Raw genomic sequence first — 49,484 nt, forward strand, 5'->3', positions numbered from 1 at the left:
GACGGACAGGACGGTGGCCATGGGCTCTCTTTTCCGGGAGAAGGCGCGACTGGGCGCGGACAGAGCCGAATTCGATGGGCGCCTCGCTCAAAGGGCGTGACAGTGCGCCGAATTCAGGCGTGCGGGAAGTGCACCGCGCAGGGCGGGGGGAAATTCACCGCGCACCGGATCCCGTGGACGCGCCACGGCTCGACAGACTGCGGCCGAAGGCGGATACGGCGGTGCGGGGAAGCGGCGAGCCGACGGGCTCAGGCTGCGGTGCGACAGGAAGCGCTGGAGACGCGTGCGAGGTCGACGTGGCGTCGCCGCGTGAGGTCCAGTCGCATGGTCATGCCATGGATCGTGGCAGCGGGACGCGAGGGCCGTCAAGGGAAACGCGGCTCATCTCGCATCCCGGACCACGGATTTCGGAAAACGGCTGCCCTGGGAAACGGCCGCCCCGGGAAAACGACGGAGCCCCGGAAAGCCCCGTGCGCCCAGTCCGGTCAGTCCTCGTCGGACGGAACCACCACGAGGAAGGCGTCCGACTCCAGGTCCATCACGACGGTCGCGGGCTTCCCCTCGGCGCGGAGGCGGGCCGCGCACTCCTCCGCCGGCCACGATCCGCGCGGAGCTCCCGCCGGGAACCGCTCCAACACCTTCGCGCTCATGGCCGCCGTCATGCCCGTCGTCCTCCCCTGTCGTGCGCCGCCTGCCGGGCGGCGTCGGTCGGTCGCTGTCGTACATATCCGGTTGCCCGCGATCCGCCCGGACATGTACTGCGGGACGCCTCGGCCCACCCGTGCCGACCTCTACACATAAAAGGGAAATAAGTGCAGAATGAGGCTTACGCGGCGCTTACCGCATACCGACCAGACGCGGTCGCCCTGCAAGTCGAAGGAGACGAGTCATGGCCAACGTCTCGCCCACCAGAGGTGACATAGCCAGCCATCCTGATGCCTCCGAAATGCGGGCCCGGTACGCCCGCGTGCTCGGTGGTCGCGATGTGGCGCTCGTGGACGGACCGGTGTTCCTGCTCGGTCTGTACTGCGCCGCCTCCCCGTGGATAGTCCACTACACGACCAGCCAGCCGCCGCTCGTGACCCACAACCTGATCATGGGTATCGCGATCGGCCTGCTGGCGCTCGGGTTCACTCGCGCTCCGGAGCGCATGTACGGCCTGAGCTGGGCCATGTGCGCCCTCGGGGTGTGGCTCGTCATCTCGCCGTGGGTCGTCGGCGACAGCCCGGACGCCGGCGTCGTGTGGAACAACATCATCATCGGCGCACTGGCCGTGATCCTGGGGCTGGTGTGCGCCGGCACGGCGGCGAAGGCCTCCCAGCGGCCGTAGCTCCGACGGAGAGAACCGAAGGCCGGTCCGCACCCCGGACCGGCCTCTTCATACCCGCACCCGGCCGCGAGCGGCGGTGGGCCCAGCTACCGGAGAGCCCAGGAGCCGGAGTGCCCAGGAACCGGAGTACTCCGGACCGTCCCGGAGCCGGACCGTCCCGGACCGGAGTGTCCCGGACCGGAGTGTCCCGGCCGGCAGGGGGCACCCGCACTGCAACGGGGTCCTGAGGAGAAGGGGCGGAAATGGAGATCGACGGGATCATCAGTGCCATCGTGATCGGCATCGTCATCGGCGTCCTGGGCCGACTCGTGGTCCCGGGCCGTCAGCGGATCGGCATCCTGTGGACGATCGTCGTCGGCATCATCGCCGCGCTGATCGGCTCCGCGCTCGCCGCCGCGTTCGGCGTGGCCGACACCAAGGGCGTCGACTGGGTCGAGTGGCTCATCCAGATCGGTCTCGCCGCGCTCGGCGTGATCGCACTGGACCGCTCGAAGGCACGCCGCTGACGGCGTACCGCCCGTACGGCACGACACAACCCGTCCGCGCGGCCCACCAGCCGCGCGGACGCGGCCACCCGACGGCAGACGCGGCCACCCGACGACGGCACCCGACGACGGCACCCGACCCCTGAGGCACAGGGCCGAGCGGCCCGCCAACGGCGCCGCAGTGGGTCACGGCTCGTAGACGTACGGCGTCGTCGAAGTCAGCGGCAGGAAGCCGAGGCGTTCCAGGATGGGGCGGCTCTGGCTGGAGGCGTCGACCTGGAGGTAGCGGTAGCCGCGGGCCGCGGCGGCGCGGGCGCGGTGGGCCACCAGGGCGCGGTAGATGCCGCGGCCGCGCCAGCCCTCGACGGTGCCGCCGCCCCACAGTCCGGCGAACCGCGTGCCGGGCACGAGTTCCATGCGGGCCGCGCTCACCGGCTCGTCCCCGGCCATCGCCACGACCGCGACGACGGTGCCCGGGTCCGCCGCCAGTCGCGCGAGCAGTTGGTGACGCAGCCAGGAGCTGTCCGCGCCGAAGGCCTTCTCGTGGACCTCGGCCACGAGGTCGACCCCCGGCGCGTCGGTGACCGGCACGACGCGAACCCCCTGCGGCGGTTCGGCGTCGACGACCGGACCCGCGGCCTCGCCGATCATCAGCGTCTCCTGCGGCCCGGGCGTGAAACCCGCCGCGCGCAGCCGAGCCCCGAGGTCCGCCGGCCGGTCGTGTCCGTACAGTTTCCACTCGAAGTCCAGGCCGAGGCCGGTGTAGTGGCGAATCTGCTCGGCGATGGCCGCCTCCGCTCCGGCCTCGTCGAGGGCGGACCACAGGACGCCGTTCCAGCCCTTCCCGGTGGCGACCTGGCGCACGACGTCGCCGGTGCGCTCGACCCGGGCGTCGGGGCCGTCCGGCCGGGCTCCCTCTCTCAGGTCACGGTCGAACAGGGCGAGCAGCGCGGCATGATCCATGTGTTCCATGGGTGCACTCCACCACCGGCCGCCCGGCCCGGCAACGCCATTTCCGGGTACGGTCCTGTTGATCACATCGTCACGGGGAAGGGCCGCACCATGGTCGTGAAGGACACGGAACTGCCGTACCTGCGCCGCTGCGTGGAGCTCGCCGCCGAGGCGCTGCGGGCCGGGGACGAGCCGTTCGGATCGGTCCTGGTCGACGGGGACGGCACGGTCCTCGCCGAGGACCACAACCGGGTGGCCTCCGGCGACCGCACCCGGCACCCCGAGTTCGAACTGGCGCGCTGGTCGGCGGCCCGTCTCTCCCCCGAGGAGCGGGCGGCCGCCACGGTCTACACCTCCGGCGAGCACTGCCCGATGTGCGCGGCCGCGCACGCCTGGGTCGGCCTGGGACGCATCGTCTACGTCGCCTCCTCCGAGCAACTCTCGTCCTGGCTGAGCGAGTTGCGGGTCCCCGCGCCACCGGTCCGGACACTCCCCGTCCACGAGGTCGCACCCGGTGTAGTCGTGGACGGGCCCGTGCCCGAACTCACGGAGAGTGTCCGGGAGTTGCACGTCCGGTTCCACCGCGGACGCGGCTGACACCGCCCGAGCCGCCCGACCCCCGCCCGCTCCCCCGGCCGCATGACCGGCCCCGAGATGCAGAGCCACGCGGGCGAACTTACGATCGAATTCAACAAGACCCGGTGTACACCCCGGTCTCCCCGACGGGGGGAGGCACATGTCCTTGCTGCCGGCGCGGCGGCTGATGGCCGCCTATATCGCCCTGGTCACGGCCGTCACGATCGTCTACCTGACCGTGCCGGTGCTGGCTCCCGCGTTGTGGGCCGTCATCGGGCTGGCCGGCGTCACCGCCGTACTGGCCGGCGTGCGCCTGCACCGGCCGGCCCACCAGTGGCCCTGGTGGTTCCTGGCCGGCGGGCTGCTCACCTTCATCACGGGTGACACCTACTACAACGTGATGGAGGAGTACTTCGACGCCTCCAACCCGTTCCCGTCCCCCGCCGACGCCTGCTACCTCGCCACCTACCCGCTCTTCGCGATCGGCCTGTCCGGTCTGGTGCGCCACCGCTGGGCCGACCGCGACCTGCCGAGCCTGCTCGACGCGCTGATCGTCACGGCGGGCCTCGCGCTGCCCGTGTGGGTGTACCTGGTGCAGCCGCTGACGGTGGTGGACGGGATGACCTGGCAGCAGCGCGCGATCAGCATCGCCTATCCCCTCGGCGACGTCCTCGTGCTGGCCCTGCTGGCCCGGCTGCTGACCCCGAGCCCGGTCACCGGCCACAACCGTGCCGTGGGTCTGCTGGTCGTCGGCACCGTCACGCTGCTCGGCTTCGACATCGCCTACGGGATCCTGCAACTGAACGGCATGTGGCAGACGGGCACCCTCCTCGACACGGGGTGGATCGCCTTCTACACCGCCTGGGGCCTGGCCGCCCTGCATCCCTCGATGGTCGAACTGACCGCCTCCGTGCCGCAGCGCGAGTCCCTGCTCCCGCCGCCGCGCCGACTGGTCATCCTGGCCGTGGCCACGCTGATCGCGCCGGGAATCCTGCTGTACGAGGGGCTGAGCAAGCAGACCCGGGACGCCGCCGTGATCGCGGCCTTCTCCGCGGTGCTGTTCCTGCTGGTGATCCTCCGGCTGGCCGGCATGGTCGTGGCCCATCGCCACGCGGTGACGCGGGAGCTGGCACTGCGCGGGGCCGCCGCCTCACTGGTCTCGGCCTTCCACCAGACGGAGGTCGACCAGTCCTGCCGTACCGCGGTCGACCGGCTGCTGGGGCCGGACGTACCGCACCGGACCGTGCTGCTGCCGTCGGAGCGCATCGGGGACCTCGGCGCGGGCGGCACCCGCCTGGTCAGCCCGGCCGCCCTCCACGACAGCGTCGGCGCCGAGCTGGACGCCCTGCAGTCCGTCCTGGTGTGCCCGATGACCCAGCCGGACCGCCCGGCCGGGGCGATCCCGGGCGTCCTGCTGGTCGCCGGCCCGGAGCGGCAGCTCACCGAGACCTGGGGCTCCTTGGAGATCCTGGCGTCGCACACGGGCCTGGCCATGGAGCGGGTCAAGCTGCGCCGGGAAGTGGTCCGGCGGGAGAACGAGGCGTACTTCCGCACCCTGGTCCGCAACGCCTCCGACGTCATCCTGATCCTCGAGGACGACGACACCATCCGGTACGCCAGCCCGTCCGCGCGGTCCGTGTTCGGCACCGACGACCTCGTCGGCGTGTCACTGCCGGAGCTGGTGGACCCGGGGGACCGGCAGCGGGCCACCCGGGAGCTGACCGCCGTACGGGAGCGGGGATCGCCGGCGGGGCATGACCACTGGTGGGTGCGGCGCGGGAACGGGCGCGTCGAGGTGGAGGTGCGGTTCAGCGACTTCCGGGACGAGCGGACCGTGTCCGGGCTGGTGGTGACCCTGCGGGACGTGACCGAGCAGCGGCGGCTGGAACAGGAGCTGACCCAGCGGGCCTTCCACGACTCGCTGACCGGCCTGCCCAACCGGACGCTGCTGCTGGAGCGGATCGAACGCGCCCTGCTGCGCGGTCGCCGCGAGTCCGCCCTGACCTGTCTGCTCTTCATCGACCTCGACGACTTCAAGCTGGTCAACGACACGATGGGGCACCGGGCGGGCGACCATCTGCTGATCGCCGTCGGCAACCGGCTGTCCCGGACCCTGCGGCGCACCGACACCGCGGCCCGGCTCGGCGGTGACGAGTTCGCGGTGCTGATGGAGGACGCCAAGCAGCCGCTCGACGCCGAGCTGCTGGCGGCCCAGGTGATCCAGACGCTGGGACGGCCGTTCGACCTGGACGACGAGTCGGTGACGGTGTCCGCGAGCGTGGGCGTGGCCACCGCGCGCGACAGCACGGACGCGGAGGAGCTGCTGGGCCACGCCGACCTCGCGCTGTACGCGGCGAAGGCGGCGGGCAAGCGGCAGTGGCGCCGTTTCCGGCCGCTGCTGCGCAGCCGCATGGTCGAGCGGCACGACCTGCAGTCGCAGCTGGCCCAGGCGGTCGCCGACAAGGCGTTCGCGCTGCGCTACCAGCCGGTCGTGGACATCACCGCGGGGGAGATCGTGGGGTTCGAGGCGCTGGTCCGCTGGCCGGCCGAGGAGCGGTCGCCCGTCACGCCGGACCAGTTCATCAGCCTGGCCGAGGAGACCGGGCACATCGGCCCGCTGGGTTCGTGGGTGCTCGAGAACGCGGTCAGCGACATCGCGGGCCTGCAACGGCTGCCGGGGCCTTCCCGTGCCCCGTACGTGAGTGTGAACGTCTCCGCCCGCCAGTTCCGCGACGCGGGCTTCGTCGAGCAGGTCGGCCAGGCGCTCAGCACGCCGGGGCTGGAGCCCGGGTCGCTGCAGCTGGAGCTGACGGAGACGGTGCTGCTGCACCGCGACGACCGGCTCCAGACGGTGCTGCACACGCTCAAGGAACTCGGGGTGCACATCGCGGTCGACGACTTCGGCACCGGCTTCTCCTCGCTGCGCTACCTGCGGGACTTCCCCATCGACGTGCTGAAGATCGACAAGTCGTTCATCGACGACATCGCGCGCGACGCCCAGCAGGTCGCCCTGGTCGAGGGCATCGTGCGCATCGCCGACACCCTGGGCCTGCAGGTCATCGCCGAGGGCATCGAGGATGCCGCGCAACGGGATCTGCTGGCCGGGATGGGGTGCCGTTTCGGGCAGGGCTACCTGTTCGCCCGGCCCCTGACCGTGGAGCAGAGCGCCCACGTGCTGCGGGAGCCGAGCACCCGCCCCTTCGCGCCGCCCCGTACGCCGCGCCCGCGGGTGGAGGCCGCCCGGGGACGCCGGGAGGCGCGCTGGGCGGACCTGGAGCACCTGCGGCGCACCAGTCCCATGAGCGACGCGGTCCTCGACGAGGTGCGCGGCCGCCACATCCGCAGCGGCGACCACTGGCTGATCGACTTCGCGTCGTGCAACTACCTCGGACTCGACTGGGACCCGGAGGTCATGGACGCGGTCGATCCCGCGGTGCGCGAGTGGGGCACGCACCCCAGCTGGTCGCGCCTGCTGGGCAGTCCGCGCCTGTACCCGGACATCGAGGAGCGGCTCGCCGCGCTGCTCGGCGCGCCGGACACGCTGCTGCTGCCCACGCTGACACTGGTGCACGCCTCGGTGATCCCGGCGCTCGCGGAGGACGGTCACGTGTTCGTCGAGGCGACCGCCCACCGGACCGTCTACGACGGCTGCGTGGTGGCCCGTGGGCGGGGTGCCACCCTGCACCGCTTCCACGGCGGGCGGCTCGACGAGCTGCGCGCCCTGCTGTCCGGGGTGCCACCGGGCACGCCCCGGCTGGTGTGTCTGGACGGCGTCAACAGCATGAGCGGCAACATCCCCGACCTGCCCGCGCTGGCGGCGGTGTGCCGCGCCGAGGGCGCGACGCTGTACGTCGACGACGCGCACGGCTTCGGCGTGATCGGGGAACGCGGGCCGGGCGAGCCGTGCCCGTACGGCATGCGCGGCAACTGCGTGGTGCGGCACACCGGGGAGTCGTACGACGGGATCGTGCTGGTCGGCGGTTTCTCCAAGGCGTACTCGTCGCTGCTGGCGTTCCTGGCGCTGCCGTCGGAGCTGAAGAACCGGCTGAAGACCGCGGCGGCTCCCTATCTGTACTCGGGGCCGTCCCCGACGGCGTCCCTGGCCACCGCGCTGGCCGGGCTGGACGTCAACGAACGCCGGGGCGATGCGATCCGGGCCGACCTGTACCGCAAGACGGTGCGGGTGCTCGACCACCTGGACGACCTGGGGGTGAGCACCCTCAACACGGACCGGCTGCCCATCGTGGAGGTACCGCTGGCGAACCCCGCGGACCTGGACGCGGTCGCCGCGTTCCTGTGGGAGGAGGGCATCTACGTGACGCTGGCCGCCTACCCCCTCGTCCCCCGCGACCGGGTGGGCTTCCGCATCCAGCTCACCGCTCTCAACTCGGACGACGACATCGACCGTCTGAACGGCACCCTGACCCGGCTGTCCGAACGTTTCCCGCTGCGGCTGAAGGGCTAGACGGCCATGACGACGCACAACGACGACGTGGACTGGGACCGCTGGCCGGTCGCCGACTACCTCGCGGAGAACTACCGCGAGGTGCATCCCTCGGACGCGGCGGTCATCGCGCACCACTCCGCCTACTACCGGCGCCTGCCGCCCGGGGGCATCGCCCGCTCGGTGGAGTTCGGTGCGGGCCCCAACCTCTACCCGCTCGTCCTCGCGTCCGCCGTGAGCCGGAGGATCGACGCCGTGGAGGCGGGGTCGAGCAACGTCGCCTACCTCCAGGAGCAGATCTGTCACCGCCCGGACGCGAGCTGGCTGCCCTTCCACGCGCTGTGCCGGCGGCTCAACCCGGCCGTGCCCGCGACCCTGGCCGGGGCGCTGGCCCCGGTGAACGTCGTCCACGCCGATGTGCGGACGCTGCGGCCGGGCACGTACGGACTCGCCTCCATGCACTTCGTGGCCGAGGGCGCCACGGAGGACTTCGCCGAGTTCGCCGACTTCTGCCGCACCTTCGTCCGCGTGGTGGCGCCGGGCGGCCACCTGGTCGCCGCGTTCATGGAGAACATGCCGACCTACCGCATCGGCCCCGCCTCCCGCTGGCCGGGCTGCCCGGTGAGCCCGACGACGGTCACCGAGGTCTTCACCCCGCTGACCCGCGACCTGGACGTCACCCACATCGACACCGACCCGACCCTGCCGGACTACGGCGACTCGGGGATGGTGCTGCTCACGGGGGTGGCGGAGGCGGTCTGAGGACACCGGCCGCGGCCCCCGGGGGAGCCCCGGGAACGGCCGGCCCCCGTGCCGGGTGGCTGTCTCAGCCGTCCGTCCCCGGGCGGAACCGTCGGCGCAGGACCACTCCCCCCGCCACGAGGGCCGCGCTCACCGCGACGGCCGGGAGGGTGTGGTCGGTGCCCGTGTGGGCGAGGGCGTCCCGGGTCTGCTGCGGGGTGTGCGGGGCCGGTTCCGGCGCCGGGTGCGCGCGCGGTGGGGTGGAGGGCTTCGGGGCCGGCTCCGGTGGGTGGTGGGGGCGGACCGGGCGTTCGCCGGGTGTGTTCGAGGACTCGTTGCCGGTCGAGGCGTTGCCGATGCCGACCACGTTCACCGAGTTGCCGGTGACGTTGACCGGCAGGTCGACGGGCAGCTGGATCCCGTTGCCCGAGACCACGCCCGGGGAATCCTTTCCGCTGCCCCGGGCGACCGCGCCGCCGGGCTTGCCGGGCCGGTCCCCGGGGCGATCCGCGGGCCTGCTCTTGTTCGCGCAGCTGTTGCCCGCGGCGGGGTTCAGGAGCCCCACCACGTTCACGGTGTTCCCGCACACGTTCACCGGGACGTGCACCGGCAGCTGGATGGTGTTGCCGGAGACCACCCCGGGCGAACCGGCCGCCGAGCCGTCCGCCCCGGAACCGGCGTGGGCGGGGACGGTCAGGGCCATCGCGCCCGAGGCGGCGGCGACGGCGATCACACCGTTTCGGGTAACCCGTCTCATAGGTTCCCTGCCTTCCAGACATCGTCGCGGGCACTCACCCGCATGAGACAAAACGCGACGCCCCCGATCCGAGTTATGGCTTATCGGCCTTTCACTCCATCGAGCGGCCCGGTTGTCGAACTAGCGGTAAAACCCTTCGTATGCGGGGTGCGGCGGCGCAGGGTAAGGCACTTCGCCCGGCCCCGCTCGTGCGGAGGCGCTCCCGCAAGGGCCCGCTTATCGTGGGCGAGGGCGCCGTGGGGCGCCCTTGGGAGGCATCGATGCTGGCCAAGCTGTCCACGCACCCCTCGCTCCGGCGCTGCGCGGTCACCGGCACGGCCGGGCTCGCCCTGCTGGGTACGGGGCTGCCGGCCGCCGACCACCCCCCGCCCGGCCTGACGCGCTTCTACGACCAGAAGGTCCGCTGGTCGGCCTGCGCGGGCGCGGAGATACCGAAGGACCTGCAGTGCGGCAAGGTCACCGTGCCGCTCGACTACTCCCGGCCGGAGAAGGGAACCCTCGATGTCGCCGTGGCCCGCTACCGGGCGACGGGCAAGTCCCGGGGCTCGGTGCTGCTGAACTTCGGCGGCCCGGGCGGCCAGGGCGTGGCCCAACTCGCCATGGGCGGCAAGGACTTCATGGGCCTGACGGACGGCTACGACGTGGTCGCCTTCGACCCCCGCGGCGTCGGCCGCTCCTCACCGGTCAGCTGCGGCAACGCCTCCGGCGAGGCCCTGGACGCTACCGACGGCAACGCCGACGTGACCGACCCGCAGGCCGTGCTCGGCAAGCTGCGCGACGCGGCGGCCGAGTGCGCCGAGCACTCGGGCCCCGTCCTGCCCCACATCGGCACCGTGAACGCCGCCCGCGACCTGGACGTCATGCGCGACGCGCTCGGCGACGACAAGCTCAACTACCTGGGCTTCTCGTACGGCAGCCGGCTCGGCGCGGTGTACGCGGCCCAGTTCCCCGACAGGGTCGGCAGGATGGTGCTGGACGGCGTCGACACGCTGACCGAGCCGCTGGCCGAACAGGGTGTGGTGAGCGCGCAGGGGCAGCAGACCGCACTGGAGAACTTCCTCACCTGGTGCACGGAGGACATCGCCTGCCCGTTCGGCCGGAACGCCCGCGAGGCGAGGGAGCACGTCGTACAGGTGGTCGAGTCGCTCGACGAGGAGCCGGTGCCGACGGACTTCGGCGAGGAGTTCTCCGGGCAGGACTTCGCGGGCGCGCTGGCCCAGGGACTGTACAGCCGGGAGCTGTGGCCCTCGCTGCAGCGGGCCATCGCGCGGCTGCTCGAGGACGGAGACACGCGCGGCCTGGAGGCCTTCCTGTCCGGCGGCTTCCTCCTCCCGCCGCTGCGGGCCCCGCACGCCGGTCTCACCGACCCGGAGGACGTGCCCCTGGACAACCTGCCGGCGGCCCTGATGGCGGTCAACTGCGCGGACGATCCCGACCGCCCCGCCGCCGCGCAGGTCGGCCGGGAGCTCGGCCGGCTGCGCGCCCGCTACGAACGCGCGTCACCGGTCTTCGGCCGGTACCGGCTCACCCAGGTGCTGATGTGCTACGGCCGCCCCAAGGGCACCGACTTCATCCGCGACGAGGTCAAGGACGTCGACACGCCGAGGATGCTGCTCGTCGGCACCCGGGGCGACCCCGCCACGCCGTACCGGTGGACGATGGAGACGGCCGAGCGGCTCGGGTCGTCGGCCGTGGTGCTCGACAACCGGGGCGAGGGCCACACCGGCTACGGCTCCTCCACGTGCGTGCACCGCAAGGTCGACGCCTTCCTGCTGTACGGCACGCTCCCGCCGGACGGCAGCTCCTGCGGCTCGGACCACGACACGGAGTGAGCCGGCCCGGCCCTCAGCCGAAGGGGAAGTACGTCCGTGACGGCCCGCCCGCCCTCACGCACCCAGCCGCCGCCGAACGCTCTCGGCGACCCGCCCGGCGTCCGCGACGGAGACGGCGAGGCGGGTGAACGGCACCGGCCGCCGCAGTTCCAGGACCACGACGGGGGCCCCAGCCCGGACGGCGACGAAATCCCGGCCCAGGGCGTGGAGCCGCTCCCCGACGCACCACCGGCCGGGGCGGCAGCGGCCGCCGAGCTGCGTGCCGCGCAGAGCCCGCCACCATTCCGGCTCGACCCGCACGTCCCGCACGTCCGCGGAGCGCACCCGCACCTCGCGGCGCCGGGCCGGCAGCGCTTCCCGCGGCGCGAGCCGGACCACGACCTCGTCGCCGTCCACCACCAGGCGTGCCATCGGCAGCCACCTCCTCCCCCAGCCTGCACCCGCGAAGGCACTCGCGAGCACCCGAGCCCTCAGGCCGATTGCCCCAAATGCCCTACAGGTGAATCCGCTCTATCGTGCTGTCATGGAGCACGTTCTGAGTCCCGCGATCCTTGCCGAACTGCGGCGCCCGCGCCCCTACCCCGCGGTCTCCGTGCTGACGCCGACGCACCGGCGCGAACCCGACAACGCCCAGGACCAGGTCCGGCTGCGCAATGTGGTGGCCGAGGCCAAGCGGCAGCTGGAGGCGGATCCGGCGGTCAGCCGCGAGCGACGCGCCGAGGTCTGCCGGCACCTCGACCGCGCCCTGTCCGAGATCGATCTGACGCACGCCGAGGACGGCCTGGTGATCTTCGCCGCTCCGGGCGAGCACCAGGTGTGGTCACTGGCCCGGCCCGTGCCCGAACGCGTGGTGCTCTCGGACACCTTCCTCACCCGCAACCTCGTCTCCGCGCAGACGGCCGAGCGGCCGTTCTGGGCGCTGTCGCTCGCCGCCGACCGCGTCACGCTCTGGAACGGCGGCGTCGACCGCGTCACCGAGGCCCGCGTCGGCGGCTTCCCGCTGACCCGGCGGGTGGAGAACTTCGACCCGGAGCGGCAACAGCGCGTCGGCGACCTGCCGAGCGCCTTCCGCGAGGAACGCACCCGCCAGTTCCTGCGCGAGACCGACACCGCGCTGGGCGCCGTCCTGCGCGACCACCCGCGGCGGCTGTACGTCACCGGCGAGCCGGCCGCCCTCTCCCTGCTGGACGAGGTCGGCAGCGCCGCCAAGGGCGCGGTGCACGTCCCGCACGGCGGGCTCGCGCACGGAACCCCCGAGGCGGTGTGGCAGGCCCTGCGTCCGGTGCTCGAGGAGGAGGCCCGCAGCAGCACGGACGCCGTGGCCCGGGCCCTCGAAACGGCCCGGGGGCGACGGGCGTTCGCCGCCGGTGTCGACGAGCTGTGGCAGAGCGCCCGGGACGGCCGCGTCCGGCTGCTGGCCGTCGAGGAGAACTACCGCGTGACGGTCCAGGACGCCGGGGACCACCTGGTCCTCGCCGCGGACGGCGACCTCGACTCCCGCGAGGACATCGTGGACGAGATTGTCGAGCAGTGCCTGGAGACGGGAGCCGACGTCCGTTTCGTTCCGGACGGCACCCTCGGGGAGGCGGAGGGCATCGCCGGAGTGCTGAGGTACTGACCCGGGCATCGAACACAAGGCCGTCGAACATGCGCGGGAACTGATGCCCGGCGTCCGACGAGGCGTCAAATACCCTGTGTAATCTACGACTTGGGCCTCCGAGGAGCGCGCCCCGCGCCTACCTCGGAGTAACTCCGTGAGACTGTGGCATATGCCAGAAGCACCACCGTATCGTGTGGTGCCAAATCCCTTACAGGGCGTCGCGGGCTGTGCGACAGTCGTAACGGTCCCTCCGTCCGCCCTGGCCGTACCGTCCCCGCATCGGAGTGCGTCATGCCGTCCCACCTCTCCGCGGACCGCCCAGCCGCCCAGCCGCCCGGACGCGGCTCGGTCGACGCCCTCATATCGCAGACGCGGCGGCTCAAGGGCGACGTGGACGCCGTGCGCCGGGGCGCCGAGGAGGAGGAAGCGGACCACCCGCAAGGACGCTGGCAGCGCGCCCTGTACGACCTCGCCCTGCACCAGCTCAACGACCTCGACCAGCACCTGGCCCAGCTGCGGGACGGCCCGCTGCCCACGGCGCGGACGCCGGAGCCGGCCACACCCCCGCCGGGCTCGCTGCTCAGCCGGGTCGGCAGCGCCGAGTGGAACCTGCTGACGGACGAGGCCAGTTGGTCCGGGGAGCTCTACCAGATCCTCGGCCGCGACCCCGCCGCTCCCCCGCTCACCCTCGACGAGCTGCCGTCCCTGGTGCTCGACGAGGACCGGCCGAAGCTGACGGCGATGGTGACGAACTGCCTCGTCGACGCCCGGCCCATCGACGGCGAGTTCCGCATCGCACACCGGGACGGCGCCGTCCGGACCGTGCACATGATGGGCGAACCGGTGCTCGACACTGACGGCAGCACCGCCTCGATGTGGGCCGTGCTGCGGGACGTCAGCGAACTGCGCCGCAGCCAGCGGGTGGTGAGCGAGACCCGTGACTCGCTCCACCACCAGCGGGAGGCCGCGCGGACCGAGCACCGGCTCGCGGTAGAGCTGCAGGAAGCCGTGCTGCCGCCATGGCGCGGCTCCCTGCGGCTCCCGCACCGGGGCCCGCGGACCCTGGACCTCGCGGCCCGGCGCCTCCAGGCGTCCACGACCACCCTGATCGGCGGCGACTGGTACGACGCGCTCGAACTGACCGACGGCGAGACACTCCTCAGCGTCGGCGACCTCACCGGGCAGGGGGTCGGTGTCACGTCCAACATGACCATGCTGCTCGGCGCCGTTCGCGGCATGGCGATGGCCGGCGCGCAGCCCGGACAGCTGATGGCCTGGCTGAACCAGTTACTCGACGCCACCGTGCAACCCGCCCTCGGCAGCGCCGTCTGCTGCCGCTACCGGCCCGGCACCCACACCCTGGTGTGGGCGCAGGCCGGACACCCCGCCCCGCTGCTGTTCCGCGACGGGACGGGACGCGCGCTGGACGCACCGGACGGCGTCCTGCTGGGCGCCACCTCGGGGCCGGTCTACGGGCAGGCGGAGGAAACCCTCCGGGTGGGCGACCTGCTGCTCCTGCACACCGACGGACTGGTGCCCGGGCACACCGGAACGGCGGCCGCGAACCTCCTCCTCGACCTGGCCCCGCGCCTCGCCGGGAACCGCACCGCGGAGGACTGCGTGCAGACGGTCGTCGAGGAGTTCGGCGCGAGCGAGCGCGAGGACAACGCCTGTCTGCTCGCCGTCAAGGTCACGTCATAGGAACATCAGGCCCGTGCGCTGGTGCCGCCCCTGCCCTTCGTCTTCGGCAGAGCGAGCTTGATCTCCTCCCGCAGCTCCTGGATCCTCGGGTATCCGGCGTACTCGGCGGTGAGCCGGTACATCTGGCGCAGCCGGTCCCAGGTGCGGTGGGAGGAGTTGGAACCCATCGACACCAGGGCCAGTCGCGCGTAGCGGTCCGCCTGTTCGGGGTCGTCCGCGATGAAGCAGGCCGAGGCCATCGACAGGTAGTCGAAGATCTTCGACCGCTGCCGGCCGTCGACCCTCAGGGCCAGTGCCTTCTCCGCGTAGTGCTGGGCATGCGCGGCCGCGCCCGGCTCGAACTCGGCGAGCGTGCGGTAGGCCAGGGCCTGCATGCCGTAGAGGTCCTCCTCCTTGAAGGTCTGCATCCAGTCCGGCGGGGGGACGTCGGCCTTGTCGGAGACGAAGAGGTCCTCCGCCTGCCCGAGCGTGCGGCGCATGGCCTGGCCCTTGCCCATGGATGCCTGTGCCCAGGCCTCGATGGTGTAGAGCATCGCCCGGGTGCGGGGCAGCACCTCGTCGCCCGAGCCGGACGTGGCGAGCTTCATCAGGTCCAGGGCGTCGTCCGGCCTGCCCAGGTGCACCATCTGGCGGGCCGCGCGGGACAGCGCCTCGCCCGCGCGGGGCCGGTCCCCGCCCTCTCTGGCCGCGTGCGCGGCGATGACGAAGTACTTCTGGGCCGTGGGCTCCAGGCCGACGTCGTGCGACATCCAGCCCGCGAGGACGGCCAGGTTGGCGGCGACGCCCCACAGGCGCCGCTGGAGGTGGGGTGGGTGACGGTAGGCGAGCATGCCGCCCACCTCGTTGAGCTGGCCCACCACGGCCTTGCGCTGGAGCCCGCCGCCGCGGGCCGCGTCCCAGGCGCGGAACACCTCGACCGAGCGCTCCAGTTCCTCGATCTCCTGCGACCCGATGGGGGCGGCCTCGTAGCGGTCGAACCCAGCGGGGTCGGCGTGCAGGGGATGGTCGAGGTCGGGAGCGTCGGCCGTCAGGGCAGGGTCGGTGTGCAGCCAGTCGTACATGGCGCTGCTGAGTGCGGATCCCGCGGCGAGCGCGGCGCCCGCGCCCACCAAGCCGCGTCGGTTGAGCATGAGGTCCATTCCCGTGAATTCGGTGAGGACCGCAGCCGTCCGCTCGGGCGCCCACGGCACACCGTCGGGAGCCTCCGGGCTCCCGCCGCCCTGCCGTTTCCCCGCACGCCCGTGCCGGACCAGACCGAGGTCCTCGATGGTCACGACACGGCCGAGACGCTCGGTGAACAGAGCCGCCAGCACCCGCGGCACCGGATCGCGGGGGATCTCTCCCATGTCGATCCACCGCCGCACCCGGGAGGTGTCGGTCGACAGCTGGGGATGGCCCATGGCCGCCGCCTGCCGGTTGACCAGCCTCGCGAGTTCGCCCTTGGACCAGCCGGCCAGGCCGAACAGGTCCGCGAGCCGGGTGTTGGGTTGTCCGCTCACGTCAAGCCCCCAGGTTCTCGGCTGAGTTGACAGTAGCCCGGGGAGACTTGCCGGGCGACTATTCGCCAGGGTTCGCCAGGGTGCGCCAGATGGTGTGCCACCGGCCATCCGGTGTCAGGTAGGAACGCGCCACCCCGACCCGGTCGCCGCAGGGACATTCCCCAGGGTGATCCCGGGAGTCCGGGCCGGGTGGTGCGCTGTCGTCGCAGGCACACGAAGGGATCTGTCTCGCCCATGTACGCAGCATCGTCCTCCGTGTCCGCACCGCCCCGGCCGCTCCACCCGCGTCCCACGGACAGCGGCCCCTACCTCGCCCCCGCGCGGCCGGCGGCCCCCGTGCTCGGAGCGGGCAGGGCCCGGCGCGGCGCGGTGCTCGGCACCCAACCGCTCAGCGGGAGACTCGACTTGTCCGGCCCCCAGGGCGCGCAGCTGCGCACGGCCATCGCGTCGGTGCACCGCATCTGCCCGGAGTTCTCCCCGGTGCAGGTCCTGCGCCGCAGCAGCCGGTCCGTGCTGCTGGTCGGTACGACCGGTCGCAGCTCGGCCGTCGCCAAGTGTTTACTGGACCACTCCCCCGCCTGGTCCGAGCGGATCCGCCACGAGATAGCGGCGTACCGCTCGTTCGTCCGGCACCGCCCTCCCGTGCGCGTGCCGCGACTGATCGCGGCGGACCCGGACAACTGCACCCTGGTGATCGAGCGGATGCCGGGGCGGGTGGCGGCCCTCCAGCGACACCCGGCCGAGGCACCGCCCCGGGCCGACATCAGGGCGGCGCTCGGCGCGATCTGCCGGCTGAACGCCTGGCGGCCCCCGGCGGGCACGTTCGACGCCCCGCTGGACTACGCGGCCCGGATCTCGCGGTACCACGAGCTGGGGCTGCTCACCGACCGGGACCTGGGCGACCTGCAGAAGCTGCTGCACGGCATCGCGCAGGCGGCCGGGCGGCAGGGCATGGGCCAGTTCTGCCACGGCGACGCACTGCTGTCGAACATCCTCCTGTCACCGGCCGGTCCAGTGCTGGTGGACTGGGAGCACGCGGGCTGGTACCTGCCGGGTTACGACCTGGCGACGCTGTGGTCGGTGCTCGGGGACGCACCGGTGGCTCGTCGCCAGATCAGCCAGATCGCGCAGTCGGCGGGCCCGGCGTCCAGGGATGCCTTCCTGGTGAACCTGATGCTGGTGCTGACGCGTGAGATCCGGACGTACGAGACGGCCGTGCAGCGTTCGATGCACGACGCGACCCCGGCGGCACCGGGTACGGCCCACCCTGGTGCTGCGCCGTCCGGCGAGGAGCAGCGGCTGCTGCTGCGGCGGCTGCACGACGACTGCCAGTTGGCCCGGCGGGCCGTGCGCGCGGCGGTCGGCACTCGCTGACGGGGACGAAGAGGCCGCTGTACGCCTGGTCAGGCGCACAGCGGCCCTTTCGTGTGTGCGGGTCGCCGCCGGGTTCAGCCCTGCTGGAAGAGCTCCGCGGGCAGCGGCTTGAGGAGGGCGTACAGGTCGTCCGTGATGGGGCGGTCCCAGGCGGCGATGGTCACCAGGACGTTGTCGCTGCGGTCGAACTGGACGCAGGAGATACGGCCCTCGGAGAGCTTGACGCGCCGCACGATCAGGAGGTTGTCGCCCTGCATCACGGGGACGTCCTCGGTGCCGACGACGGTGACCTCCTCGTCGTTCTCCAGCGCCAGGAGCAGCTGGGCCACCTCGAAGGGGACCTCGCCCTCGGGGACGTCGCGGGCCGGGGAGCCCTCCGGCAGATTGCCGATGATCATCGCGGGGCCGCGGCCGCCGAACAGGTCGTAGCGCAGGAAGACGCCCTGGCAGGTGCCGTCGGGCGCGGGCAGCAGGCCCGCACCGAGGTTGCCGGGCCAGTCGCCCGGGTCCATGGCCAGTACGTCGAAGTCGGGCCCGGCGGGAGTGGCGCTGCGGCGGCGGAGGAACGACATGCCGCCATGGTACGTGCCCGGGCCTGCGAAGTGCGGGGCGGGCGGCGTACCGGCCGGACCGGATCGCGCCGCCCGCGCCGTCGGCCGGGGGCGGGCTGCTCGGGCCGGACCGCCGGACTAGGCCGTCGCCTTGTGGCGCTGATGGTGGCGGGCCACCCGGGCGCGGTTGCCGCAGGACGGCTTGCACCACTCCTGGCGCGCGTGCTCCTTGAGGAAGTACCGCACGCAGCGCGGTGCGTGGCAGGCCCGCAGCCGTTCGCGTTCCGGGCTCGCGAGGAACGCGATCACGGCGTGCGCGAGGGACGCCGTCAGTTCGTCGTCGGCCCGGACGGGCTGCCGGTGCACGACGGGGGCGGCCTCGTCGGGCCAGTCCAGGACGGGCACCGTGGGGGTACGGGCGGCCGCCTCGTTCAGCAGGCGTACGGCCTCCGGCACGGGCAGCAGACGGGCCGCGTCGGCGGGGCTCGGTTCGCCGGGGCGCACGGCACGGGCGAAGAGCGCGCGGACGGCTGCGCGCAGTTCGCGGACGGCGGCGAGCTGCGCGGCGCCGGCGGTGAAACGGCCGGTGTCCGGCAGGACCTCGGGGTGGGCCCGGACCCAGGCGGTCAGGTCGGCCGGGCCGGTCAGGTCGTCGGTGACGCCACCGCTCCCGTCGTGCCGGATGGTGAGGGCCAGGTCCAGGGCGAGCCGGGCGTCCCTGCTGATCGGTTCCCGCATGCGGCTAATGATAGGCCCGCCCGTATCCATTACGGCGAGGTCAGTCCTCCGGCGGCGCGGGCGGGACCACCGCTACGGGGCAGGCGGAGTGCAGCAGGACCGCGTGGGTGACCGAGCCCATCATGCGGGCGGGCGCCAGCAGGTGCCGCCGGTGGCGGCCCACGACGACGAGGTCGGCGTCCCGGGAGGCCGCCACGAGGTGTCCGGCCGCGTCGCCCGGGGCCGGAACCGGCTCGGCCGGGACCTCGGGGTGCCGTTCGCGGTGCGGGGCGAGGAAGCCCTCGGCGAGGACCCGGGCCTCGTCCTCGATCACCTCCTGGTCGACGATCGGCGGCGGCAGTTCCCCGGGCAGCATCCAGGGCTGCGCGGGCCAGGGGTAGGCGGCGACCGCCTGGAGCCGGGCGCCGCGCCGGGCGGCCTCGGCGAAGGCGAACTCGAGGGTGGCCTCGTCGGGCCCGTCCACCTTCAGGCCGACGACCACCCGCGGGCCGGGACCGGCCGGTTCCTGGTCGTCGGCCTCGCGGCCGGGCCGGGGCACCACGACGACGGGACACTCGGCGTCACGGGCGGCGGTCATGCTGTTCGAGCCGAGCAGCAGGCCGGCGAAGCCGCCGCGGCCCCGGGAGCCGAGGACCAGCAGTTGGGCGGTGGCGCCCAGTTCGGGCAGCATCGCGGAGGTCGCGCCCTCCAGGCCGAGGTACTCGGTGGCGGGCAGATCGACGCGGCCTTCCAGGTGGGCCCGGGCCCGGTCGAGGACGGGGTCGTCCTGCGGGTCCGCCGACCCGGCGGCGAGGAACTCGGGCTGGGCCCAGTGGGCGTACTGGCGGACGTGCGCCACGCGCAGCGGCGCCGAGCGCCGGCGGGCGGCGTCGACGGCCCACTCCAGGGCGCGCAGGCTGTCGTCCGAACCGTCGACCGCCACGACGACCGGCAGAGTGCTCATGGGTCCTCACCTCCGGGACACGACCGTTGTCTCCCGGGCCAGCCTGGCTCAGCTGCCGGTCCCGGGGCGGTGCCTCGGTACGCGTGTCCGCAAACGCGGGCGGAACACCCCCGGATCGGCCGTCGGATCACGGCCGCCCGGAATGGTTCACCCGCCGTGTCGGGTCAGACCGGCCGACTCGGCTGCGTCGGACGTGTCACGTGGGATCGGCCCACACGGCCGGCGGAGGTCTCAGGTGAGATCGAACTCCCCTTCCCGCGCTCCCGAGACGAACGCGCCCCACTCGGCGGGCGTGAAGATCAGGGAAGGGCTTTCGGGGCGGCCACTGTTCCGCATGGCGATGAAGCCCTCCACGAAGGCGATCTGCACATCCCCCAGGCCGCGGCTGCTGGACTGCCACTGTGCCTTGCTGAGGTCCAGGTCCGGCTTGTCCCAGCCCGTGAGCGGTCGCTGCTGGGTGGTGGTCTCGGCCACGTCCGTGCTCCTCCCGATTGCGTCGTCCGCGGCCAGCCTAGCGATCGCGTCCCATGGCCAACAGGGCACATGAGGGGGACCTTTCACGAGTCCGGCGGCCGGTCTCCCACGAGCCACATGGAGAAGAACTGCGATCCGCCGCCGTAGGCGTGTCCGAGGACCCTGCGGGCGCCCTCCACCTGGTGTTCTCCGGCCTGCCCGCGCACCTGGAGCGCCGCCTCGGCGAAGCGGATCATGCCGGAGGCTCCGATGGGGTTGGTGGACAGCACGCCGCCCGACATGTTGACGGGCAGGTCCCCGTCCAGTTCGGTGACGCCCGCCTCGGTTAGTTTCCAGCCCTCGCCCTCGTCGGCGAAGCCGAGGTTCTCCAGCCACATGGGTTCGTACCAGGAGAACGGCACGTAGATCTCGGCGCCGTCGATCTCCCGGCGGGGGTCGGTGATCCCCGCCTGCCGGTAGACGTCGGCGGCGCAGTCCCGCCCGGCCTGCGGGGAGACGAAGTCCTTGCCGGCGAAGAGGGTGGGTTCGCTGCGCATGGCGCCGCCGAGCATCCAGGCGGGCGGTCGCGGTGCCCGGGCGGCTCCGGTCCGGTCGGTGAGGATCATGGCGCAGGCGCCGTCGGAGGACGGGCAGGTCTCCGAGTAGCGGACCGGGTCCCACAGCATGGGCGAGGCCATCACCTTCTCCAGGGTGATGTCGTGTTCGTGCAGGTGGGCGTAGGGGTTCTTCAGAGCGTTGCGGCGGTCCTTGTAGGCGACGAGGGCGCCGATCGTCTCGGGTGCGCCGCTGCGCCGCATGTAGGCCCGGATGTGCGGGGCGAAGAACCCGCCGGCCCCGGCGAGCAGGGGCTGCTGGAAGGGGATGGGCAGGGACAGGCCCCACATGGCGTTCGACTCGGACTGCTTTTCGAAGGCGAGGGTGAGGACGGTGCCGTGGACGCGGGCGGCGACGAGGTTCGCGGCGACGAGCGCGGTGGAGCCGCCGACGGAGCCCGCGGTGTGCACGCGGAGCATGGGTTTGCCGACGGCGCCGAGGGCGTCGGCCAGGTAGAGCTCCGGCATCATGACGCCCTCGAAGAAGTCGGGCGCCTTGCCGATGACGACGGCGTCGATGTCGGCCCACGACAATCCGGCGTCGTCCAACGCCCGGCGGGCCGCTTCCCGGACCAGTCCCGCGATCGAGACGTCCCGGCGGGCCGCGACGTGCTTGGTCTGGCCGATGCCGACGACGGCCACGGGCTCCTTGCTCATCGGGGTTCCCCTTCGAGGACGGCGACCAGGTTCTGCTGGAGGCAGGGGCCGGACGTGGCGTGGGCGAGGGCGCGGTCGGAGTCGCCGCGGTGGATGCGGGCGGCGGCCTCTCCGACGCGGATGAGCCCGGCGGCCATGATCGGGTTGGCGGCGAGGGCCCCGCCGGAGGGGTTGACGGTCACGTCGTCGCCGAGGCGGAGGGCCTTGCGCAGGACGATCTCCTGGGCGGTGAAGGGCGCGTGCAGTTCGGCGGTGTCGACGGGCCGTTCGAAGGCGCCGGCCCGTTCGGCGGCCAGGCGGGTGGAGGGCGAGTCGGTCAGGTCGCGCACGCCGAGGCCGTGGGCTTCCGTGCGGTGGTCGATGCCGCGGATCCAGGCGGGGCGTGCGCACAGCTGGCGGGCCCGGTCGCCCGCGGCGAGGATCACGGCGGCGGCGCCGTCGCCGATGGGCGGGCAGTCGCCGGTGCGCAGGGGCCGCACGAGGTAGTCGCCCCGCGGCACGGTTCCCCGCAGCTGAGCGTGGGGGTTGGCGGCCGCCGACTCCCGGTTCCGGGCGGCGACGGCGGCGAGCGCCGGTTCGTCGGTGTCGCCCGCGTCGATGAGGGCCTGCGCCTGGAGGGCGGCGAGGGCCACGGAGTCGGGCCACAGGGGTGCCACGTAGTACGGGTCGAGCTGGCGGGTGAGGACGTCGCGGACCGGGCCGGGCGAGGACTTGCCGTAGGAGTAGACGAGGGCGGTGTCGGCGTCGCCGGTGAGGAGTTTGGTCCAGGCCTCGTACAGGGCCCAGGCGCCGTCCATCTCGACGTGCGACTCGGAGATCGGCGGCCAGGCGCCGACGCCGTCGAGGGCCAGGGTGAAGGAGAAGGCGCGGCCGGCGAGGTAGTCGCTGGAGCCGGAGCAGGTGAAGTCGATGTCGGCGGTCTTCAGGCCGGTCCGGTCGAGGACCTCGTGCAGCACCGGCATGAGCATCTCCACCTCGGAGAGCTCGTCGCTGGTGCGGCGGTGGCCGGTCTGGGCGAAGGCGACGACGGCGATCTCGCGGTGCGGCGGTGTGCTCGTCACAGCAGCTCCTTGTAGGTGTCGTAGTCCGCGTCGGGTTCGCCCGTGGGCCGGTAGTGGTCGGGGTAGCGGGCGCCCTCGGTCCACACGGGTTCGACGCGCAGCCCCATGCGGACCTCGTCGTACGGGATGCCGCCGATGCGGCCGTGCAGCGCGAGGTCCGCGCCGTCGAGGGCGATGTGGGCGTAGACGTACGGCACCTCGATGTCGAGGTTCTTCGCCTTGATGTTGACGATGCAGAAGGTGGTGACGGTGCCCCGCGGCCCGACCTCGACCTGTTCGGATGTGGCCACCCCACATGTGGGGCACGCACCCCTGGGCGGGACGTACACCTTGCGGCAGGCCGGGCAGCGCTCGCCGACGGTCCGGCGGCCGGAGAGGGCGTTGATGTAGGCGGTCTGGGCGCGGCCGGGTGAGTAGGTGTAGTCGAGGCGGGCGGGGGCGACGATGCCGGTGACCGGGTCCTGGAACACGCCGGTGTGCCCGGCCGGTTCGCCCGAGGCGCCGTCGTACGGCTCGAAGCAGGCGATGTCCGTGATGGCGCCGGTGCGTTCGGCCGCCCAGCGGACGCGGACGCGCAGGCCGGTGCGTACGGCGTCGGGGCCGGGGGCGTCGAGGGCGTGCAGGAGGGCGGTGTCGGCGCCGTCGAGGCGGACCAGGGCCCAGGCGAAGGGCGTGGTGAGGGGCTGGCCGCGGCGGGGGGCGGGGTTCCAGGCCCAGGTGGTGACCGTGCCGGTGGGGGCGACCTCGACCAGGTCGCGGATCTCCTCGGCGGTGACGGGGTCGTACTCGACGGGCGGGACGAGGACGCGGCCGTCGCCGGTGCGGACGCCGAGGACGACGCGTTCGCGCAGGCCGGTCAGGAAGGCGCTCTGGACGGGGCCGAGGGAGCGGGTGAAGGGGAACTCGACGACCAGGGGGGCTTTGAGGACTTCGGGCATGGAGCGGGGCTCCTTCGGTCAGGCGCGTTTGTAGACGGGCGGTCGTTTCTCCGCGAAGGCGCGGGCGCCCTCCTTGGCGTCGGCGGTGTCGAACACGGGCCATCCGCGGGTGAGTTCGGCAGCGAGACCGTCGGACTCGGTCATCTCGGCGGTCTCGTACACGGAGGCCTTGACGGCTTCGACGGCGAGCGGGCCGCAGGAGTTGATCCGCTCGGCGATCTCCAGGGCCTTGTCGAGGGCGGTGCCGTCGGGGACGACGTGGCCGATCAGTCCGATGGCGGCGGCTTCGGGGGCGCTGTAGGGGCGGCCGGTGAGCAGCATCTCCAGGGCGTGGGTGCGCGGGATCTGGCGTGGTAGGCGGACCGTGGAGCCGCCGATGGGGAACAGGCCCCGCTTCACCTCGAACAGGCCGAAGGTCGCGGACTCGCCGGCGACGCGGATGTCGGTGCCCTGGAGCATCTCGGTGCCGCCCGCGACGCAGTACCCCTCGACGGCGGCGATGACCGGCTTGCGCGGCCGGTGGTGGCGCAGCATCGCCTTCCAGTGCAGGTCAGGGTCGGCCTTGAGCCGGTCCCGGTACTCCTCCCCCGCCATGCCGTTCCCGGCGAGGGCCTTGAGGTCCATGCCCGAGCAGAACGAGCCCCCCGCGCCGGTGAGGACGATCGACCGGACCGAGTCGTCCGCGTCGGCTTCGAGCCAGCCGTCGTACAGGCCGACGAGCATCGGCAGCGAGAGCGCGTTCCTGGCCTGTGGCCTGTTGAGCGTGAGCACCAGTGTGGCGCCTTCGCGCTGCACGGTGAGGTGTTCCGTCCCGCCCATGGCGAACTCCCCTCTCCTGGAACGAGAACAGGTTGCAGTAGGCCGTGAGGCACTTCAAGGGTTTTCTGACAGACAGTCAGATTTTCTCGCGCGGACCCTTCACAGTTGGGGCGCCCTTTGCTCTGATGACCGGCGAACCGTCCGATGCCAGGCACGTCCCGGGGTCAGGAGGAGCGGTGGAGTACAACCTTGCCGACCTGTTCGAGTCGGTCGTCGACGTCGTTCCCGGCCGTGAGGCGCTCGTCCACGTCGACCATCCCGGTACGGGCGCGGAGCGCCGGCTGACGTACGCGGAGCTGGACGCTGCGGCCAACCGCGTCGGTCACCACCTGCTCGACAGCGGGATACGGCCCGGCGAGCACCTCGGGCTCCACCTCTACAACTGCGTGGAGTACCTCCAGACGGTGCTGGGCTGCCTGAAGGCGCGGATCGTCCCGGTCAACGTCAACTACCGCTACGTGGAGGAGGAGTTGGTGTACCTCTACCGGGACGCGGATCTGGTGGCGCTGGTCTTCGACGCGGAGTTCACGGACCGGGTGGCGGCGGCGCGGCCGCGCGCGGAGAAGCTCCGGCACCTGATCCGGGTCGGCACCCCGGCGCCGGGAGCGGCCGCCCTGCCCTGTGTGGAGTTCGCACAGGTGGAGGCCGCCGGGTCCCCCGAGCAGGGCTTCCCGGCGCGCTCGGGCGATGACCAGTTCATCATCTACACCGGCGGTACGACCGGGATGCCCAAGGGCGTGATGTGGCGCCAGGAGGACCTGTTCTTCGCCGGTCTCGGCGGGGGCGCGCCGACCGGTGAGCCGGTGAAGAAGCCGGAGGAGCTGGCCGGGCGGGTCGCGGCCGGCGGGGCGGGGATCACCTTCTTCCCCACGGCCCCGCTGATGCACGGCACCTCCACGCTCACGGCGTTCATCGGCTTCAACTTCGGGCAACGGGTGGTGATCCACCGCAAGTTCGTGCCCGAGGAGGTGCTGCGGACCGTGGAGAAGGAGAAGGTCAGCAGCATCTCGCTGGTGGGCGACGCGATGCTGCGGCCGCTGGTGGACGCGTTGCGCGGCCCGCTGCGGCACATCGACCGCTCGTCGCTGTTCAGTGTGTCGTCGTCCGGCGCGATCATGTCGGACACGGTCCGCCGGCAGTTCCAGGAACTGGTGCCGAACGCCATGGTGCTGAACAACTTCGGCTCCTCGGAGTCCGGGTTCAACGGCACGGCGACCGAGGACGCGGGCCCGGAGCGGGGCTTCCGGGTCCGCGTCAACGCCCGTACGCAGGTGGTGGATCCCGCCACGCACCAGCCGGTCGCCGCCGGCGAGGTGGGGCGGGTGGCCCAGTGCGGCCATGTGCCGCTCGGCTACTACAACGACCCGGCCAAGACCGCCGAGACGTTCTTCGAGAAGGACGGCGAGCGGTGGGTGCTGCTGGGCGACATGGCCACCGTCGACGCGGAGGGTGTGGTCACCGTCCTGGGCCGTGGCTCGCAGTGCATCAACACCGGCGGCGAGAAGGTGTACCCGGAGGAGGTCGAGCAGGCGCTCAAGTCCCACCCGGACGTCTACGACGCGCTGGTGGCCGGGGTGCCGGATCCCCGGTGGGGACACCACGTGGCGGCCGTGGTGCAACTGCGGGAGGGTGCGGCGCGCCCGTCGCTGGAGGACATCCGGGCGCACTGCCGTGACCGGCTGGCCGGCTACAAGATCCCGCGGCAGCTGGTGCTCACGGAGGCCATCCAGCGGTCGCCGAGCGGCAAGGCGGACTACCGGTGGGCGCGCGAGGTGGCGGTGGCGGCGAACGGGTGAATCTCCCGCCCGCCGATTGAACCCGAGGTGACGTGCGGACGTACTGGTGGTGGCAGGCTCGGTCACCGGGCTCTGTTCGCCATGCACGCAAGACCGCACGGAAGGACCACCGGGTGTCGCTCTTCACTCGCTCCCACCAGCAATCGGACAGGACCGAGGGCGGGGCGGAACCGGACGACGACACGGAGGCGGTGGCAGCGGACGGGGGGCCCGACGGGGACGCGGAGGACCCGGACGGCGGGAAGGCAGCGGCCGCGGAGAACACTCCGGACGCCGCAGGGGGCGTGACGCGGCCCGGCTGGTTCGGCTGGCGGCGGCGCCACCCCCGTGCCGCACGCGGCGTCTCCATCGGGACGACCGTGCTGGCCGGGGCTCTCGTGGTGTTCGCGCTGCTCGTGCCCAACCGCATCGAGCGGATCGAGTTCGCGTCGTTCGTCCGCATCCCGGCCGAGGGCGTGCTGCTCGCGGGCCTGCTGCTCGCGCTGCCGCCGAGGCCCCGGCGGATCACGGCGGTCGTCACGGGCGTGTTCCTCGGGCTGACCACGATCCTGAAATTCGTCGACATGGGCTTCTACCAGGTGCTGGCCCGGCCCTTCGATCTGGTCCTGGACTGGATTCTCATCGAGCACGCCACCGACTTCCTCCGGGAGACCTTCGGCCGCACCGGCCAGGTGCTGGCCGTGATCGGGGTGATCGTCCTCTTCGTCGCCGTGCTCGTGCTCACGACGCTCGCGGTGGTGCGACTGACGAACCTGATGGTCGGTCACCGTCCCGTCGCGGCCCGTACGACGCTGATCCTCGGTACGGCGTGGATCACCTGCATGACGCTGGGCGTGCAGCTCGGCGGCGTGCCGGTCGCCACTAAGGGCAACGCCGAGTTCCTCGGCAACCGGGTCGAACAGGTGCGCGCGGGGCTGCGGGACGCCCGGGTCTTCGAGAAGCAGGCCGCCGTGGACGCCTTCGCGAAGACGCCGCCGGACCAGTTGCTGACGGGCCTGCGCGGCAAGGACGTCCTGTTCACGTTCATCGAGAGCTACGGCCGGGTCGCGATCGACGACCCGGCGATGGCACCGCGGATGGACGCGGTGCTCAAGGAGGGGACGAGCTCACTGAAGGCGGCCGGGTTCGAGTCGCGCAGCGGCTGGCTGCAGTCGCCGGTGACGGGCGCGGGCAGCTGGCTCGCCCACTCGACCTTCCTGTCCGGTCTGTGGATCAAGAACCAGCAGCGGTACCGCAGCCTGACCACCAGCGACCGTATGACGCTGACCAACTACTTCCGCAAGACCGGCGCCTGGCGGACCGTCGGCATCGTCCCCGGTGTGCGCCGGGCCTGGCCGGAGGGCAAGTACTTCGGCCTGGACCACATCTACGACTCCGAGCACCTCGGCTACCACGGCCCGTACTTCAGCTGGACGCCGGTGCCCGACCAGTTCAGCATGGAGGCGTTCCAGCGCCTGGAGCACGGCAAGAAGGACCGTGAGCCGATCATGGCGGAGATCATCCTGGCCTCCAGCCACAACCCCTGGTCCCCCATCGCGCGGATGATCGACTGGGAGGACCTCGGCGACGGCTCGGTGTTCCACCGGATCAAGAAGGAGGGCACCGACCCCGCGGAGGTCTGGAAGGACCCGGAGAAGGTCCGCACCGAGTACCGGAAGGCCGTCGAGTACTCGATCCGCAGCCTCACCGAGTGGGTCGAGCGCTACGGCGACGAGGACACGGTGCTCGTCTTCCTCGGCGACCACCAGCCGGTGCCGACGGTCACCGCCGGGGACACCGGCAAGGACGTGCCGGTCACGATCGTCGCCCGGGACGAGAAGGTTCTGGACCGGGTCGCCGACTGGGGCTGGACCGACGGTCTCAAGCCCGCGCCGGACGCGCCCCGGTGGGGCATGGACAAGTTCCGCGACCGCTTCATGACGGCGTACGGTCCCCAGGGCTGAGGACCGCAGGGCTGAGGAACTCCGCCACGGCCGCCAGGAACTCCTTCGGCCGGTTCTCGTGCACGAGGTGCCCCGCGTCGATGGTGACGTGCCGGGCGTCGGGCAGCAGCCCGGCGAGCGCGGCGATCTGTTCCTGGGGGATCAGGCTGGTCGGGCCACCGCCGATCAGCAGCGTGGGCATGGTGATCCGCCCCATGTGGTCCCACCACACAGGGTTCGGGGCGTTGCGCTGTTCGTCGGTGGCGAGGATCATCGCCCAGTCGTACGGCAGGTCCCCGTCGGGACGCTCGGCGGGCGGCCGCGGCGGGTCCAGCGGGACGGGCGCGGGCACGTCCTCCAGGACGAGCCGCCGCACCAGCCGCGGACTGTGCTGGGCGAGCAGGCAGGCGACGACGCCGCCGAGGGAGTGGCCCACGACGTCGGCGCCGCGGATGCCGAGCGCGCCGAGGAAGGCGTGGACGTCGTCGCGCATGGTCTCGAAGGCGTAGTCGCCGGGCCAGTCACTGCGGCCGTGGCCGCGCAGGTCGAGGGCGTACACCCGGCGTGGACCGGCGGCCAGCGCCGGGGCGGTCTCCGCCCAGTCGGCACCGTCGGCGCCGCGGGCGTGCAGGAGCAGGACGGGCGGTGCGTCCTGCGGTCCCCAGACGCGGTAGGCCAGGGTGATGTCGTTCGCCTGTACGGTGCGCGGTGGTGTGTCCATACCGGGGACGGTAGGCGACGGGCCGGGCCGAGACGGGCCGCTCTGCCGACGGCAGAGGGACCCGCCGCGCCCGTCAGGAGAAGAAGGCGGCCACGCGCCGTGTGAACCACTCCTGGTCGTCCAGCCACGGGTAATGGCCCGCACCCGGTTGCACCACGAACTCGGCCGCCGGGAAGGCGTCGGCGGCCTGGCGGGCGAGAGCCGGGCTGGGGCCGCCGTCGGCTCCCCCGGCCAGGACGAGCACCGGGGCCGCGACCCCGGCGAGGGCGGCCCGCGTCGCGGGCGGGTCGTAGGCGCCGTCAGCGCCGTAGACGCCCGCCGCGTCGTCGTTCGTCTCGTCCTCCTCCCGATCGGCGTGGGCCTGAGCGGTGTCGTCCCAACGGCCGTAGAAGAACGGGACGAACACGGGGTCGAAGTCGCCGGTGCCGGACAGCCACGCCTCGAACGCCGGGAACGCCTCGGGGAACCAGGGCTCCGACGCCCGCAGCCGTGCCGCCGCGAGCCGCTGCTCCGCCGTCGCCGGCAGACCCAGCGCCCACGGGGTGGCCGTGACGAGCGCCAGCCGGGACAGCCGCTGCGGGTACCGGGCCGTGTACAGCATGGCGAGACTGCCGCCCGCCGAGTGCGCGAGCAGGTCCATCCGCTCCAGGCCCAGGTGGAGCCGCAGCGCCTCGACGTCGTCCACCAGACGGTCGCAGCGGTACGTCGCCGGGTCGGCCGGCAGCGCGGACTGCCCGGTGCCGCGCAGGTCCAGGAGCACCAACTGCCGGTGCGCGTCGAGGCCGCCGAGGTTCCCGAGGTAGGCGGAGGCGCGCATGGGCCCGCCCGGCAGCACGACGAGCGGTTCGCCGGAACCGCGCAGGTGGCAGGCGAGCCGGGTTCCGTCCGGGGCATTGAAGTACGGCATGCCGTAGATCCTCGTGTCCGGGGGACTTCGCCCGCAACGAGGTTCTGAGGGCCGGCCGGGGACGCCGGTCGGAGGGGGTGCCGGTCGGAGGGGGTGCCGCGCTACCCGGATGCCGCCGGGCCCGGCTCGCCGCCGAGGTCTTTCCTCAGCTCCCGCTTCAGGATCTTCCCGCTGGCGTTCCGCGGCAGTTCCGCCACGAACACCACCCGCTTCGGCGCCTTGAAGGGGGCGAGCTTCTCGCGGACGTGGTCGACGAGTTCCGCCTCGGTGACCTCGCCGTGGGGGACGACGACGGCCGTGACCGCCTCGATCCAGCGGGCGTCGGGCAGGCCCACGACCGCCGCCTCGGCGACCTTGGGGTGGGTGTACAGGGCGTCCTCGACCTGGCGCGAGGCGATCAGGACGCCGCCGGAGTTGATGACGTCCTTCACGCGGTCGACGATCGTGTAGTAGCCCTGGGCGTCGCGTACGGCGAGGTCGCCGGAGCGGAACCAGCCGTCGCGGAAGGCCTCGGCGGTCTCCTCGGGCTTGTCCCAGTAGCCCTCGCACAGTTGCGGGGAGCGGTAGACGATCTCGCCGGGGGTTCCGTCGGGGACGTCGTCGCCGTTCTCGTCGACCACGCGCGCGTCGACGAACAGGACGGGACGGCCGCAGGAGTCCATGCGGCCCTTGTGTTCGCCGGGGCCGAGCACCATGGCCAGGGGGCCGATCTCGCTCTGGCCGAAGCAGTTGTAGAAGGCCAGGTCCGGCAGGCGCTCCTGGAGCCGTTCGAGGACGGGGACCGGCATGATCGACGCCCCGTAGTAGGCCTTGCGCAGGCCGCTCAGGTCGCGCGTCGCGAAGTCGGGGCGGTGGGACAGGGCGATCCAGACGGTGGGCGGGGCGAACAGGCTGTCCACGCGGCCCGCCTCGATCAGGTCGAGGAGCCGGTCGCCGTCGGGTGCGTCGAGGATGAGGTTCGTCGCGCCGACGGCGAGGCCGGGCAGCAGGAAGACGTGCAGCTGCGCCGAGTGGTACAGCGGCAGCGCGTGTGCGGGGCGGTCGCCCGCACTGAGGTCGAGGGCGGTGATCGCGCTCAGGTACTCGTGCACCAGGGCCCGGTGCGTCATCATCGCGCCCTTGGGCAGGGCGGTCGTCCCGGAGGTGTACAGGAGCTGCACGAGGTCCTCGCCGCGCGGCTCGGGGCCGTCGTGGACGGGTGCCTCGGCCAGCCGCGCGAGCAGCGAGCCGTCGGCGTCGCGCAGGGGCAACGTCCGTACGCCGCCGGGGAGTCGGGAGGCGAGGTCCGGGTCGGTGAGGACCAGGGAGCTGCCCGACTGGCCGACGATGTAGGCGAGTTCGTCGCCGGTCAGGTGCTGGTTGACCGGGACGTGGACCAGGCCCGCCCGGGCGCAGGCGAGGAAGGCGATGAGGTAGGCGTCGGAGTTGTGGCCGTAGGCGCCGACCCGGTCGCCCGGGGACAGCCCCTGGGCGAGGAGGACGCTCGCCGCGCGGGAGACGGCGGTGTCGAGTTCGTCGTACGTCCAGCTGCGTTCGCCGTACTCCACCGCGACGCGCGCCGGGGTGCGCCGGGCGCTGCGCCGCAGGACTCCGTCGACCGTGCTGCCGTGTCCGGGCGTCGTCATGGGAGTCGATCCTGGGCGGGTGCCGGGGGGAGGTCAAGTGCGCCGCGATCAACCTCACCGCTGTCACTCGCGTCACATGTCATGGAACTGACAGCCGGGTGCCGGTCCGCGCGCTCGGCCATCCCTCTGCTCGACGAAGCCGGGAGGCACGATGCGCACCCGCTGGAGACGACTCGTTCTCGGGGCCACGGCCCTGTTCACGGCCGCGTCCGCGTTACCCGCGGCCGCCGCCCCGGACCGGGGGCGGCCGGAGCAGCACCCGTCCGGCGACGGCCTGTCCGCCGTCATCCGCTACACGGAGTACGGCATTCCGCACATCCTCGCCGGGGACTACGCCGACCTGGGCTTCGGCACGGGCTGGGCGCAGGCCGCCGACGAGGTCTGCACGCTCGCCGAGGGGTTCGTGACCCTGCGGGGCGAGCGGTCCCGGTACTTCGGGGCCGAGGCGGCCGCAGGCGGTGAACTCTCGGGAGCCCGCACGAACCTCGCCAGCGACCTGTACTTCCGCGGGGTCCGCCAGGCCGGCACGGTGGAGAAGCTGCTCGCCGAGCCCGCTCCCGCGGGCCCGAGCCGTGAGGTCCGGGACATGATGCGCGGCTGGGCGGCCGGTTACAACGCCTGGCTGAAGCAGCGGAAGATCACGGATCCCGGGTGCGCGGGCGCCGCCTGGGTGCGGCCGGTCACCGAACTCGACGTGGCGGCCCGCGGCCTCGCCATCGCCTCGATCTCCGGTGAGGGGCGCTTCGTCGAGACGATCACCGCGGCGCAGCCGCCGGCCGGACCCGCCGGACCGGCCGAGGCTTCCGGTGCCCCCTCCGCTCCGTCCACGCGGTCCGCCCCGTCCCCGCGCCTGCCGGACGCGAAGGCCGTGGCGAAGGCGGCGGACGAGCTGTGGGGCGACCCCGGCATGGGCTCCAACGCGGTCGCCTTCCGCGGCGACACGACGGCGAACGGCCGCGGCCTGCTGCTCGGCAACCCGCACTACCCGTGGCAGGGCGGGCGGCGGTTCTGGCAGTCGCAGCAGACGATCCCGGGCGAGCTGAACGTCTCCGGCGGCTCGCTGCTGGGCACTCCGGCGGTCTCCGTCGGCTTCAACGCACATGTGGCGTGGAGCCACACCGTCTCGACCGGCGTACCGGCCAACTTCCACCGGCTGGCGCTGGATCCGGCCGATCCCACGACGTACCTGGTGGACGGCCGGCCGGAACGCATGACGAAGCGGACCGTGACGGTCGCCGTGCAGGACGGCGCGCCGGTGACCCGCACCCAGTGGTGGACCCGCTACGGCCCCGTCGTCACCTCCCTCAGCTCCCAGGTGCCGCTGCCCTGGACCACCTCGACGGCGTACGCCCTGCACGACCCGAACGCCACGAACCTCCGCTTCGCCGACACCTCGCTGGGCTTCGGCAAGGCACGCGACACGGACGGGATCCGCGCCTCCCTCGCACGGCACCAGGGCCTCCCGTGGGTGAACACGATCGCGGCCGACCGCGCGGGGCACTCCCTCTTCACCCAGTCCCAGGTACTCCCCCGCATCACCGACGAACTGGCGGAGCGCTGCTCGACGGAGCTGGGCCGGACCACCTATCCGGCCTCGGGGGTCGCGATCCTCGACGGCTCGCGCGGCGACTGCGCCCTCGGCAGCGACCCCGACGCGGTCCGGCCGGGGATCTTCGGGCCGGCGAGGATGCCGACGCTTCAGGACGCCCCGTACGTGGAGAACTCGAACGGCACCGCGTGGATGACCAACGCCGACCGGCCGGTCACCGGGTACGAGCGGGTCTTCGGCACGGTCGGTACCCAGCTGGGCCTGCGCACCCGGGGCGGGATCGAGGACGTGGCGACGATGGCGGACCGGGGCGGTCTGACCGTACGGGACCTGCAGCGGCAGCAGTTCGCCAACCGGGCGCCCGCGGGTGACCTCGCCGCCGAGGACGTCGCCCGGGCGTGTGCCGCGCTGCCCGGCGGCACCGCGACGGGCAGCGGCGGCACGGCCGTCGACGTGTCGGCGGCCTGCGGGGTGCTCAAGGCCTGGGACCGCACCATGGACACCGGCAGCCGGGGAGCGCTGCTCTTCGACCGGTTCTGGCGCAGGCTCGAACAGACCGTGCCGCAGGACCGGTTGTGGAAGGTGCCGTTCTCGGCGGCCGACCCGGTGCGCACCCCCAACACGCTGAACACGGACGCTCCCGGCTTCGCCGCCGCCCTCGCCGACGCGGTGACGGAGCTGCGCGGCGCGGGCATCGCGCTCGACGCGCCGCTCGGCGCGCACCAGTTCGTCGTCCGTGACGGCAAGCGCCTCGCGATGCCGGGCGGCTCGGGGCGGCTCGGCGTGTGGAACGTGCTGGAGCCGACGTGGGACGCGGCCGGGGGCGGCTACACGGAAGTGCCGTTCGGGACCAGCCACCTCCAGGCGGTGGGCTGGGACGGTGGTCGCTGCCCGGTGGCCCGCACCCTGCTCGCGTACTCCCAGTCGTCGAACCCGGACTCGCCGCACTTCGCCGACCAGACCCGGCTGTTCTCCGGTGAGAAGTGGGTGACGTCGCGCTTCTGCGAGAAGGACATCCGGTCCTCGCCGGAGCTGAGGGTGGTGCGGGTGCACGAGCGCCGCTGAACCGAGTGAGGGGTGCCGCTCCCGCGGGGGCGGCACCCCGTTCACGCCCGGCGGGAGCCGTACATCAGCCGCCGCAGCAGCACTTCGGCCGGGCCCCGGCGGCCGGCCCGCTCCAGGACGTACGCTCCCGCGACCGTGACCAGCCAGACGGCCAGGGCGAAGAGCGCCATGGTGGCGCTGCCCAGGTGCGCGCCGAGGCCCAGGCCCCAGGCGGCCAGCACCGGGGCGAAGAGCAGCGAGTGGGCGAGGTAGCAGGACAGGGACCGTTTGCCGACGGCGGTCACCGCCGCCACCGCCGTCGCGCCGCGCCGGGGCCTGCGGGTGGTCCACCACCGCGCGAAGAGGGTGACGGCGGCCACGTAGCCGAGGCCGGCGGCGTTGCCGGTCACGTCGCGCAGGACCGTGAGCGCTCCGGACTCGCTCTGCATGTCGTCCGGCACGCGCAGGACGCCGGTGTGGGCGAGTGCGGCGGGCAGCGCGCCGAGCCAGCCGGTGGCGATGCCGAGCACGGCGGTCAGCCGCAGCAGGGTGCGGTGGCGGCCGGGTTCCTCCAGGACGCGGTGCCGCGCGGCCCTGAAGCCCAGCAGGAAGAGGACGTAACCGCCGCCGACGAGGGTCAGCGGGGCGGCGGCGAAGGTGATGAACAGACCCGTCTCCAGCCGGATGCCGGCGGCGGTGAGCCCGTTCTCCTCGTCCGGCGCGTACGCCTTGAAGCCCGGTTCGGCGCCGGCGTCGCCGAACGTGCCCAGCTCGCCCCGGAGCAGCGCCGCGACGACGGGTCCGGCCGAGACGAGCAGGATCAGGGCGATGCCGATCCGGATCCCCCAGGTCAGGGCCCGTTCACCGCGCCGCAGGAAGGCCACGCCGAGGATGAGGCTCAGGACTCCGTAGAAGCCGATGATGTCGCCCGACATGAGCAGGGCGGCGTGCGTCAGGCCGATGACGATCAGCCAGAGGCTGCGCCGGCGCAGGATCCTCGCGGCGTCGCGCCCGTCGGTGCCGGCGGCGGTCTGCCGGAGGTAGAGCTGCATCATGCCGTAGCCGAAGAGGAACGCGAAGAGCGGGTAGATCCGCAGGTCCAGCGCCATGATCATGGTGAACTGCACGGCGTGGTCGAGCCAGGAGCCGTCCACGGGCTGCCATCCGGACGGTCCGCGCGGGGCCGCCCACAGGTGGAAGGCGGTGTTGGACAGCACGATGCCCAGCAGCATGATGCCGCGCGCGAGATCGGGCGCGAGGGCCCGCTCGCCCGGCTGTACGGCCCCCCGCTTCAGCGGTCCCTCTGTGGTCGCGATGGTCATGGTTCGACGCTAGGGAGGCGGGGCCCGGCCGGACATCGGCCGGAGGGCGTGCGGGGGCCGACCAAAGGATGACGCCGGCCCCCGCTCCGCGATACCTAAGCCGCGGCGTCGCCTCACACCGGTCGGGTCCGGCCCTCCCAGTACGGCTCGCGCAGCCGCCGTTTGTACAGCTTGCCGTTGGGGTCGCGGGGCATCTCGGTGATGAAGTCGACGCTCCTGGGCCGCTTGTACCCGGCGAGCCGGTGGGCGCAGTGGTCGAGGAGGTCGGCCGCGAGGGCGGGGCCGGGCCGGTGTCCGGGGGCCGGTTCGACGACCGCCTTGACCTCCTCGCCCCAGTCGTCGTGCGGGATGCCGAAGACGGCGGCGTCCGCGACGGCGGGGTGGGCGAGCAGGGCCGACTCGATCTCGGCCGGGTAGATGTTGACGCCGCCGGAGATGATCAGGTCGATCTTGCGGTCGCGCAGGAAGAGGTAGCCGTCCTCGTCGAGGTGGCCGAGGTCGCCGACGGTGAAGAAGTCGCCGATGCGGTTCTTGCGCGTCTTGGCCTCGTCCTTGTGGTACGAGAAGCCGCCGGTGTTCATCTTCATGTAGACGGTGCCGAGTTCGCCGGGCGGCAGCCGGTTGCCGTCGTCGTCGAAGATCGCGAGTTCGCTGATGGGCCAGGCCTTGCCGACGGTGCCGGGTTTCTTCAGCCAGTCCTCGGCGGTGGCGAAGGCGCCGCCGCCCTCGCTGGCCGCGTAGTACTCCTCCACACAGGGGCCCCACCAGTCGAGCATGGCCCGTTTCACGTGGTCGGGGCAGGGGGCGGCGCCGTGGATGGCGTGCCGCATGGAGGAGACGTCGTAGCGGTCCCTCACCTCGTCGGGCAGGGCCAGCAGCCGGTGGAACTGGGTGGGGACCATGTGGGTGTGGGTGCAGCGGTGGCGGTCGATGAGGCGGAGCATCTCCTCGGGGGTCCACTTGTCCATCAGGACCAGCCGGTGTCCGATGTGCAGGGACGCTCCGGCGAACTGCAGGACGGCCGTGTGGTAGAGCGGCGAGCACACCAGGTGCACGTTGTCGTCGAAGGGCCGGATGCCGAAGATGCCGAGGAAGCCGCCGAGGTAGGCCTCCTCCGGCGGTGTGCCGGGCAGCGGTCGGCGGATGCCGCGGGGGCGGCCGGTGGTGCCCGAGGTGTAGTTCATGACCCAGCCGAGGGTGCGGTCCGCGGGCGCCGACTCGGGCTGCCCGTCGAGGAGGTCGGCGTACGGGCGGAAGCCCTCGACCGTGCCGACGGCGTACCGGTGGGTGCCCGGGAGGCCGGCCTCGTCGGCGGCGTGGCGGGCCGCGTCGCCGTACCGCTCGTGGGCGAGGAGAGCCTTGGCGCCGGAGTCGGAGACGATCCAGGCGATCTCCGGCCCGACCAGGTGGTGGTTGACGGGCACGAGGTAGAAACCGGCCTGGCTGGCGGCGAGGTACGCGGTGAGGAACTCGACGCCGTTGGGCAGGACGACCGCGAAGGTGTCGCCGTGTTCCAGCCCGGCCGCGCGCAGTCCGTGCACGAGCCGGTTGGCGGCGGCGTGCAGCCGTCCGGCGGTCCATTGAGTGCCGTCGGGCGCGACGAGCACCTCACGGCCGGGGTCCTGTGCCGCCTGGGCCCAGAAGCCCGGGGGGACGGTGCTGTTCACTGGCCGCTCCTTCCGGCGATGCGGTTGACGCGGTCCACGGCCTGCTCGAAGCCGCGGGTGAGGTCGTCGAAGACGGCCCGGACGCTGCGTTCGCTGTTCATCCGCCCGACGATCTGCCCGACCGGGGTACCGAGCAGCGGTTCCACCTCGTACTTCTGGATGCGGGAGACGGCCTCGGCGACCAGCAGGCCCTGCAACGGCATGGGCAGCGGACCGGGTCCGTCCGGGTCGTCCCAGGCGTCGGTCCACTCGGTGCGCAACTGTCGTGCGGGCTTGCCGGTCAGGGCGCGGGAGCGCACGGTGTCGCCGGAGCCGGCCGCGAGGAGCTTGCGCGTCAGGGCGGGCGAGTGGAGGTCCGCTTCTGTGGTGGTCAGCCATATGGAGCCCAGCCACACACCCTGGGCGCCGAGGGCGAGCGCGGCAGCCACCTGCCGTCCGCTGCCGATGCCGCCGGCGGCCAGGACGGGCAGCGGGGCGACGGCGTCGACGACCTCGGGGGTGAGCACCATGGACGCGATCTCGCCGGTGTGGCCGCCCGCCTCGTAGCCCTGCGCCACGACGATGTCGATGCCGGCGTCCTGGTGCTTGCGGGCGTGCCGGGCGCTGCCCGCGAGGGCCGCCACGAGGACGTCCTGGTCGTGGGCGCGGGCGATGACGTCGGCGGGCGGGGAGCCGAGGGCGTTGGCGAGCAGCTTGATCGGGTAGTCGAAGGCGACGTCGAGCTGGGTGCGGGCGACCTGCTCCATCCACCCCGTGATGCGCCACCCGGACGCCTCGCCCTCGGGGAGGCCGGGCACGCCGTACTTGGCGAGGGTGTCCTTGACGAACTGCCGGTGCCCCTCGGGGATCATCGCCTCGACGTCGGCCTCCGTGACGCCCTCCACCTTCTTCGCGGGCATGACGACGTCCAGGCCGTACGGCCTGCCCTCGCTGTGTGCCTCGATCCAGTCCAGGTCACGTTTGAGGTCGTCGGGGGCGGTGTAGCGGACCGCGCCGAGCACTCCGAAGCCGCCGGCCCGGCTGATGGCCGCGGCGACGGCGGGGAACGGCGTGAAGCCGAAGACGGCGTGCTCGACTCCCAGTTGCTTGCTCAGCTCCGTCTGCATGGGCGCAGGATGCCGGACTCCTCCGGAGGACGGAAGGGGTTTCCTGATACACCGTCAGATTTATGGGCGGTGCCCGCGGGACATACTGTCCGGGACGTCCAGGGCGGTTCGGCGGGAGGATGCGCGGTGACCGAAGGCACGGCAGACAGAGCGACGACGAACGGCGGGCTGACGCGCAGGAGTGCCCTGGTCCTGGGTGGCGCCCTGGCCCTCGCCCCCTTACCCGCCGAGGCCGCCCCGGTCACGGGGCGGCCCACCCTGCGGCACGGCTCCGCCGCCCGCGCCGGACTGCTCCCCTCCCACCTGCGCCGTCTCGTCACCGACGCCGAGGCGTTCCTCGGCCCCTCCCCCGCGCACCCCTGGTACGCGGGCGCCGTCCTGCTCGCCGGACGCGGCGGCACGGTCGCGCTGCACCGGCCCATCGGCATGGCGGTGCGCTACCGGGCCTACGACGAGAAGACCGACACCGGGATCGAGTTCCCGCCCGGCGAGCAGATCCCGATGGCCGAGGACACCGTCTTCGACCTGGCGTCGGTGTCGAAGCTGTTCACCTCGCTCCTCGCCGTGCAGCAGATGGAGCGCGGGAAGCTGGAACTGGAGGCGAAGGTCGCCTCGTACCTGCCCGACTTCGGCCGTGCGGGCAAGCAGGACATCACGATCCGCCAACTGCTCACGCACACCTCGGGTTTCCGCGCCTGGATCCCGCTGTACAGCGCGCCCACCTACGAGGAGAAGCTCCGGCGCATCTGGGACGAGGCGCCGGTCAGCGCCCCGGGCACGGCCTACCTGTACTCGGACCTGAACCTCATCTCGCTGCAGCTCGTGCTGGAACGGGTCACGGGCCGCTCCCTGGACACCCTCCTGCGCGAGGAGATCACCGCCCCGCTGGGCCTGCGCCGCACCCGCTACAACCCGCCCGCCTCCTGGCGGCCGAAGATCGCGGCCACCGAGGACGCGCGCAAGCCGTGGTCCGGGCTGGACCGCGGTCTGGTGTGGGGCGAGGTGCACGACGAGAACGCCTTCGCTCTGGGCGGCGTCGCGGGCCACGCGGGCGTGTTCTCCGACGCGTGGGACCTCGCGGTCCTCGCCCGTACGCTGCTCAACGGGGGTGTCTACGGGCGGGCCCGGATCCTGGAACCGGAGTCGGTGGAGCTGATGTTCACCGACTTCAACACGGCGTTCCCCGGCGACGAGCACGGCCTCGGTTTCGAGCTCTACCAGCACTGGTACATGGGCGCGATGGCCACGCCGCGCAGTGCCGGGCACACCGGCTTCACGGGCACCTCGCTGGTGCTCGACCCGACGACCGACTCGTTCCTCGTCGTCCTCGGCAACTCCGTCCACCCGGTGCGCAGTTGGCGTTCCGGTTCCGCTCCCCGGGTGGCCGCCGCGAACAACCTGGCCCGGGCCGTGCCGGTCCGGCCGGCCCAGGGGCGCACGGCCTGGTTCTCCGGGATGGCCCTCTCCGCCACGGCGACGCTGACCCTCCCCGCGCTCGACACGTCGTCCGGCGGGGCGCGGCTGCGCTGCGCGCTGTGGTGGGACACCGAGCCGAAGGCCGACGTCCTGGTCCTGGAGGCCACGACCGACGGCGGTGCGTCCTGGCGTCCGGTGCCCTTCACGACGTCCCGCCGGGGCGAGGACCCCCGGCGGCATCCGTCGGGCTCGGTCACCGGCTGGTCGGGCCGCGTCTGGCACCGGCTGACCGCCGACCTGCCCGCCGCGCGGGCTCTGGCCGTGCGCTGGCGGTACGCGACGGACCGGCTGTACGTCGGCCGCGGGGTCTACGTGGACGGGCTGCGGGTGGAGTCGGCCGACGGCGTCCTGTTCGACGAGGCGCGCCCGGCGGACGCGTCGCGCGTCGAAGCGGTGGGATGGACGCCGTCGGCCGACTGAGGCGGTGCGGTCACTGGTTGACGAGGGGCAGTGATTCAGCCGGCCCGCCTTCAAGGACCGCCATGGCCGCGTTGTGCCCGGGCACCCCGCTCACCCCGCCCCCACGCACGGCACCTGCCCCGCACAGCAGCACGTTCGCGTGCCGGGTCTCCACGCCCCAGCGGCCGGTGCCGTCCTGGGCATGGGGCCAGCTCAGCTCGCGGTGGAAGATGTTGCCGCCGGGCAGCCCGAGGTCCCGTTCCAGGTCGAGCGGGGTCCTGGCCTCGATGCAGGGCCGTCCGTCCGCGTCGGTGGCCAGGCAGTCGGCGAGGGGTTCGGCAAGGTGGGCGTCGAGCTGGGCGAGCGTGGACTTGAGGAGTTCCTCGCGGACGGCGTCGTTGTCCCGCTCGAACAGCCGGGCCGGGGTGTGCAGGCCGAAGAGGGTGAGCGTCTGGTAGCCCTGCTCGGCCAGGCCGGGGCCGAGGATGCTCGGGTCGGTGAGGGAGTGGCAGTAGATCTCGGAGGGCGGCGCGGCGGGCAGGTCGCCGTCGGCGGCCTGGGCGTGGGCGGTGGCCAGTTGCTCGTAGCCCTCGGCGATGTGGAAGGTACCGGCGAACGCCTCGCGCGGGTCGACGGAGCTGTCGCGCAGCCGTGGCAGCCTCTTGAGCAGCATGTTCACCTTCAGCTGGGCGCCTTCGGCGGGGCCGGGGGCCGGGTCGCCGGTCAGGTCCGCCAGGGCCTGCGGGGAGGCGTTGACCAGGACGTGCCGGGCGGCGACGGTGCCCTCGCCGTCGGCGGTGCGATACGCGACCTCGGCCGTACGGCCGTCCGTGGCGATGCGCAGCGCCTCGTGGCCGGTGGCGAGGACGGCGCCCGCGGCGCGTGCGGTGTCGGCCAGTGCGTCGGTGAGGGCGCCCATGCCGCCGACGGGCACGTCCCAGGCGCCGGTGCCGCCGCCGATCACGTGGTAGAGGAAGCAGCGGTTCTGCTTCAGCGAGGGGTCGTGGGCGTCGGCGAAGGTGCCGATGAGGGCGTCGGTGAGGACCACGCCGCGCACCAGGTCGTCGGCGAAGTGCCGCTCGACGGCGACCCCGATCGGCTCCTCGAACAGCACCCGCCAGGCCTCCTCGTCGTCGAGGCGGCGGCGCAGCTCCTCGCGGGTGGGCAGCGGCTCCGTGAGGGTGGGGAAGATCCGCTGGGCGGCGCGGCCGGTCATGCCGTAGAACTCCTGCCAGGACCGGTACTCGCTGTCGGAGCCGGTGAGCCGGGCGAAGGCCTCCCTGGTCCGTCGTTCGCCGCCGCCGACGAGGAGCCCGGTGGGGCGGCCGTCGCGTTCGGCGGGCGTGTAGGAGGAGACGGTGCGGGTGCGCACCCGGAAGTCGAGGCCGAGGTCCCGGACGATCTTCTTGGGCAGCAGGCTGACCAGGTACGAGTAGCGGGACAGGCGGGCGTCGACCCCGGTGAAGGGCCGGGTGGACACGGCCGCGCCGCCGGTGTGGTCCAGCCGCTCCAGCACCAGCACGGAGCGGCCGGCCCGGGCCAGGTAGGCGGCGGCGACCAGGCCGTTGTGGCCGCCGCCGACGATGACGGCGTCGTACGTCCGGTGTGCGCGGGGTCCCAGGGGTGCGGTCATGTTTCTTCGTAACACGGGGTGATCCGGGTCGGCCACAGGCACTGTCCGCCGGAAGGCCGCACCGCCCACCGGACGCGCCGTCCGCCGGAAGGCCGCACCGCCTACCGGACGCGCCGTCCGCCGGAAGGCCGCACTGCCCACCGGACGCACTGGCCGCCGTCAGGGCTCACGCCCGCCCGACGCACTGTCCACCGTCAAGGCTCACCGCCCACCGGGACGCGCCCTCCGCCGTCAAGGCTCACCGCCCACCGGGACGCGCCCTCCGCCGTCAGGGATCACTGCCCGCCGGACGCCCGTTCCTGGCGCAGGGCCGCCACTCTGCGGTACAGCGCCGCGGCCTCGGCGCCGCGGCCCAGTTGCTGCAGGCAGTGCGCCTCGTCGTTGCGGCTGGCGAGGGTGTCGGGGTGGTCGGCGCCGAGGACGCGTTCGCGGGCGGCGGCCACGCGCCGGTACTCGGTGAGCGCGTCGGCCCAGCGGCCCAGCCAGCCCAGGCCAACGGCGACCTCGCGGCGGCTGACCAGGGTGTCCGGGTGATCGGGGCCGAGCACCCGCTCGCGCAGGGCGCTCACGTCCCGGGACTCGGCGAGGGCCTCCGCCCAGCGGCCGAGGCGGCCGAGGTTGACGCAGCGGCCGTGCCGGGCGCGCAGGGTCTCGGGGTGGGTGGGGCCCTGGATCCGGGTGCGGTCCTCGGCCAGGGCGCTGTAGAGGTCCAGGGCCTCCGCGCCGCGGCCGAGGCGGCCCAGGCTGATGCCGATCTCGTGGCGGGCGGCGAGGGTGTCGGGGTGGTCGGGGCCGAGGGCGCGGCCGCGGGCCTCGGCAACCTCGAGGTAGGTCTCCAGGGCCTCGGGCCAGCGGCCCAGCTGGCCCAGGGCGTAGGCGACCTCGTAGCGGGTGACCAGGGTGTCGGGGTGGTCCGGGCCGAGCACCCGGGCGCGGGCGGCGGCGACTTCGCGGGCCATGCGGTAGGAGTCCTCCAGGCGGCCGAGGCGGCTGAGGTTGAAGGCGAGGTTGTGCCGGCAGCGCAGGGTGTCGGGGTGGTCGGGGCCCATCGTGCGCTCCCGGGCGGCGAGCACGGACGTGTAGACGCGGTGGGCGTCGAAGGGCCGGTTCAGCTGGCCGAGCACGTAGGCCATCTCCTGGCGGGCGGCGAGCGTGTCGGGGTGGTCGGCGCCGAGGGTGCGGATCCTGGCCTCGGCGACGTGCTTGTACTCGCGCAGGGCGTCCGGGGCGCGGCCGGTGCGGCTGAGGGTGAAGGCGACCTCGTAGCGGCTGGCGAGGGTGTCGGGGTGGTCGGGGCCGAGGAGGTGCTCGCGTTCGGCGGCGACCGCCCGGTGCACCTCCCCCGCCTCCGCCCAGCGGCCGAGCCGGCCGAGGCTCAGGCCCGCGTTGTGCCGGCCGGCCAGGGCGGTCAGGACCTCGGGGGACGGGGTGGGCCGCTCCTCGGGGACGGGCTCCTCGACGGGGCCGGTGGCGGGCCGCGCGATCCACTCGCCGGACAGTCCGGCCGCCGGGTCCGGCGGTGTGGTGCGCAGCCCGGCGCCCGCCGCCTTGTGCCCGGTGGTCATGCCGCGGGTCCAGGACGGCAGCCGTCCCGCGCGGGCCGGCGCCCCGGGTGCGGGCCCGGCCGCCACGACGGTCGGCACATACGCCGGCGCGGCGCGGTGCCCGCTGATCCTGCGCGCCAGCTCGCGGGCGTCGCCGGGGCGTTGTGAGGGTTCCTTGGCGAGCAGGTCCAGGACGACCCGTTCGAGGTACTCGGGCAGTTCGGGGCGGTGTTCGCGCGGCGGGCGGGGCGGGGTGTCGCGGTGGCCGACGAGGATCGCCCAGGCGTCGTCGAGGTCGAACGGCGGTACGCCGGTGGCGATCTCGTACAGCACGCAGCCGAACGAGTACAGGTCGCTGCGCTGGTCGACCTCGGTGCCGCTGATCTGCTCCGGGGACATGTAGTGCGGGGTGCCCATGGCGATGCCGGTGCCGGTCAGCCGGGAGGTGAAGCCGATGTCGTGGCCGAGGCGGGCGATGCCGAAGTCGCAGATCTTCACCGTGCCGTCGGCGAGCCGCACGATGTTGGCGGGCTTCAGGTCCCGGTGGACGATGCCCTGTTCGTGGCAGTACGCGAGGGCGGCGGCGACCTGCTCGGCGATCTCCACGACGTCGGCGACCGGCAGCGGGTGCTGCTTGTTGTCCTCCAGGAGCTGGCTGAGGTTGCGGCCGTCCAGCAGTTCCATGACGAGGTAGAGGACACCGTCGGACTCGCCGAAGTCGTGCACGACGGTGATGCCCCGGTGCTGGAGCGCGGCGGCCACCCGGGCCTCGCGGCGGAACCGCTCGCGCAGCACACGGGTGAAGGCGTGGTCGTGGTTGGGGCCCAGCGGTTTGAGGCACTTGACGGCGACGTGCCGGCCCAGGGACTCGTCCCGTGCCCGCCACACCTCGCCCATGCCGCCGCGCCCGATCAGGTCGAGCAGCCGGTACCGGCCGTGAATGAGCCTGCTGTCCCCCATCTCGCGCGACGCTCCCCCCGGTAGCTGTTCGCCCGCCCCTCCCCTTGGCCCCTCAGTATGGCGGCCTACCGTCCGAGTTTGTACGGTGCCGGACGCGTGTGCGGGCCGAGCCTCGCCACGGCGCGCAGGATGTGTTTGGGCGGGAGTTGCCAGCGCAGACCTGCGGGAACACGGCGCAGCAGGAGGCCCGTGAGGCGCAGTTGCCGGGTGACGGTGGCGGGTGCGGGGGCCGGTCTGCCGTACAGCTCGTGGGCGTACGGCGGCAGGGAGGCGTACGCCAGTTGTGCCACGCGCCGCCACAGCACTTCGCGCGCCGGTATGAGGAGCGGGTGCGTCGGCGGGCGGAGGAGGAAGTCGTCCACCTCGCGTGCCTCGCATCCGGCGGCGAGGTCGGGGCGCACCTTCTCGAAGTACCCCGCGAGTTCGGCCCGGTTCGCGGGTACGGCGCCCGGGTCGAGGCCCACCAGGCGTGCGCTCTGCCGGTGTTCGTCGAGGTAGCGGTCGGCCTCGGCGTCGGTGAGGCGGAACCCGGACCGGCGCAGGACGTGCAGGTAGGAGTCGATCTCGGCGCAGTGCACCCACAGCAGCAGGGCGGGTTCGTCGACGCGGTAGCGCTCGCCGGTGTCCGGGTCGGTCGCCGACAGCATGCTGTGGATCTTCCGGACCCGGGCGCCGGCCCGCTCGGCGGCCTCGGTGGTGCCGTACGTCGTCGTGCCGACGAAGTTCGCGGTGCGCAGCAGCCGGCCCCAGGCGTCCCGGCGGAAGTCGGAGTTCTGCAGGACGCCGCGTACCGCGCGCGGGTGCAGGGCCTGGAGGTAGAGCGCGCGGATGCCGGCGATCCACATCATCGGGTCGCCGTGCGTCTGCCAGGTCACCGAGTCCGGGCCGAACAGCCCCGGGTCCGCGCCGGTCATGCGACTCACCTCCGCCCGGCGCCCACGATGGCACAGCCCGGAGACGTGGGTCGACCTCCCCGAACCGTCCAGTTGTTGAGATTTCACCCTCCCGTTGCGAAGTTCGGTAAGGCTGCCCTTATATTTAACGCTTGTCGATCAAGGCCGGCAGCGGCTGCGGCGGCATGCCCCACCTCGCAAGACGACAGGACTTCACGTGCGCACCACCACCCACCGCCTCATAGCGGCCCTCGCCCTCACCCCGTTGCTGGCCGGCTGCTTCGCGCAGGGCGACAGCGCCGGCGCCGGATCGGGCGGACGGCTGCGGGTCGCACTGGCCATCCCCCCGGTGCAGGCCCTGTCGCCCTACAGCAACGACGCCACCGTGCTGAGCAAGCTGTCCGTCGCCGAGGGACTCACCGCCCTCCGCAAGAACGGCACGGCCGGGCCCGCCCTGGCCAAGTCCTGGAAGCAGGACGACGACACCACCTGGACCTTCGAGCTGCGCAAGGCCAAGTTCCAGGACGGCACCGAGGTCACCGCCCAGGCCGTGGTGAACGCGCTCGACCACGCGAGCGCGGCCAAGCCCAAGCCCCGCGTCCTGAGCGACGTGACGCTCACCGCCAAGGCCGACGACAGCGACACCGTCACCCTGACCACCAAGACGCCCGATCCGGTGCTGCCGCTGCGGCTGGCCAGCCCCGCCCTCGCCGTCCTGTCGGCGAAGGCGTACGCGAAGGACGGCACGGTCAGCCCCGTCGGCACCGGCACCGGCCCCTTCGAGATCAAGAAGCTGAACGGGAAGTCGGCGGCCACGCTCGACCGCTTCGACGGCTACTGGGGCGGAAAGGCCAAGTCATCGGGGATCGACGTGACCTGGATCCCGGACGGCACCGCACGCGCCAACGCCTTGCGCGGCGGTGAGGCCGACATCGCCGAGTGGATCCCGACCTCGCAGGCGAAGCTGCTCAAGGCCGGCACCCGGCACGAGGTCGCCTCGGTACGCACCGACAGCCTGATCCTCAACACCGGCAAGGGCATGTTCACCGACCCCGGCCTGCGGGCGGCCGCCCGCGAGGCCGTCGACGGCACCGACCTCGTCGACTCCGTCTTCAGCGGGTACGCCGACCCCGCGCAGGGCCTCTTCGGGCCCGCCGTCCCCTGGGCCGCCGACCGGCGCGTGGCGGTGACCGGGCGGGCCGAGGCGGCGACACCCGGCCAGGTCAAGGCCGAGACCAAGGGCGAGACGCTGCGTCTGGCCGCCATCACCAACCGCGCCGAACTGCCCGAGGCGGCGGCCGTCCTCCAGCAGCGCCTGGAGAAGGCCGGGTTCAACGTGAAGCTGGACGTGCGCGAGTACACGCAGATGGAGTCCGACCTCCTCGCGGGCCGGTACGACGCCTTGGTCTTCTCCCGCGTGACACTCCTGGACACCGGTGACGCGGTCGCCTACCTGGCCAGCGACTTCACGAGCGACGGCGTCTACAACATCGCCCGGCTCAAGGACGCCGGTGTGGACAAGGCGATCAAGGCCGCCGCCGCGGAGAGCGACCCGGGACGGCGCCAGGAGAAGATCATGAAGGCGGAGGCGGAGATCCTGCGCACCGACGCTGTCGTTCCGCTGGTCCACGAGAAGGTCGTGCAGGGCATAGCCACCGATGTCGAGGGCGTCGTCCTCGACCCGCGTGAGCGGTCCCTGGTCGACCTCGACACGCATCTGAAGTAACGGCATGGCCATCGCTCACCGCTACGCCCCCCGCTCGTCCGCAGGCCGGTCGGCGGCCGGCCGGGTCCTCGCCGGGGCCGCCCTGCTGACCGCGGTGGCCATGCTGCCGTGGCTGTCGGGCAGCGACCCGGCACGCGCCGTGCTGCGGGCCCGCTCGGCGGACGAGGCTCCGACGCCCGCGCAGCTGACAGCCGTGCGGGAGCAGTTGGGGCTGGACGAGGGCCCGCTGGCGCATCTCGCGCACTGGCTGGGCGGCCTGTCACACGGGGACGCGGGCGTCTCGTGGGTCTCCGGTGAACCGGTCATGCCGCAGGTGACGACCGCCCTGTCGGTCTCCCTGACGCTGATGCTGGGCGCGTTCGTGGTCACGGCCCTGGTGGCCGGACTGGTGTGTGCCCGCACGCTCTTCCTCGGTTCCCGGCGCCGGCTGCGGCGGGACCGGGCGGGCGGCACGGCCGCCGTCCTGGCCGCGCTGCCGAAGTTCCTGCTCGCCTCGGTGCTGGCGACGGTGTGCGGGGTGTGGTGGGGATGGTTCCCGTCCAGCGGGTGGGAGGGACCGCAGTCGATGGTGCTGCCCTCGCTCGCCCTCGGCGTCCCCTCGGGGGCGATGCTCGGCGGGATCCTCGACCAGGCGCTGCCCGCCGCCTTCCACGAACCGTGGGCGCGCACGGCCTACGCCATCGGGCTCCCGCCCGGCCACATCGCCCGCAACGCCTTGCGCCGCACCCTGCCCGGCATGCTGCCGCAGCTGCTGCCGACCGTCGTGGCCCTGGTCGGCGGTGCGGTCGCGGTGGAGAAGATCTTCAACATTCCCGGGCTGGGCCGGCTCGCCCTGGAGGCGGCCGTCGCCCAGGACCTCCCGGTCCTGCAGACGGCGACCCTGGCCCTGGTCCTGCTCGGTGTCGCCGCGGGCGTCCTGATCCGGGCCCTGCGCCACGCGCTGCTCGGCCGGCCCCTGCGCGACGGCGCGCTGCCGGCCCTGCACCGGCCGCCGCTCACCGTGCCGCGTTCCCTGCGCTGGATCACCGCGGCCTGCGCCCTCGCCCTGCTCGCGCTGGTGACGGCGGGCCTCCTGCGCGATCCCCTCCAGGTCGACACGGCGGCGCGCCTGCTGCCCCCGTCCCTCGAACACCCCCTGGGTACGGACGCCCTGGGCAGGGACCTGCTGGCCCGGCTGGGCCACGGCGCGCTGCGCACGGCCGCTGTCGCCCTCGCCGTGACGGCCGTCAGCGCGCTCACCGGACTTCTCCTGGGCATGGCACCGCGGGCGGGCGCCGGCCCGACCGAGGTCGTGTCGACACTGCCCGCCGTGCTCGCGGGGCTGCTCATCGCGGGTGTGACCGGGCCGTCCGTGTGGGGTGCGGCCTGTGCGGTGTGCGTGGTCGGCTGGAGCCCGTACGCCGCCCAGACCGCGGCGCTCGTGGAGCAGGAACGCGCGAGCGGCCACATCGCGGCGTCCGTGGCCCTCGGCGCGGGACGGCTGCACCTGATGCGCCGCCACCTGCTGCCCGCGGTCGTCCCGCCCCTGGTGCGCAACGCCCTGCTGCGGCTGCCCACCACCGTCCTGGTCCTGGCGTCCCTCGGCTTCCTGGGCCTGGGCGAGCAGCCGCCCACCCCGGAGTGGGGCCGCCTGCTGTCGGAGAACCAGCCGTACGCCGAACTGGCCCCCTGGACGGTGCTCGGCCCGGCCGCCGCGCTGGTGGTGCTGTCCGTGCTGGCCGTCACGGGCAGCGTGCAAGGACGGGGGAAGGGCGCCTGACCCCCCGGAGGGACTCCGAGTCCTCCCGTTTCAGGCGGAGTACGGCTCGTCCACCACGTAGCCTCGGCGCTTGTCCACGACGTTGCGCAGGGGGCGGCCCTCGATGCGGCGGGTGAGGTTGTCGAGGAACACTTCGACGAGTGCCTCGCGCTCGCTGGTGGTCTCGCCCGCCGTGTGCGGGGAGATGAGCACGCCGGGCATGTCCCACAGGGGGGACCGGGCCGGCAGCGGTTCCTGGCCGAAGACGTCCAGGGCCGCGCCGGCGAGCCGTCCGGCGGCGAGATGGTCGATGAGCGCGTCCTCGTCGACGAGTCCGCCCCGGCCGACGTTGATCAACCGGGCGCCGGGCTTCATGGCGACCAGCACGGACGCGTCGACCATGCCCCGGGTCTCCTCGGTGAGGGGCGCGGCCAGGACGACGTAGTCCGCCTCGGCCAGCGCGGACGGCAGGCTGGTCGGGCCGTGGACCGTGCCGAAGTCGGGGTCGTCGGTACGGGGCCTGCGGCCCGCGCCGCACACCTGCATCCCGGCGGCACCCAGCAGCCGGGCGATGGCCCGGCCGATGGGCCCCGTGCCCCAGACCAGAGCGGTACGTCCGGTGATGCTGTCACTGGGGCGCGGACGCCATTCGCGGCGCTGCTGGTGTTCCCACGTGCCGGGGAAGTCCTTGGCGAGGGCGAGGATCAGTCCGAGGACGTACTCGGCGGTCGGCTGGTCGTAGACGCCGCGGGCGTTGGTGAGGACGACGCCCGGATCGTCGACGAGAGCGGGGAAGAGGAAGGAGTCCACGCCCGCTGAGGAGGCGTGGACCCAGCGGGGTGCTTTGTCGGGGTTGTCGGGCCAGGCCTCGCGGATGGCCGGCGTGAGGGTGACCCACGCCAGGAGGGCGTCGGCGCCGGGGAGGACGTAGGGCAGCTCCTCCTCGGTGGCGTAGACGGTGTCCGCGAGGCGTTCGATGAGCCCGGTGGCCGGTGGCCGGTTGCCCCGGTACAGGACGACGAGGCGTTCGGGCATGTCAGGCTCCTGTTGGGACGGCGATGTACTTGTATTCGAGGAATTCGCCGATGCCGACGCGGCCGCCTTCGCGGCCGAGGCCGGACTGCTTGATGCCGCCGAAGGGGGCGGCGGGGTTGGAGACGAGGCCGGTGTTGAGGCCGATCATGCCGCTTTCGAGGCGTTCGGCGACACGCAGGGCACGGTCGAGGTTCTGGGTGAACAGGTAGGCGGCCAGACCGAATTCGGTGTTGTTGGCGGCGGCGATGGCCTCGTCCTCGTCGTCGAAGGTGAGGATGGCGGCGACGGGGCCGAAGACTTCGGTGTCGTTGATGGCGGCGTCGGGGGTGATGCCGGTGAGGACGGTGGGCGGGTAGA

Annotated in this window: 41 protein-coding genes (1 of these 41 only partly in view); 15 read left to right on the forward strand and 26 right to left on the reverse strand. The window is 73.0% G+C overall.

All coding sequences use genetic code 11. The features are described 5' to 3' along the window. From ssuE to ABZ386_RS36630, 3 genes are all read right to left on the reverse strand, one after another. Positions 1-21: the beginning of an NADPH-dependent FMN reductase gene (gene ssuE, locus ABZ386_RS36620; RefSeq protein ID WP_114250133.1), read on the reverse strand. It extends 534 nt beyond the left edge of the window; the window shows 21 of its 555 coding nt (coding positions 1-21); its start codon is at positions 19-21; the stop codon falls past the left edge of the window. 227 nt (positions 22-248) lie between these two features. After that, complete coding sequence (locus ABZ386_RS36625) at positions 249-332, reverse strand: putative leader peptide (RefSeq protein WP_351348119.1); 84 nt, start codon at positions 330-332, stop codon at positions 249-251. Between the two features lie 153 nt (positions 333-485). After that, positions 486-662, reverse strand: a complete 177-nt coding sequence (locus tag ABZ386_RS36630; RefSeq protein ID WP_351348051.1) for a hypothetical protein — start codon at positions 660-662, stop codon at positions 486-488. A gap of 227 nt (positions 663-889) precedes the next feature. Between ABZ386_RS36630 and ABZ386_RS36635 the strand changes: the two genes are divergently transcribed. Together ABZ386_RS36635 and ABZ386_RS36640 are read left to right on the forward strand one after the other, a co-directional pair. After that, entirely contained in the window at positions 890-1,330 is a 441-nt protein-coding gene (locus ABZ386_RS36635; protein WP_114250134.1) for an SPW repeat protein, read from the forward strand. Positions 1,331-1,572: 242 nt separating this feature from the next. After that, the gene (locus ABZ386_RS36640; protein ID WP_114250135.1) at positions 1,573-1,836 is read left to right on the forward strand and encodes a GlsB/YeaQ/YmgE family stress response membrane protein; all 264 of its coding nucleotides are present in this window, start codon (positions 1,573-1,575) and stop codon (positions 1,834-1,836) included. Positions 1,837-2,001: 165 nt separating this feature from the next. On the opposite strand, the gene ABZ386_RS36645 is transcribed toward ABZ386_RS36640, so the two are convergent. Next, positions 2,002-2,778: a GNAT family N-acetyltransferase gene (locus ABZ386_RS36645; RefSeq protein WP_358967953.1), complete on the reverse strand. Its 777-nt coding sequence runs from the start codon at positions 2,776-2,778 to the stop codon at positions 2,002-2,004. A 99-nt stretch (positions 2,779-2,877) separates the two neighbouring features. Here ABZ386_RS36645 and ABZ386_RS36650 point away from each other — a divergent pair, with 99 nt between their 5' ends. From ABZ386_RS36650 to ABZ386_RS36660, 3 genes are all read left to right on the forward strand, one after another. Continuing rightward, positions 2,878-3,363: a nucleoside deaminase gene (locus ABZ386_RS36650; protein ID WP_351348054.1), complete on the forward strand. Its 486-nt coding sequence runs from the start codon at positions 2,878-2,880 to the stop codon at positions 3,361-3,363. 166 nt (positions 3,364-3,529) lie between these two features. Then, positions 3,530-7,807: an aminotransferase class I/II-fold pyridoxal phosphate-dependent enzyme gene (locus ABZ386_RS36655; protein WP_356618971.1), complete on the forward strand. Its 4,278-nt coding sequence runs from the start codon at positions 3,530-3,532 to the stop codon at positions 7,805-7,807. Between the two features lie 6 nt (positions 7,808-7,813). Next, entirely contained in the window at positions 7,814-8,548 is a 735-nt protein-coding gene (locus ABZ386_RS36660) for a class I SAM-dependent methyltransferase (protein ID WP_355720227.1), read from the forward strand. Between the two features lie 64 nt (positions 8,549-8,612). Here ABZ386_RS36660 and ABZ386_RS36665 read toward each other — a convergent pair whose 3' ends face one another. After that, positions 8,613-9,284 carry a chaplin family protein gene (locus tag ABZ386_RS36665; protein WP_358967908.1) on the reverse strand — a complete coding sequence of 224 codons (672 nt, stop codon included), beginning with the start codon at positions 9,282-9,284 and terminating at the stop codon, positions 8,613-8,615. Between the two features lie 260 nt (positions 9,285-9,544). Between ABZ386_RS36665 and ABZ386_RS36670 the strand changes: the two genes are divergently transcribed. Further along, the gene (locus ABZ386_RS36670; protein WP_351348060.1) at positions 9,545-11,116 is read left to right on the forward strand and encodes an alpha/beta hydrolase; all 1,572 of its coding nucleotides are present in this window, start codon (positions 9,545-9,547) and stop codon (positions 11,114-11,116) included. 54 nt (positions 11,117-11,170) lie between these two features. On the opposite strand, the gene ABZ386_RS36675 is transcribed toward ABZ386_RS36670, so the two are convergent. Beyond that, a complete protein-coding gene (locus ABZ386_RS36675) occupies positions 11,171-11,527 on the reverse strand; it encodes a hypothetical protein (protein ID WP_355720236.1) in 357 nt (118 codons plus the stop codon). A 112-nt stretch (positions 11,528-11,639) separates the two neighbouring features. On the opposite strand from ABZ386_RS36675, the gene ABZ386_RS36680 reads away from it, so the two are divergent. Together ABZ386_RS36680 and ABZ386_RS36685 are read left to right on the forward strand one after the other, a co-directional pair. Beyond that, positions 11,640-12,734: a chemotaxis protein gene (locus tag ABZ386_RS36680; protein WP_351348064.1), complete on the forward strand. Its 1,095-nt coding sequence runs from the start codon at positions 11,640-11,642 to the stop codon at positions 12,732-12,734. A gap of 273 nt (positions 12,735-13,007) precedes the next feature. Then, a complete protein-coding gene (locus tag ABZ386_RS36685) occupies positions 13,008-14,417 on the forward strand; it encodes a SpoIIE family protein phosphatase (RefSeq protein WP_358967910.1) in 1,410 nt (469 codons plus the stop codon). Positions 14,418-14,422: 5 nt separating this feature from the next. Here ABZ386_RS36685 and ABZ386_RS36690 read toward each other — a convergent pair whose 3' ends face one another. Further along, complete coding sequence (locus ABZ386_RS36690; RefSeq protein WP_351348068.1) at positions 14,423-15,916, reverse strand: hypothetical protein; 1,494 nt, start codon at positions 15,914-15,916, stop codon at positions 14,423-14,425. Between the two features lie 234 nt (positions 15,917-16,150). On the opposite strand from ABZ386_RS36690, the gene ABZ386_RS36695 reads away from it, so the two are divergent. Beyond that, positions 16,151-17,290: an aminoglycoside phosphotransferase family protein gene (locus tag ABZ386_RS36695; protein ID WP_355720246.1), complete on the forward strand. Its 1,140-nt coding sequence runs from the start codon at positions 16,151-16,153 to the stop codon at positions 17,288-17,290. 74 nt (positions 17,291-17,364) lie between these two features. Here ABZ386_RS36695 and ABZ386_RS36700 read toward each other — a convergent pair whose 3' ends face one another. From ABZ386_RS36700 to ABZ386_RS36735, 8 genes are all read right to left on the reverse strand, one after another. Then, positions 17,365-17,862 (reverse strand): hypothetical protein, encoded by a 498-nt coding sequence (locus tag ABZ386_RS36700; RefSeq protein ID WP_351348072.1) that lies wholly within the window; start codon positions 17,860-17,862, stop codon positions 17,365-17,367. 117 nt (positions 17,863-17,979) lie between these two features. Then, the gene (locus ABZ386_RS36705; protein WP_351348074.1) at positions 17,980-18,579 is read right to left on the reverse strand and encodes an ABATE domain-containing protein; all 600 of its coding nucleotides are present in this window, start codon (positions 18,577-18,579) and stop codon (positions 17,980-17,982) included. Between the two features lie 40 nt (positions 18,580-18,619). After that, entirely contained in the window at positions 18,620-19,522 is a 903-nt protein-coding gene (locus ABZ386_RS36710; protein ID WP_358967912.1) for a universal stress protein, read from the reverse strand. A 231-nt stretch (positions 19,523-19,753) separates the two neighbouring features. Further along, positions 19,754-19,996 carry a DUF397 domain-containing protein gene (locus ABZ386_RS36715; RefSeq protein ID WP_114250147.1) on the reverse strand — a complete coding sequence of 81 codons (243 nt, stop codon included), beginning with the start codon at positions 19,994-19,996 and terminating at the stop codon, positions 19,754-19,756. An 83-nt stretch (positions 19,997-20,079) separates the two neighbouring features. After that, positions 20,080-21,246 (reverse strand): thiolase domain-containing protein, encoded by a 1,167-nt coding sequence (locus ABZ386_RS36720; protein WP_358842059.1) that lies wholly within the window; start codon positions 21,244-21,246, stop codon positions 20,080-20,082. Then, on the reverse strand, positions 21,243-22,307 hold the full coding sequence (locus ABZ386_RS36725; protein ID WP_358967915.1) for a thiolase domain-containing protein: 1,065 nt from the start codon (positions 22,305-22,307) through the stop codon (positions 21,243-21,245). Before ABZ386_RS36725 ends, ABZ386_RS36720 begins: the two co-directional genes overlap by 4 nt. Continuing rightward, entirely contained in the window at positions 22,304-23,245 is a 942-nt protein-coding gene (locus ABZ386_RS36730; RefSeq protein ID WP_358967918.1) for an OB-fold domain-containing protein, read from the reverse strand. Before ABZ386_RS36730 ends, ABZ386_RS36725 begins: the two co-directional genes overlap by 4 nt. An 18-nt stretch (positions 23,246-23,263) precedes the next feature. Then, positions 23,264-24,064, reverse strand: a complete 801-nt coding sequence (locus tag ABZ386_RS36735; protein ID WP_355721180.1) for a crotonase/enoyl-CoA hydratase family protein — start codon at positions 24,062-24,064, stop codon at positions 23,264-23,266. A 176-nt stretch (positions 24,065-24,240) separates the two neighbouring features. Between ABZ386_RS36735 and ABZ386_RS36740 the strand changes: the two genes are divergently transcribed. Together ABZ386_RS36740 and ABZ386_RS36745 are read left to right on the forward strand one after the other, a co-directional pair. Beyond that, positions 24,241-25,860 (forward strand): acyl-CoA synthetase, encoded by a 1,620-nt coding sequence (locus tag ABZ386_RS36740; protein WP_355721183.1) that lies wholly within the window; start codon positions 24,241-24,243, stop codon positions 25,858-25,860. A 113-nt stretch (positions 25,861-25,973) separates the two neighbouring features. After that, positions 25,974-27,803, forward strand: a complete 1,830-nt coding sequence (locus ABZ386_RS36745) for a sulfatase (RefSeq protein WP_355721186.1) — start codon at positions 25,974-25,976, stop codon at positions 27,801-27,803. Here ABZ386_RS36745 and ABZ386_RS36750 read toward each other — a convergent pair. The 3 genes from ABZ386_RS36750 to ABZ386_RS36760 all read right to left on the reverse strand — a co-directional run bounded on the left by ABZ386_RS36750 (position 27,775) and on the right by ABZ386_RS36760 (position 31,035). Continuing rightward, complete coding sequence (locus tag ABZ386_RS36750; protein ID WP_358967922.1) at positions 27,775-28,503, reverse strand: alpha/beta hydrolase; 729 nt, start codon at positions 28,501-28,503, stop codon at positions 27,775-27,777. The two genes, ABZ386_RS36745 and ABZ386_RS36750, sit on opposite strands and share 29 nt — an antisense overlap. A 73-nt stretch (positions 28,504-28,576) precedes the next feature. Continuing rightward, positions 28,577-29,410, reverse strand: coding sequence for an alpha/beta hydrolase (locus ABZ386_RS36755; RefSeq protein WP_358967925.1), 834 nt, complete (start codon positions 29,408-29,410; stop codon positions 28,577-28,579). 101 nt (positions 29,411-29,511) lie between these two features. Next, positions 29,512-31,035 (reverse strand): acyl-CoA synthetase, encoded by a 1,524-nt coding sequence (locus tag ABZ386_RS36760; protein ID WP_358967928.1) that lies wholly within the window; start codon positions 31,033-31,035, stop codon positions 29,512-29,514. A gap of 151 nt (positions 31,036-31,186) precedes the next feature. On the opposite strand from ABZ386_RS36760, the gene ABZ386_RS36765 reads away from it, so the two are divergent. Beyond that, entirely contained in the window at positions 31,187-33,649 is a 2,463-nt protein-coding gene (locus ABZ386_RS36765; RefSeq protein WP_358967930.1) for a penicillin acylase family protein, read from the forward strand. A gap of 41 nt (positions 33,650-33,690) precedes the next feature. Here the strand turns inward: ABZ386_RS36765 and ABZ386_RS36770 are convergent, their stop codons facing one another. From ABZ386_RS36770 to ABZ386_RS36780, 3 genes are all read right to left on the reverse strand, one after another. Further along, complete coding sequence (locus ABZ386_RS36770) at positions 33,691-34,950, reverse strand: DUF418 domain-containing protein (protein WP_358967933.1); 1,260 nt, start codon at positions 34,948-34,950, stop codon at positions 33,691-33,693. Positions 34,951-35,063: 113 nt separating this feature from the next. Beyond that, positions 35,064-36,617 (reverse strand): acyl-CoA synthetase, encoded by a 1,554-nt coding sequence (locus tag ABZ386_RS36775; RefSeq protein WP_355721780.1) that lies wholly within the window; start codon positions 36,615-36,617, stop codon positions 35,064-35,066. Then, the gene (locus tag ABZ386_RS36780; protein ID WP_355721783.1) at positions 36,614-37,723 is read right to left on the reverse strand and encodes a nitronate monooxygenase family protein; all 1,110 of its coding nucleotides are present in this window, start codon (positions 37,721-37,723) and stop codon (positions 36,614-36,616) included. The genes ABZ386_RS36775 and ABZ386_RS36780 overlap by 4 nt, the downstream gene beginning before the upstream one ends. A 126-nt stretch (positions 37,724-37,849) precedes the next feature. On the opposite strand from ABZ386_RS36780, the gene ABZ386_RS36785 reads away from it, so the two are divergent. Further along, positions 37,850-39,619, forward strand: coding sequence for a serine hydrolase (locus tag ABZ386_RS36785; RefSeq protein ID WP_358967935.1), 1,770 nt, complete (start codon positions 37,850-37,852; stop codon positions 39,617-39,619). A gap of 10 nt (positions 39,620-39,629) precedes the next feature. Here the strand turns inward: ABZ386_RS36785 and ABZ386_RS36790 are convergent, their stop codons facing one another. The 3 genes from ABZ386_RS36790 to ABZ386_RS36800 form a co-directional block, all read right to left on the reverse strand. Beyond that, positions 39,630-41,231: an NAD(P)/FAD-dependent oxidoreductase gene (locus tag ABZ386_RS36790; RefSeq protein WP_358967938.1), complete on the reverse strand. Its 1,602-nt coding sequence runs from the start codon at positions 41,229-41,231 to the stop codon at positions 39,630-39,632. 275 nt (positions 41,232-41,506) lie between these two features. Beyond that, a complete protein-coding gene (locus tag ABZ386_RS36795; RefSeq protein WP_355721792.1) occupies positions 41,507-43,735 on the reverse strand; it encodes a serine/threonine-protein kinase in 2,229 nt (742 codons plus the stop codon). A 65-nt stretch (positions 43,736-43,800) separates the two neighbouring features. Next, positions 43,801-44,649 (reverse strand): oxygenase MpaB family protein, encoded by an 849-nt coding sequence (locus ABZ386_RS36800; RefSeq protein WP_358967941.1) that lies wholly within the window; start codon positions 44,647-44,649, stop codon positions 43,801-43,803. 196 nt (positions 44,650-44,845) lie between these two features. On the opposite strand from ABZ386_RS36800, the gene ABZ386_RS36805 reads away from it, so the two are divergent. Together ABZ386_RS36805 and ABZ386_RS36810 are read left to right on the forward strand one after the other, a co-directional pair. Further along, positions 44,846-46,354 carry an ABC transporter substrate-binding protein gene (locus tag ABZ386_RS36805; RefSeq protein WP_358967944.1) on the forward strand — a complete coding sequence of 503 codons (1,509 nt, stop codon included), beginning with the start codon at positions 44,846-44,848 and terminating at the stop codon, positions 46,352-46,354. 4 nt (positions 46,355-46,358) lie between these two features. Further along, positions 46,359-48,113 (forward strand): ABC transporter permease subunit, encoded by a 1,755-nt coding sequence (locus tag ABZ386_RS36810; RefSeq protein WP_358967946.1) that lies wholly within the window; start codon positions 46,359-46,361, stop codon positions 48,111-48,113. Between the two features lie 30 nt (positions 48,114-48,143). Here ABZ386_RS36810 and ABZ386_RS36815 read toward each other — a convergent pair whose 3' ends face one another. Together ABZ386_RS36815 and ABZ386_RS36820 are read right to left on the reverse strand one after the other, a co-directional pair. After that, positions 48,144-49,127, reverse strand: a complete 984-nt coding sequence (locus ABZ386_RS36815) for a D-2-hydroxyacid dehydrogenase (protein ID WP_356504749.1) — start codon at positions 49,125-49,127, stop codon at positions 48,144-48,146. Position 49,128: 1 nt separating this feature from the next. Continuing rightward, positions 49,129-49,484: aldehyde dehydrogenase family protein (locus ABZ386_RS36820; protein ID WP_358967948.1), on the reverse strand; the 356-nt coding region annotated here is incomplete at its 5' end.

The sequence above is a fragment of the Streptomyces sp. NPDC006140 genome, assembly GCF_040628815.1.
GTDB lineage: Bacteria > Actinomycetota > Actinomycetes > Streptomycetales > Streptomycetaceae > Streptomyces.

Coding starts and splice junctions, on each gene's coding strand:
- ABZ386_RS36625 (WP_351348119.1), bottom strand. CDS start 332: ATGACCATGCGACTGGACCTCACGCGGCGACGCCACGTCGACCTCGCA.
- ABZ386_RS36645 (WP_358967953.1), bottom strand. CDS start 2,778: ATGGATCATGCCGCGCTGCTCGCCCTGTTCGACCGTGACCTGAGAGAG.
- ABZ386_RS36630 (WP_351348051.1), bottom strand. CDS start 662: ATGACGGCGGCCATGAGCGCGAAGGTGTTGGAGCGGTTCCCGGCGGGA.
- ABZ386_RS36635 (WP_114250134.1), top strand. CDS start 890: ATGGCCAACGTCTCGCCCACCAGAGGTGACATAGCCAGCCATCCTGAT.
- ABZ386_RS36700 (WP_351348072.1), bottom strand. CDS start 17,862: ATGTCGTTCCTCCGCCGCCGCAGCGCCACTCCCGCCGGGCCCGACTTC.
- ABZ386_RS36780 (WP_355721783.1), bottom strand. CDS start 37,723: ATGCAGACGGAGCTGAGCAAGCAACTGGGAGTCGAGCACGCCGTCTTC.
- ABZ386_RS36795 (WP_355721792.1), bottom strand. CDS start 43,735: ATGGGGGACAGCAGGCTCATTCACGGCCGGTACCGGCTGCTCGACCTG.
- ABZ386_RS36760 (WP_358967928.1), bottom strand. CDS start 31,035: ATGACGACGCCCGGACACGGCAGCACGGTCGACGGAGTCCTGCGGCGC.
- ABZ386_RS36755 (WP_358967925.1), bottom strand. CDS start 29,410: ATGCCGTACTTCAATGCCCCGGACGGAACCCGGCTCGCCTGCCACCTG.
- ABZ386_RS36665 (WP_358967908.1), bottom strand. CDS start 9,284: ATGAGACGGGTTACCCGAAACGGTGTGATCGCCGTCGCCGCCGCCTCG.
- ABZ386_RS36675 (WP_355720236.1), bottom strand. CDS start 11,527: ATGGCACGCCTGGTGGTGGACGGCGACGAGGTCGTGGTCCGGCTCGCG.
- ABZ386_RS36770 (WP_358967933.1), bottom strand. CDS start 34,950: ATGACCATCGCGACCACAGAGGGACCGCTGAAGCGGGGGGCCGTACAG.
- ABZ386_RS36655 (WP_356618971.1), top strand. CDS start 3,530: ATGGCCGCCTATATCGCCCTGGTCACGGCCGTCACGATCGTCTACCTG.
- ABZ386_RS36680 (WP_351348064.1), top strand. CDS start 11,640: ATGGAGCACGTTCTGAGTCCCGCGATCCTTGCCGAACTGCGGCGCCCG.
- ABZ386_RS36670 (WP_351348060.1), top strand. CDS start 9,545: ATGCTGGCCAAGCTGTCCACGCACCCCTCGCTCCGGCGCTGCGCGGTC.
- ABZ386_RS36810 (WP_358967946.1), top strand. CDS start 46,359: ATGGCCATCGCTCACCGCTACGCCCCCCGCTCGTCCGCAGGCCGGTCG.
- ABZ386_RS36750 (WP_358967922.1), bottom strand. CDS start 28,503: ATGGACACACCACCGCGCACCGTACAGGCGAACGACATCACCCTGGCC.
- ABZ386_RS36660 (WP_355720227.1), top strand. CDS start 7,814: ATGACGACGCACAACGACGACGTGGACTGGGACCGCTGGCCGGTCGCC.
- ABZ386_RS36705 (WP_351348074.1), bottom strand. CDS start 18,579: ATGCGGGAACCGATCAGCAGGGACGCCCGGCTCGCCCTGGACCTGGCC.
- ABZ386_RS36815 (WP_356504749.1), bottom strand. CDS start 49,127: ATGCCCGAACGCCTCGTCGTCCTGTACCGGGGCAACCGGCCACCGGCC.
- ABZ386_RS36790 (WP_358967938.1), bottom strand. CDS start 41,231: ATGACCGCACCCCTGGGACCCCGCGCACACCGGACGTACGACGCCGTC.
- ABZ386_RS36650 (WP_351348054.1), top strand. CDS start 2,878: ATGGTCGTGAAGGACACGGAACTGCCGTACCTGCGCCGCTGCGTGGAG.
- ABZ386_RS36720 (WP_358842059.1), bottom strand. CDS start 21,246: ATGAGCAAGGAGCCCGTGGCCGTCGTCGGCATCGGCCAGACCAAGCAC.
- ABZ386_RS36695 (WP_355720246.1), top strand. CDS start 16,151: ATGTACGCAGCATCGTCCTCCGTGTCCGCACCGCCCCGGCCGCTCCAC.
- ABZ386_RS36730 (WP_358967918.1), bottom strand. CDS start 23,245: ATGCCCGAAGTCCTCAAAGCCCCCCTGGTCGTCGAGTTCCCCTTCACC.
- ABZ386_RS36800 (WP_358967941.1), bottom strand. CDS start 44,649: ATGACCGGCGCGGACCCGGGGCTGTTCGGCCCGGACTCGGTGACCTGG.
- ABZ386_RS36765 (WP_358967930.1), top strand. CDS start 31,187: ATGCGCACCCGCTGGAGACGACTCGTTCTCGGGGCCACGGCCCTGTTC.
- ABZ386_RS36640 (WP_114250135.1), top strand. CDS start 1,573: ATGGAGATCGACGGGATCATCAGTGCCATCGTGATCGGCATCGTCATC.
- ABZ386_RS36735 (WP_355721180.1), bottom strand. CDS start 24,064: ATGGGCGGGACGGAACACCTCACCGTGCAGCGCGAAGGCGCCACACTG.
- ABZ386_RS36685 (WP_358967910.1), top strand. CDS start 13,008: ATGCCGTCCCACCTCTCCGCGGACCGCCCAGCCGCCCAGCCGCCCGGA.
- ABZ386_RS36710 (WP_358967912.1), bottom strand. CDS start 19,522: ATGAGCACTCTGCCGGTCGTCGTGGCGGTCGACGGTTCGGACGACAGC.